The following is a 57,671-nucleotide window of genomic DNA, read 5'->3' on the forward strand; positions in this document are numbered from 1 at the left end:
CCACGATCGTTTCGATATCCTTGTCGGGATCGATGCCGCCGGCGGCGAGCCAGTAACGGATCCACAAATCGTGGGTACCGCCGGGGAAAGTCATCGCGGCCTTGATCGCTTTACCACCGGCCTTCTTCTTTTCGAGTGCGACCTTGAACGGCGCGGTATCGAGGCCGACCTTGATGTCGCTGTATTCCTTGGAAACGGAAATACACTGGCCGTTCAGATTGAGCCGCGCCAGGATGTACATCGGCGTCGGCTGGTTGTTCTGCGTCACCTTGCCGGACGAGATCAGGTACGGCATCGGCGTCAGGATATGCGCGCCGTCGATGCCATTGCCTTCCGAGCCCAGGACCAGGTTGTCGCGCGTGGTGCCCCAGGAGGCCTGCTTCTGCACTTCGACATCGGGCATGCCGTATTTGGCGAAGATGCCCTTCTCCTTGGCGACGAACAGCGGCGAAGCGTCCGTCAGTGCGATGAAGCCGAGTTTGGCGGCCTTCACTTCCGGACCCGCGCCTTGCGCAAAAGCACCGGCGGGGAAATTGAGCTTGGCCGCGGCGAGCAAGGCTGCCGTGCCACCGGTCGCTTTCAGAAGCTGACGGCGGCTGAGGCCGCGTGGGGTCGGAAGGGTGGGCTTCGTCATGGGTATCGCTGTCCTTTGCGTCTGAGCGGGCCGTCCGTTTGGCAAAACCGTGGGGCGCATAGGGGCGCGTTCCGGGGAAGCCCCGGGGTTGCGGCGTTACAATTCGGATGATTGGTCTCAAGGGACGGCATCAATGGCGTCAGCACAAGCTATTCAAGCATCGTGCCAAGCCTACTGCAGCGCAAAAAACTTATATATTTCAGTGAAGTATGAGTTAGGCGACGCGGCGTCGAAACCGGTGCCAGCATTCAAAATTTGCGATTCGCTCAATTCTTGTGCGGCGCACAAGAATTGAGCAGGTGCTTCCAAGGTGGCTTCAGGCGTGTCTCAAGCGTGTTCTCAGGCCTATTCTCAAGCGTGTTCTTGGGCCTTCGCCGCCATCGGCTTCGGTGCGGCTCCCTGCCCGGGCTTCATGTGGAATTCGTAGGTCATCAGGTGCCACGGAACCTCCGCCGGCTTGCCATCCGGCATCAGCGCGTCGGTGCGTTTTTCGATTCTGGCAACGAGCTCGTCCTTGACCCCGAACACCACGTCGGAATCGAGATATTTGTCGCCATCCATGAAGACGTGCGTGATCAAAGGCTCGTAGCCTGGCGCATTGACGAGGAAATGCACATGCGCCGGCCGCATCGCGTGGCGGCGGGTCTGGATGATCATCTCGCCGACCGGGCCGTCGGTCGGAATCGGATAGCTGCACGGCAGGATGGTGCGGAAGAAGAACCGGCCATCGGCGTCGGTGACGAAGCGCGCCCGCGACGAAGGCCCTTCGGTCGCATAGGTCGGCCGCTGTGAATCGTAATAGCCTTCGTCATCGGCGTGCCAGATGTCGACCGGCACATTGGCCAGCGGCTTGCCCTGGAGATCGGTGACGCGGCTCTGCACGAACATCCGCTCGCCGGGCAGATTGGCCGATACGTCGGTGCCGTGCGGCATCACCTTGTGCTCGCCGACATAGAACGGGCCGAGCACGGTGGTCTCGGTGGCGCCTTCGCGCTCGCGGTGGTTGACGGCATCGACCAGCATCGACACCCCGAGCACGTCGGAGAGCAGAATGAACTCCTGCCGGATCGGGGTGCATTTCTGCCCCGTGCGGGTCAGGAAATCGATCGCGTATTCCCATTCCTCGAAGGTGAGGCCGGTCTTGCTGACATAGTCGTGCAGCGATTTCACCAGTTCCTGCAGCAGGAATTTGGCGCGCGGATCGGGGGTATCGTCGAAGCTGCGGATCACGGCGGCGGTGAGTTCGGTCTCGTTGAACTGGGTCATTTTGGCTGTCCTGCGGGCTACGCGAATGGCTCTGCCAGCCTATAGCACCGTTCGGCCCAAGGGTATCCCAAGGGCAGGCTCGGGCCGTTCGAACGGACTACACTTTTCGGCTATCTAGGGGCGGTACCCAGCCTGCCGGAGATCAGCCCCCCGATGTTAGCCCCCACCCCCGCCTCGCCCGAATCCGCCGGAATGTCCAAGCCGGCGCTCGACCGTCTCGAAAATCACCTGAGGCAGCGCTACGTCGATGCCGGCCGCTTTCCCGGAACGCAGTTGCTGGTCTATCGCCGCGGCAAGGTCGTGCACTCGACGGTGCAGGGCTTCGCCGACGTCGAGCGCAAGGTGCCGGTCAAGGACGACACGATCTTCCGGATCTACTCCATGACCAAGCCGATCACGTCGGTGGCCTTCATGATGCTGGTGGAGGAAGGCCGCGTCGCGCTCGATGAGCCCGTCCACAAATACATTCCGGAATGGAAGAACCTCGGCGTGTTCCAGGCCGGCACCTACCCGGCGTTTCTGACCCGGCCGCCGTCGCGGCCGATGCTGATCGTCGACCTGTTGCGCCACACCTCTGGTCTGACATACGGCTTCCAGCAGCGCTCCAATGTCGACGCCGCCTATCGCGAGAACAAGATCGGCGAAGTGATCAAGGCCGGCACGCTGCAATCGATGATCGAGGACCTGGCCAAAATTCCGCTGGAATTTTCGCCGGGCGAGGCCTGGAACTATTCGGTCGCCACCGACGTGATCGGCTATCTCGTCGGCAAGATCAGCGGGATGCCGTTCGAGCAGTTCCTGAAAGAGCGGATCCTCGGCCCGCTCGGCATGAACGACACCGACTTCTTCGTGCCGAAGGAAAAGGCCCATCGCTTCGCGGCCTGCTATTCGGCCGACCCGCAAGGCGGCTTCAATCCGCTCGCCGCCGATCGCAAGGGCACGCTGACGCTGCAGGACGACCCTGCCACGAGTTCGTTCCTGTCACCTCCCTCGCTGGTCTCCGGCGGCGGCGGCCTGTGCTCGACCGCGGCCGACTATCTCACCTTCTGCCGCGCGCTGCTCAATGGCGGCGAGCTCGGCGGCGTCAGGCTGCTGGGCCCGAAGACGCTGAAATTGATGGCGTCGAACCACCTGCCCGGCGGCGTCGACCTGCCGGCGATGTCGCGCTCGATGTTCTCGGAAGCCACCTATAACGGCATCGGCTTTGGTCTCGGCTTTGCCGTCACCATGAACCCGGCGCAGACGCTGATTGCCGGCAGCCCCGGCGAATTCAACTGGGGTGGTGCTGCGACGACGTCGTTCTTTATCGATCCGGCGGAAGAGCTGATCACCATCTTCATGACGCAGGTGCTGCCATCGAGCGCCTATCCGCTGCGGCGCGAACTGCGCACGATGGTTTATGCCGCGATCACCGACAGTAATCTCTGACGGCAAATCCGGGTTCCGCGGCACAAGCCGGCCGTCGTGGAACCCGGCCACTTCGGGCTAATTTCCTTGGCGGTTTCAACCGCTTCTCCTATGCTCCCGGCAATTGGGCGCCGATCCGGAACATGTATTGCCAAAGCTCTCACTGCCAGTGCGTCTCGCCCTTCTGGTCGCGGGAACCACGCTGCCGCTGATCCTTTTCGCGGCCGGCATCGTTTACAATAACTACGAACAGGACCGCAGCGACGCCACCCAGCGCGTCGGGGAAACCGTCCGCAGCATTCGCCTGGTGCTCGATGCCGAAATGCAGCGCATGACCGGTGCGCTGCAGGTCCTTTCGCTGACGAATGCGCTGCGTGACCGTGACTTCGACGGCTTCCGCCGCATCGCGCAAGGCTTTCTCGACCAATATGCCGAAGGTGGCGTCGTGCTGGTCGCGGATCGCGAAGGCCGCCAGGTATTCTCTTCCGCCACATCCGACGCGACCAACCTGCCGCTACGCAACAACCGCGAGATCGTGGACAAGGTCTTTGCGGAAAAGAAGCCAGCCTACTCCAACCTGTTCATCGGCGCGGTCAAGAAGCGCATGATCGTGACGGTCGAAGTGCCGGTCATTCGCGACGACGAGGTCATCTACGACATTTCGTTCAGCCCGCCGATCGAGATTTTCCAGAACATGATCGAGCAGCAGCGTCCCAGCAAGGACTGGACGATCTCGATCTTCGACGGCGAAGGCATCACTTTCGCCCGCGTCCCGAACCCGCTGGATACGATGGGAAAGCGCGCATCGCCCTCGCTTTATGCAGAGCTGTTCCATACCCCCGAAGCGACGTTTTCGTCGGTGTCACTCGAGGGCGTGCCGCTGATCACCAGCGTGGCGCGCTCTTCGCTGACCGGCTGGACGGTTGCCGCCGGCATTGCAGAAAATTCGCTGGTCGCACCGCTATGGCGCAGTCTCGCCATCACCAGCGTGATCGGCGGCGTCCTGCTGATGGTCGGCCTCGCCTTTGCGGTGCGAATGGCCGCCGCGATCGCCCGTGGCGAGATGCTGCACGATCTCCTGATCGAGGAGCTCAACCACCGCGTCAAGAACACGCTCGCGATCCTGCAGTCGATCGCCACGCAAACCTTCCGCAGCGCGAGCCGGGCCGAGCGCGAGAAATTCGAAGGCAGGCTCGGAGCATTGGCGGAAGCGCATAATCTGCTGAGCCAGGAGAAATGGCAGGGCTCCGAGTTGCAGGACGTGGTCGCGCGGGTGCTGCGGCCCCATTTGCTCAACAGCCCGGAACGGATGCGAATGTCCGGCCCGAAGGTGCCGCTGTCGCCGCGGCTCGCCGTGATCCTGTCGATGATTGTGCACGAGATCGCGACCAATGCGGCAAAATACGGCGCGCTGTCGAACGACACCGGCACTGTCGCCCTGGGCTGGGACGTGCTCGAGGAAAGCGACGGGCGCAAGCTGCGGATGGTCTGGACCGAGGCCGGAGGTCCCCACGTGACGGCCCCCGTACAGCGCGGCTTCGGATCGCGGCTGATCGAGCGCAGCGCGCGCGACCAGCTCGGCGGCGAGGCCACCGTCGATTTTTTGCCCCATGGCGTCGTCTACACGATAAGCTGCGCGCTCGAAAACGAGGGTTGACCGGTCCGATTCTACAATCGAGGCAATGCCTTGAGCGGCCGATGGTGCGGGCGGGCCGGCGCTTTCGCGCAGCTTTCCGATGGCGCGAGCCACGCACCTTTTTGGCACATAGTTTGCTCCGCTTAGTCCGAAACCAACCGGAGGAAGCAAGCCATGTCGACGATCGCAGCACCGGCACCAACGGAAGCGCGCAAGCCGCTCTACAGCTCCCTTTTCGTCCAGGTGCTGGTGGCCCTCATGCTCGGGATCGCACTCGGCATGGCCACGCCCGACTTCGCGGTCGGGCTCAAGATCTTCAGCGACGCCTTTCTGAAGCTGATCTCGATGATCGTCGCCCCGATCGTGTTCTGCGTCGTGGTGCATGGCATCGCCGGCGCCGGCGACCTGAAAAAGGTCGGACGGGTCGGCGTCAAGGCGCTGGTCTATTTCGAGGTCATGACCACGATCGCCCTGGTGGTAGGCCTGCTGCTCGCCTATCTGTTCGGGCCCGGCCACGGCATGAACATCGACACCGCGACGCTCGATGCCAAGGCGCTCAGCAACTACGCCGACAATGCGCACAAGCTGCAGGGCGGCGGCATCGGCAGCTTCCTGATGAACGTCATCCCGACGACGTCGTTCGACGCACTGTCGCGCAACGACGTGCTGCAGGTGTTGTTTTTCGCGATCCTGTTCGGCACCAGCCTGGCGCTGGTCGGCGGCGAAAAGGCCGAAAAAATCACCTCCTTCATCGACGCGGTGTCGACCGTGCTGTTCCGCACGATGGGCCTGATCGTGCGCGTCGCACCGCTTGGCGTGCTTGGTGCCGTCGCCTACACCGTCGGAAAGTACGGCGTCGGCTCGCTCAGGCAACTGCTGTCGCTGGTCGCCTTGTTTTACGTCTCGGTGGCAATCTTCGTTTTCGGCGTGCTTGGCGGCGTAATGGCGCTGGCCGGGCTGAACATTCTCAAATTCCTGTCCTACCTGCGTGAGGAGTTGACGATCGTTCTCGCCACCGCCTCCTCCGACGCCGTGCTCCCGCAGATCATGCGCAAGCTGGAACGGATGGGCGTCAAGGATTCGGTCGTCGGCCTGGTGATCCCCACCGGCTACTCATTCAACCTCGACGCGTTCTCGATCTATCTGACGCTGGCGGTCGTGTTCATCGCGCAGGCCACCAACACGCCGCTGTCGTTCGGCGACCTGCTGCTGGTGCTCGGCGTCTCGCTCATCACGTCCAAGGGCGCGCATGGCGTCCCCGGTTCGGCGATCGTCATCCTGGCGGCGACGCTGAATGCGGTGCCGAGCATTCCTGCCATCGGCCTCGTGCTGGTGCTGTCGGTCGACTGGTTCATCGGCATGGCCCGCGCGCTCGGCAACCTGATCGGCAACTGCGTGGCGACCGTCGTCGTCGCGGCATGGGAAAACGATCTTGACCGCGACAAGGCGCGGCGCGTGCTCGACGGCGCTGAAGTGGTCGACGTCACGGCGGGCTAAGGAGCGTCGGGCGAGCACCAGGGAGGCATCAGCGCTGCTGATGACTCCATCAGTCCCGCCGATGTCGGCCTGCCGGCTCCGTAGTAGTACCGATATCGAGGCGCTGGACAGGCCGGTCGGCCTTGTGGATGGATGGGCCGGTGGGCCCGAATAGTAAGCATGCTCTCAGAATCTGTGTCGATCCAACTCGCGGTAGTTGTGGTTTGGTCGATATTTTGGCACATGTAGGGTGCGGGGTTTCGTCAATGCACCCCGGGCGTCGACGGCCGCATCTGGCCAGCAACGCCGGTATCAGGATGCTCCCAACGCAACGTGCGGTTGGCTGCCATCCGGTGGTCTCTCAGGACTCCTGTGGTTCTTACGGCGAATTCACGGGTCGATACGAACTTAACGCGGTAACGGATGAATCCCTGACCCCATTGCGCCAGGGCTTCGCGATCGAAGGGCGGTAAAACCAGAATGACCAGAGCAGCAGCAAAGAAGATGAAGCAGCGCAGTGCCGGCAAACCCGACATTGAATTGGGCAAGCGGATTCGCCTGCGGCGTGTAGAACAAAAGATCTCGCAGGCAGAGCTTGGCGACAAACTCGGCGTCAGCTTCCAGCAGGTCCAGAAGTACGAAAAGGGCGTCAATCGCGTCGGTGCTGCCCGTCTGCAGCAGATCGCCACTGCGCTCGACGTGCCGGTGACGTTCTTCTACGACGGCGACGGCAAGGCGCGGGAAGTCGAAAGCCTGCTGTTCCTCGACAGCTCGTTCAGCCTTCGGCTGTTGCGCGCCTACAGCAAGATCAAGGACCAGACGGTTCAGCGTCAGTTGGTGTCCCTGATGGAATCGATTGCCGCCAACGAAGCCTAGAGCCTTATCGGTTCTGATTGCATCAGAACCGGGCTCTAGTCTTTTGTTTTGACGCGTTTTCTTTACGCGAACCGGCATCCACCCACGGATCAAGTCCGAGGGCATGCTTCGCTCGAAAACGCTATGGCCGCTATCGCGCCTGGATTGCAGCACCGCGGACCCGATCAATCATCGCGAGAGAATCGGCGGGTAGCTTGTTGCTGCGCCAGGCCACATGCTGGTCCGGCCGGGACAAAACCAGTTTGTCGCCATCGTAGATGGCTGAGTCCGGACGTTCGACATCGAGAACTTTCAGCGGCACGCCCCGCAAGCGGGCAGCGACGTCGAGTGCGGCGACGTCGGTCGCGGGATCGAACCGCAACAGCGTGAACTCCGGCCCCATCGCGTCATAGAGCGAGCCGCCGTCCCTGCACCACAGATGCGGCGTGCGACAGCCCGGAACCGTCGATGGCGTGTAGCTGTCCATCGTGTAGGCCGGATGGGCGGCGCCGTCATAGGCGATGATCGGCGAACGATCGTAATAGGTGCCGAAATTGAGTCCGGCGCAGGCATATTGCTGCACATTGATCTCGTAGGTCAGACGGCCGACCTCGCGTCGCGCGCGCTCACCTTCCGGTCCCGCTTGCTCGATTTCGTCGGGCACCGAACCGCGGCGGCGGATCTCAGCTTCCGCATGCGACATCGCAAACCGCGAGACCTGGCTGGTGATCGGCCAGCGCTCCGCCTGATAGGCGTCGAGAATGGCCGATGGTGCCCAGCCATTGAGGTGGGCCGCCAGCAACCATGAAAGGTTCATGGCATCCGCAATGCCGGCATTCATGCCGTAGCCGGCATAAGGCACCCAGATATGGGCGGCATCGCCAACGATGAAGGCGCAGCGGTCGCGAAATCTGTCGGCGATCAGCCGGCGGCCATACCAGTCCTCCTTCGAGATGATCTCGTAGTTGAAACCGTCTTCCACGCCGAGGATGGTTCGCAGGCAGGCATCGCGATCGACCTCGTCGAAATCGCCCTCTCCCGGCCTCAGGTAATTGTGCACCAGCCAGCGCTCGCGGCCGTCGATCGCATAGACCATGCCGGAGCGGCGCGGATTGATCGAACCGGTGCCCCAGGCGGGCGCGGTCTGCTGGCGATCGATCAGCCCGGGCGCGCGGATGTAGGTCGACTGCACGCGCTGGATCACGGCATCGCCGGACAGTTCGGCGCCGATCGCCTTGCGAACGATCGAGCGCGCGCCGTCGCAACCGATCAGATAGCGGCAGTTCACCGGCGTGACCGTGCCGGTGTCGAGGTCGCGCAGGCTGGCGCGCGCGCCGTCGTCGGCGACCACGACGTCTTCGACCGTGGTGCGGTTGATGATGCGGATGCGCGGCTGCCCGGCCGCATGCGCAAACAGGATCGGCTCGAGAAAAATCTGGTTGATGCGGTGCGGAGGTTCCGGCGTCGGCCAGTTGCAGTCGGGACCCTCGGTCGCCGTGAAACGGTCGCGCCGGCAGGGAATATGAATCCGTGTCAGCTCCTGACCGGTGAACGAGGTGCGGTAACTGACGTCGTGCGGATAATCCGCCGGCAATCCGGCATTGCGGACCTTGTCGGCGAGGCCGAGCCGCCGAAAAATCTCCATGGTGCGGGCGGCGACGTGATTGCATTTCGGCTCGGGCGGTGCGGCAGGCGCGCGCGTCTCCACCACGGTAACGGCGATCCCACGCCACGCGAGATCGATCGCAAGCGTGAGCCCGACCGGTCCCGCGCCGACGATCAGAACATCGGGATCATTCATGTCGTGCACGGCGTCGCGCCCGCGGGTCGAGTCATTTCAAGACTTCTTGGTGTGTCTTGTTGTTCTTGTCTCTTGTCGTTATTGGCGTCATTCGAGCTCGGCGCCGGAGTTCTTCACGATCACCGCCCAGCGCTCGATTTCGGTCTTGATGTAAGCGGCAAAACCATCCGGTGTCGAGGGCGGCAGCGGCTCCAGCGACATCGCCGTCAACTTGTCCCGCGTCGCCGGATCGGCCATCAGTTTGGCGATCTGCGCCGCCAGCGCGTCGATGACCGGGCGCGGCGTGCCCGACGGAGCCACCACGCCCTGCCAGGCGACCAATTCAAAGCCGGGAAGTCCGGCTTCGGCAAGCGTCGGAATCTCGGGCGCCGCGGCAACGCGCTTTGGCGTGGTGACGCCGAGCACGCGCACCTTGCCCTCGCGGATCTGCGGCAGCGCCGGCTGCAAATCCACCACCATGAACGGGATGTGTCCCGCGATCACATCGAGCATGGCCGGCACGCTGCCGCGATACGGCACGTGCCTGATATCGATACCCGCCGCCGACTTCAGCATCTCGGCACCAAGATGTTGCGGACTGCCATTGCCGGCCGAGCCGTAGGCCAGCCCCGGTTTCGATTTGGCGTAGGCAATGAATTCGGCCAGCGTCTTCGCCGGGATCGTGGGATTGATGATGAGCGCAAAGGGAACGCCGGCGACCAGACCGATCGGCGCGAAATCCTTCGCGGGGTCATAAGGCAGCTTTTTGTAGAGCGTCTTGTTGATAGCGAGCGTGGTCGAGGTCGCCATCAACAGCGTGTAACCGTCGGGTTCGGACTTGGCGACCTGATCGGCGCCGAGCGTCGTGCCGGCGCCCGGCTTGTTCTCGACGATGACGGTTGCATCAAGACCGGTCTTGAGCTGATCGGCGATCAACCGGCCGAGAAGATCGGTGGTGCCGCCGGCCGGATAAGGCACGATCATCTTGATCGTCCGGTTCGGATAGGCCGATTGCGCCACGGCCGACGAACCCACGAGGCAAGCCAGCGCTCTGCCACAGCCCGCAATGGCCTCCCGGCGCGTTAGTCGCATGCCGCTCTCCCAATCGCGCTTTTCTAGATTCTGTTGCGAACCACCATAGCTGCCGCGGCGACATATCAAAGGAGACAAAAGTCCAATCGCGGCAACGGGAATAGCGTCGCACATGAGCCTTCAGATTCGGGGCCCCTGGTTTTGCGGCAGTGCAACAGCCGCAACCGAAACTTAATCCTAATGCAACTCTCACGGGGTAATCTTGCCGAACGCCGTCGTGGAGCAGCCCGCCCCGGCCAGTTCCGCCCGAGCGGCCGGATATTTCATTTCAACTCCCGCGCATCGCGCGCATCCCAGCAAGCCTGACATCAGGGAAGTCCGACATGCAGAGAATGACAATCGTTGCCATGGCCGCCATGCTCGTGGCCGGGCCGGCGTTTGCCCAAGGCGCCGGATCTGCGGCAGGTTCACCGGCAGCACCGCTTCAGGCCGCACCGGCGGGCACGGCGCCGGCAGCACATGCCGCTCCGCCGAAGCCCGCCATAGCTGCATCGACGCCGGAATCGCGCTCAGCCGCCGCGCTGGCGCTGTCGCATGAACCGACCTTCGACGAAGGCAGCGCGCAGCGCATCCGCGACGCTGCGTTGAGTTACTCGGATCTGGCGGTGCGCGGCGGATGGCCGACCATTCCCGCCGACGCGAAATTCACCTTGGGCGTCCAGGGACCGAATGACGATCTGTTGCGCAAGCGACTGATCGTCAGCGGCGATCTCGCCGCCGACAAGGCGTCCGGCGCGTACGACGACGCGCTCACTGAGGCCGTCAAGCGTTTCCAGGCCCGCCACGGCCTGGCGCTGACCGGGACGGTGACGCCGCGCACGCTGGCCGCGCTCAACGTTCCCGTCCAGAAGCGCATCAAGCAGCTCGAAGCCTCGCTGACGCGTCTCGAAAACATCAGCTTTCCGTTCGGCCAGCGCTATGTGGTCGTGAACATCCCGGCGACCTTTGCCGAGGCCATCGAGGACGACAAGGTGGTGCGGCGCTATCGCGTCATCGTCGGCAAGACCGAAAAGCCGTCACCGACGCTGACCGCCGATATCACCAGCGTCAATCTCAACCCGACCTGGACCGTGCCGTCATCGATCGCCAAGAGCGAGATTTCCGCGCATATGCGCAAGGACCCGACCTATCTGTCCCGCATGCACATGGACGTGCTCGGCGCCAACGACGCGCCGATCGATCCGCACTCGGTCGACTGGTCCGGCGCCCACACGCCGAACTTCACGGTGCGTCAGCAGTCCGGCACCTGGAACGCACTCGGCGCCGTCAAGATCGACATGCCGAATTCCTATTCGGTCTACATGCACGACACCAATCAGCGCAACCTGTTCACCGACGACTACCGTTTCGATTCACACGGCTGCTCGCGCGTCGACAATGTGCGGGATCTGGCAGCATGGCTGCTGAAGGATCAGCCGCAATGGAATCGCACGGCGATCGATGCAGCGATTGCGACCGGCGAGCGCCATGATATCCGCGTCACCAGGAAGGTTCCGGTGGCCTGGATCTATCTGACGGCATGGATGACCAAGGACCAGACCGTGCAGTTCCGCAACGACATCTATGCGCAGGACGAACAGTTGCTGGAAGCGACCGCCGAGGAAGCCGCCTTCTTCAACAAGGCGAGCGCCCATCCGCTGACGGCGCATATGACCCAGTAAATCCCCCTAGGGGATAATGATGGCCGGGCCGACCGTGGCCCGGCTGTGCAGTTCCTCATGGGCGCGCCTGATATCCTGCAGCGCATAGCTGCGGTTGACCTCGGCGCGGACCTTGCCCGAGATCACCGCGTCGAAGAACGCGGTGGCGGCGGCCTCGTAGTCGCTGCGTTTGGCGATCCAGGTCCGCAGCGTCGGCCGCGTCACGATGATGGATTTGCGATGCAAAAGCTGCAGGTCGAAGGCGCCGACATTGCCTGACGCCGTGCCGTAGCTGATCAGCATGCCCATCGGCCTGACGCAATCGAGCGATTTCAGGAACGCCGATTTGCCAACGCCGTCATAGATCACGTCGACTCCGACGCCATCGGTCAATTCCATGGTGCGCGCCGCGAAATCCTCGCGGCTATAGACGATCACGTCGCTGCAGCCATGCGCCTTGGCGATCTCGACCTTGCTGTCGGCGCCCACGGTGCCGATCACCCGCGCGCCGAGCGCTTTCGCCCATTGCCCCAACAACAGTCCCATGCCACCTGCCGCCGCATGAACCAGCGCGGTATCGCCGGGCTTTATCGGATAGAGCCGCCGCACCAGATATTCCGCCGTAAGGCCGCGCAACAACGCCGCCGCCGCCACCTGGTCGGAAATCCCCGGCGGCAAATGCAGCAACTTGTCGGCGGGCACGACGCGCCGCTCGGCATAGGCGCCGGGATGAATATAGGCGACCCTGTCGCCCGTCTTGAAGCCGGAAACGCCGGCGCCTGTGGCCTCGATCACGCCGGCGCCCTGCCCGCCGAGCACGACCGGCAGGTTGCCCGCATCATGTGGCCCGGCCTCGCCTTCACGCTGATAGGTGTCAGCGAAGTTCAGCCCGATCGCGGTTTGCTTCAGCAGCACCTCGCCGGGACCGGGATCGCGCAGGTCGACCTCTTCATATTGCAGCACTTCGGGCCCGCCATGGCGGTGAATGCGAACGACGGCAGTCTTCATGATCTCAGGGCTTCCGGCTGGTGAGATTGGCAATCAGGTCGGCGAACACCCGGCCACCGAACAGGATGTGCTCGCGCATCAAATGCTGCGCCAGCGCGTCGTCGCCGCTCTTGATCGCTTCCATGACGCGCGCGTGTTCCTGGAACGACGCCTTCAGCCGCGCCGGCTGATAGAGGCTGGAGCGATGATAGAAGCGCATCCGCAACCGCGTCGACCGGATCTGCTCGGCCAGGAATTCGTTGCGCGACCCCTGGTAGATCGCCGCATGAAAGGCGGCGTTGTTCTTGATGTAGGCCGGGCTGTCCAGCCGCTTGACCGCCGCCTGCGACGCCAGATGCAACTTGGCGAGCTCCGCCTTCTCGGTCGACGACATCCGCCGGGCCGCGAGCCCGGCCGCTTCCGCTTCCAGCGCGGTCAGCACTTCCACCATGCCGATCGCGAGTTGTGGCGACACGCTGGAGACCACCGCGCCCTGCCGCGGCACCAGCCGCACGATTCCGGCCGCCGCCAGTTGCAACAAGGCTTCGCGCGCCGGCGTGCGCGACACCTCGAAGCGCTCCGCCAAAGTCTGCTCGTCGAGCTTGTCGCCCGGCGACAACCGGCCGTGCTCGATATCGTCCTCGAGCTCCTTACGCAGGGCATCGCTGGTTCTGACGCGCATCGCGGGGGTTCCCTTGTGTATACATAGAAGAGCATTGCGCACACATTAAATCAATGCTGAAATGGCTTCCGAAGACGCCCGAGAGCGTCGCGCGCAGGGAACGCCAATGCCGATCGACCGAAGAAGCTTTTTGACCGGAACAGCCGCTGCGCTGATGGGGTTGCGGCCCGCCTCCGCGCAGGCCGACTACATCGCCGAGCTCTACGCCAAGGCCAAGCAGGAAGGCGAACTGACCTGGTACAGCGTGTACTGGCCGTCGGACCGTTCCGAGAAGCATGGCGCGATCTTCAGCAAGGCTTTCCCCGGCGTGAAGGTGAATGTGGTGCGATCGACGGCGCAGGTCGCCTATCAGCGGCTGAGCCAGGACCTTCAGGCCAACGCCGCCAATTGCGACGTGTTCTCCACGACAGACATGGGGCAGTTCGTGGCCTTGAAGGATCGCGGCGTCCTGATGCCGTACAAGATGCGGTCGATGGACCAGATCGACAGCCGCTTTCACGGCGTCGACCCCGATGACGCCTACCAGATCGTCAACGCGACCACGGTGGGGCTCGCCTACAACACCAACAAGGTGAAGCCGGAACAGGCGCCGAAAAGCTGGAAAGAGTTCATCGATCCCAAATGGAAGGGCCAGTCGGTGGTCGGCCATCCCGGATTTTCCGGCTTCGTCGGCACCTGGGTGGTGCAGATGAACAAACTCTACGGCTGGGATTATTTCGAGCAACTGGCGGCGCTGAAGCCGCATGTCGGCCGCTCCATCATCGACACGGTAACCGTGCAGGTCTCGGGCGAGCGCAGCATCGGCGCCAGCCCGTCCGCGCTGGTGCTGCGCAATGCCGCGCAGGGCAACCCGATCGCGGTATCCTATCCCGAGGAGGGCTCGGTGCTGATGATCTCGGGTTCGGCGATCCTGAAGAACAGCAAGTATTCGAACGCCGCAAAGCTGTTCATGGAATTCCTCTATTCCAGCGACACCGCGGCCGAGGATATCGAGGAGTTCGGCATACCCTTGCGGCGCGACACCGTGCTGCCCGCCGGCTTCAAGAAGCTCGATGAATTGAAGACCATCCGCCCGACGATTGCCGAAATCATCAAGGGCATTCCCGAACTCACCGAAAAGTGGCGCGACACCTTCGGCGTCTGAGTGCCCTCCCAAGATTTCACGGAGTATCCCATGATCGTTCTTCATCACGGCTGGCGTTCGAGCGCGTCGCGCCGCGTCCGGCTGTGCCTCGAGGAAAAGGGCCTCGCCTATGAGGGCCATGTCGTTGATATGGCGAATATGGAGCATCATTCGCCGGAATATCTGAAGATCAATCCGCTCGGCGTGATCCCGACCATGATCCACGACGGCCAGCCGCTGCACGAGAGCGGCACGATCTGCGAGTATCTCGACGAGACATATCCCGATCCGCCGCTGCGGCCGGATACGCCCTACCAGCGCGCCGAGATGCGCAACTGGATCCGGCATATCGACTCCCTGATCGGCAATCTCATCATCTTCAACTGGCGTCACCACCTGCAGAAGACCGCCTCGCAATGGACCGATGCGGAACTGGCCGAGAAGCTGAAGAACATTCCGAGCAAGGAACGCCAGGAAGCCTGGCTGCGGGTGGCGCGAAAGCCCTACACCGAGGAAGAGCGCGACACCGCGCGAGCCAAACTGGTCGCGCAACTGCTGGACAAGATGGAGGAAGCGCTGAAGCCGTCCGGCTGGATGGTCGGCAAGAACTATTCGATCGCCGACATCGCCGCGGTGCCGTTCGTGAAGCGGCTGGATGAGGAGATCGCGCCCGATGAGGTCGAGCCTAAGAAACATCCCCGCGTCAACGAATGGTGGACTAAAATACAGGCCAGGCCGGCCTTCGCACGTGCGAAATTCGATCCCTTCATCACCACCGTTTGAACCGCAGATTACATCCTCAGCACCCGAAAGCAGCACCCATGCTTGACGTTCCCAAGAACAACGAAAAGAACAACGAAAAATCCTATGCCGACGGCAAGATTCTCCAGAGCGTCACTGACGGCGTCGGTGTCATCACCTTCAACAATCCCGCGAAACGCAACGCGATGTCGCTGGATATGTGGGAAGGGCTCGGCAGCGCGCTGATCGAGCTGCGCGACAACGATGATGTCCGTGTCGTGATCATGGTCGGGGCCGGCGACAAGGCCTTCGTCTCGGGCGCCGATATCAGCCAGTTCGAAAAAGTCCGCCACAATGCGGCAGCGTCGGAAGAATACTCAAAAAAGAGCGAAGCCCAGCGCGCATTGCTGGCGAATTACCCGAAGCCGATCATCGCCTGCATCAGAGGTTTCTGCCTCGGCGGCGGCATGCAGGTTGCGATGGCGGCCGATATCCGCATCGCCAGCGACAACAGCCAGTTCGGTATTCCCGCCGCCAAGCTCGGTATCGCCTACGGCTATGACGGACTGCGCCACCTGGTCTCGCTGGTCGGACCGTCATGGGCGCGGCTGATCATGTATACGGGTATGAAGATCGATTCCGCGGAGGCGTTGCGGATCGGTCTCGTCGATCGCGTTTCACCCGATGCCGGACTGTGGGATGCGACCATGGAGATCGCGCGCACGATCTCCGGCAACGCGCCGCTCGCCATCAAGGCCGCCAAGATCACCATCGCGCAGGTGATGAAGGATCCCGACAAGCGCGACATGAACGCAATCAAGCAGGTCGGCACCGACTGCATGGACTCGGCAGACTTCCGCGAAGGCCGCCAGGCTTTCATGGAAAAGCGCAAGCCGAAGTTCACCGGTCGGTAAATGGCTGTACTGGGAATAGAGGGTGATCGCAGCACTGCCGCAACGAAAGTTGCCGCAGCGCTCCGCAACGCCTTCAACCCGACGACGCTGGTAGCGCTGCTGCTGGCGGCCGTTCTGGTGTTCCTGGTCGCCAATCCGCTGTTCCAGCTGGTCAAGGACAGTTTCACCAACGCCCGCGATCACAGTTTTACTTTCGCCAATTACGTCACCGCCTTCGGGCGGCCGCGCTACGTTCAGGCGCTGATCAACTCGATGGAGCTCGGGGCGGTCGCAGCGTTGTTCGCCAGCATCATCGCGGTGCCGCTCGCCTGGGGCGTCTCGCGCACCGACATGCCCGGTCGCGGCTTCGTGCATGTGATGGTGCTGGCCTCGTTCCTGATCCCGCCGTTCGTCGGCGCGATCGGCTGGATATTGCTCGGCGGCCCCAATGCCGGCTGGATCAACAAGGCGTGGATGGCGATAACCGGCGCGCCATCGGGCCCGTTCAATATCTTCACCTTCTGGGGCCTGGCGCTGGTCACCGCGCTCTATTCGTTTCCGCTGATCTACGTCTTCACCAAGTCCGCGCTCGATCTGATCTCGACCGAGATGGAGGAAGCCGCCGCGATCCTCGGCGCCGGTCCGGCGCAGACCACCTTTCGCGTCACCCTGCCGCTGGCGCTGCCGGCGATCCTCGGCTCGGTCTTCCTGGTATTTCTCGAAGTGCTCGGCCTCTACGGCACGCCGGCGCTGATCGCGATCCCCGCCGGCTTCAATGTCGTGACGACGCAGCTCGCGGCGTTTTTCGAAAATCCCGTCCGGGTCGAAGTCGCCGCGGCGTTCTCGATGCCGATGGTTGGCATCACCATTGCGCTGTTGTGGGTGCAGCGCCGCCTCCTGGCGCGCAAGAGCTATGTCACCGTCGGCGGCAAAGGCGGCCACCGCGAGCCGATGGCGCTCGGCGCCTTCCGCTGGGGGTTGTTTGCCTATGCGATGGCGATCGCGGGCCTGTCGGTGTTCATGCCGCTGTTCATCATCCTGCAGACCGCGTTCAGCAAGGCCTGGGCGCTGCCGATGTCGGCCACTAACTTTACCTTCCATAATTTCCGTGAGGTGCTGTTCGACCAGCTGACAGTGCGGCAGGCGCTGTTCAACACCTTTCAATACGCCATCATCACCGCGACCATCTGCACCTTCCTGGGCTTCGCCGTCGCCTACATCTCGCAGCGCAAGCTGCTGCCCTACTCCCACCTGTTGGCCAGCATCACACTGGCGCCGTTTGCGGTACCCGGCATCGTGCTCGCGATCTGCTTCTACGCAGCCTACGCGCCGCCGCCGTTCGCGCTCTACGGCCTCGGCGCGCTGGTGGTGATCGCCTTTGTCACCCGGTTCCTCCCGATCGCCTTTACCAATTCCAATTCCGCCATTCAGGGCCTGCATCCCGAACTGGAAGAGGCCGTGCGAATCGCCGGCGGCAACCAGGCCCGCGCGCTCTGGCTCGTGGTGGTGCCGATCCTGAAGAAATCGCTGTTCGGAAGCTGGCTGCTGATCTTCATCATCGGCACGCGCGAACTATCGACCGCGATGTTCCTGTCCGGGCCGCAAACCCGCGTCGTCTCGGTGCTGACGCTGGAGCTGAGCGAACAGGGGTCATATGAAATGCTTTCCGCGATTTCCGTCCTGCTGCTCGCCGTCACCGGAATCGTGACCTTGATCGGCGCAGCCGTTCTCGGCCGGGACTTCATGCTGAGGCGAAACTGATGGACAAGTTGCAGCTCAAGGGCCTGACCAAGAAGTTTGCTGATCTCGTCGTCGTCGGCGATCTCAATCTGACGCTTCGCGCGGGCGAATTCGTCTCGCTGCTGGGACCGTCCGGCTGCGGCAAGACCACGACGCTGCGGATGATCGCAGGCTTCGTCACGCCCACCGCAGGCACCGTGGAGATGGACGGCCGGCAGATGTCGTCGGCAACCTCTTCGTTGCCGCCGGAGAAGCGGCGGATGTCGATGATTTTTCAGAGCTACGCGCTGTGGCCAAACATGACGGTCGAGCAGAACGTCGCCTTCGGCCTCAAGATGCGCAAGGTAGCCAAGGACGAGGCCAGACGCCGGGTCGGGCAGATCCTCGACGTGGTGCAGCTTGGCCACCTCGCGGCGCGCTATCCCAACGAACTTTCCGGCGGCCAGCAGCAGCGGGTATCGCTGGCGCGAGCGCTGGTGGTGAAGCCGGAAATCCTGCTGCTCGACGAACCCTTGTCGAACCTCGACGCCAACCTGCGCGAGGAGATGCGCAGCGAGATCCGCCGCCTGCACAATGAATTCGGCATCACCTCGATCTATGTCACCCACGACCAGTCGGAGGCGATGACGACGTCGGATCGCATTGCCGTCATGAACAGGGGCCGCATCGAGCAGATCGATGATCCCCTGACGCTTTATACAAGGCCGAAGACGCGCTACGTCGCCGAGTTCATCGGGCGCTCCAACATTCTCGACGGCAAGCCGAACGGCTCCAGCGTCGCCTTCAACGGTTTTGAGGTCGCCTCCTCAAGGCTCGGCACCAGCGGGCCAATCCATACAAGCGAATTCTCGCTGCGCTCGCAGAACCTCGCATTGCATGCCGCCTGCCCTGACGGAGATTGTGTCATCCTGCCCGGCAGCATTATCGAGCGCGCTTTTCTGGGCGAGAGCTGGGACTACGCCTTCCGCACCGAAACCGGCGATCTCAAGCTGCGGGTGATGTCGCCGCCCGTCAGCGTCTTCACTGTCGGCCAGAAAGTCTGGCTGGAGATCAACCCGTCGCACATCATCCCGATCCAGGACGATCAACATGCATAAGCCCGTCGATAAAGCCGAACACGCCGCGCCGCAGGACCAATCCTCCCGGTTGCCGCTGTCGCGGTTCAAGGTACTCGACCTGACGCTGGCGCGCGCCGGCCCGTCCTGCGTCCGTACGCTCGCCGACTGGGGCGCCGACGTGATCCGCGTCGAACCGCCGCCGGAAGCCGGTGAGGCCAGCGAAGTCGTCGGCCGCCGCGACGGCTCGGACTTCCAGAACCTGCACCGCAACAAGCGCGCCATCACGCTGAACCTGAAGACCGACGAAGGCCGCGAGGTCTTCATGCGGCTCGCCGAGCAGGCCGACGTCATCGTCGAGAACATGCGCCCCAGCGTCGCCAAGCGCCTCGGCGTCGACTTCGAATCGGTCAGGAAGCGCAACCCGAGAATCGTCTATGGCAGCATTTCCGGCTTTGGCCAGTACGGCCCCTATACCGAGCGGCCCTCGATCGACCAGATCGCGCAGGGCATGACCGGCATCATGTCGGTGACGGGATTTCCGGGCCATGGCCCGCTGCGCGTCGGCGTCGCCGTCACCGACATCATGGCCGGCGCGTTCCTGGCGCAGGGCGTTCTCATTGCGCTGCTCGACCGCGAGGTTTCGGGCATAGGCCGCTGGGTCCAGACCTCGCTGCTGGAGGCCGGCATCACGCTGATGGATTTTCAGGCGACGCGTTGGACCATGGACAAGAAGGTGCCGCCGCAGGAAGGCAACCACCATCCGACCAACACGCCGATGGGACTGTTCCCGACCGCCGACGGTTTTCTCAACCTCTCCGCCACCGGCAACAAGAACTTTGCAAAATTCTGCAAGCTGATCGGCCGGGAAAAGATGATCGCTGATCCGCGCTTTGCTTCGTCGGGCTTGCGCTCGCGAAACCGGGAAGCGCTGAACGAGTTGATCACCACTGCCTTGCGCACGCGGTCCAGCCGCGAATGGTTCGAGATCATGGTCGCCGAGGGTCTTCCCTGCGGCCCGGTCTATAACGTCAAGGACGTCTTCGCCGACCCGCAGGTCGAGCGGTTGCGGATCAAGCGATCCGTCACCCATCCGCGCCTCGGCGAACTCGACCTGATCGCGCAGCCCTGCGAGATCACCGGCTTCGATCGCAACTTGCGATCCGCCACCCCTGATCTCGGCGAGCACAATGATGAGGTGTTGCGCTCGCTCGGCTATGACGCCGAAGGCATCGAGAGACTGAAGGCGGCGAAGGCGATTTGATTACGGTGCCTATCCCATTACCTCCGGATGAGCGCCTTGCGCTCACCGAGGCAGCGCGAAGCTACTTTGCATGGGGTTGTTTTCGATATTTTGGCTGGACTGGCTTCTATAGCGCCGCCAGCACGGCCTTGGCGATGTCGTTGGTGCCGTTGCTGCCGCCGAATTCCATCGGCTTGATGCCGTCGGCATAGGCCTTGTCGACGGCGCGCTCGATGCGTTCGCCGGCTTCCGCGGCGCTTTCGAGGCCGTGCTTGTCGGCCAGCCAATCCAGCATCATCGCCACCGACAGGATCATGCCGGTCGGATTGGCTTTGCCCTGCCCCATGATATCGGGCGCGGTACCGTGGCACGGCTGGAACACGGCGTGGCGATCGCCGATATCGGCCGACGGCGCCATGCCCATGCCGCCGATCAGACCGGCGGTCATGTCGGAGAGGATGTCGCCGAACATGTTCTCCATCACCATGACGTCGAAATCCCAGGGACGCTTGACCAGCAGCGCCGAGCAGGCGTCGACATAGAGCCGGTCGGCCTTGACGTCGGGATGGCGCCTGGCCGCGTCGTCGAACATCTCGCGGAAGAACGCGAACGCCTTGAACACGTTCGCCTTGTCGACGCAGGTCAGCCCGCCATTGGCTCGCCCGCGCGCCTTGCGGCGTTCGGCCAGCCGAAACGAGAACTCGAACAGCCGTTCCGAGGTTTTTCGCGTGATGACGAGGGTCTCGCGCGCCTCGGTATCGGTGACCACGCCCTTGCCCATCGAGGCGAACAGGCCTTCAGTGGACTCGCGGATCACGACGAGATCGATGCCGCGCTGGTCGGCGCCGACGATCGGGCTCGGCACCCCCGGAATCAGCCGCGCAGGGCGCACGCCGGCATAGAGATCGAAATGAAAGCGCAGCTCGACCTGCGGCATGATCTCGGTGTTGTCGGGGTAGCGCACCGACGGCAGGCCGCAGGCGCCAAGCAGAATAGCATCCGCCTCGTCGCACAGCTTCACCGTGCTGTCCGGCATCGACTTGCCGGTCGCCAGATAATTGTTGGCGCCGGCGGGCGCGTCGGTGAAGCGGAACTTCAGGTCCGTCGTCGCCTCGATCTTGCGCAGGACTTCCAGCGCGGGGGCCATCACTTCCGGGCCGATGCCGTCGCCGCCGAGGACGGCGATGTGAAGTGCGTTGTTTGCGGACATGAACTTACCTCAGGAAAAAGGGAATTAATTTCGTCATTCCGGGGCGATGCGAAGCATCGAACCCGGAATCTCGAGATTCCGGGTCTGGTGCTACGCACCATCCCGGAATGACAGTCTGCTACGGCGTCAGCACCGCGCGTCCTACCAACTTGCCCTTGTGCAGATCGTTCAGCGCTTCATTGGCTTTCGCAAGCGGCATCGTCGTTACCGGTATCGGCGCAATCTTCTTGGTACGCACCAGATCGAGCAATTCCTGGGTCTCGCGCAGATTACCGACATAGCTGCCCTGGATCGTGATCGCCTTGATCGGGATCAGCGGCAACGCCCAGGTCGCGCCGCCGCCGAACAGGCCGACGATCACGAGCTTGCCGCCCTTGGCGAGACAGTCGAAGCCGAGCTGCGTGGTGGCGGCGTTGCCGACCAGATCGATCACCGCGCGGATCGGGCCGCCGGCTTTCTTCATGAGCTGCTCCAGCGCATCAGGCGCCTTGCCGTCGACGGTGGCGAGCGCGCCGGCGGCCTCCGCCGCCTCACGCTTGCGGGCGTCGATATCGACGACGATGGCGCCCTTGCCGCCCATCGCTTTCAACAGCGACAACGCCATCAGGCCGAGCCCGCCGGCGCCGAAAATCACGATCGGCGAGTTCAAGGCAAACTCAACCTTCTTGATCGCGCTAAAAGTGGTGACGCCGGAGCAGGCATAAGGCGCTGCCGTGACCGGATCGAGCCCCTTCAGGTTCAACAGGTATTTCGGATGCGGCACGGTCATGTGATCGGCGTAGCCGCCGTCGCAATAGACGCCGAGCGAATTCGGCTTGACGGCGCACATGTTCTCGTCGCCAGCAAGACAGGTCTCGCACTTGCCACAGCCGAGCCATGGATAGGCCAGCGCGATGTCGCCGGCCTTGAGCCCGCCTTTGTCGGATTCCTTGACATCAGGTCCGAACGCCAGGATCTCGCCGACCGTCTCGTGTCCCATCGTGCGCGGCAGCGACACGCCGCGGTCCTTCAGCGACAGCGGCTTGCGGCCGTGGCCGAGATCGTAGCCGCCTTCCCAGATGTGAAGGTCGCTGTGGCACACGCCGGCGGCCTTGACCTTGATCAGCACCTGCGTGCCGGTGGGCTGCGGCGTCGGCTGGTCCACCTCTTTCAGGGGGGCATTGAACTCGGCGACCTGGAAACTCTTCATCGCTTCTCTCCCGTAAGTCTTGTTCTTGAAGGCATTCTTGTTCTTAAAGGCATTCTTGTTCGTGAAGGCTTGCTTGAGGGCGGACATTGCCACGTCTGCCGATGCGAGACAAACCTGCGGATGATCGTTTTTCGATATTCAGATCAGGGGATGATGGCAAGCCACGAGCTGGCCGGGCGCGACAGTGCGCAGTTCCGGCATCTCGGCGCTGCATCGCGCGTCCGCGCGCGGACAGCGGGTGCGGAAACGGCAGCCGGATGGCGGCGCGATCGGCGATGGCGGTTCGCCCACCGGCACGGTTTCGGTCGGACGGACATCCGGATCGGGCACCGGAATCGCTTCGATCAAAAGCGCGGTATAGGGATGTGCCGGTTTGGCGAACAGCTGCTCGGACGGACCGACTTCGCAGAGACGGCCGAGATACATCACCGCAACACGGTCGCTGACCGCCTTCACGACCGCCAGATCGTGCGCGATGAACAGCAGCGTCAATCCGTAGCGCGCCTTCATCTCCTCCAGAAGATTGAGGATCTGGGCGCGAATCGACACGTCGAGCGCGGAAACCGGTTCGTCGCAGATGATAAATTCGGGGTTGAGCACCAGCGCCCGCGCGATGCAGATACGCTGGCATTGCCCGCCGGAGAATTCGTGCGGCAGCCGTCCGACCACCAGCGCCGGGTCGAGGCCGACGGCGCTGAGAACTTCGTCCACGAGTTGCTTGCGCTTGGCCGGATCCTTGACGCCTGAAATCACCAGCGGCTCGGCGACGATATCGCCGATTCGGCGTCGCGGATTCAACGAGGCGATCGGATCCTGGAAGATCAGTTGCACGCGCCGGCGCATCAGCCGCAAGGTATCGCCCTGCATCGCCGTGAGGTCCTGGCCGTCGAACAACACCTTCCCGGAAGTCGGCCGGCGCAACTGCAGCACCGCACGGCCGAGCGTCGACTTGCCGCAACCGGATTCGCCGACCAGGCCCAGCGTTTCGCCGCGGGCGATCTGCAGGCTGACGCCGGAGACCGCATGCACGGTCCTGGCGCCGACGGGATATTCGACGACGAGATTGTCGACTTCGAGCAGCGAATCCTGCGGAGTGGTTTGTTGCATCATGCGCCTGAAACCGCGTGGTTCTCGATCGGATGGAAGCAGGCGTATTGATGCTCGGGCGTCTCCGCCTCCGCAAGATCGGGTTTTTCGCTGTGACAGCGGGCGACCGCATAGCGGCAGCGCGGCGAGAACGAGCAACCTTTGAGCGGCCGGGTCGGATCGGGCGGCCGCCCCGAGATCGCCGGCAGCGGCGTATGGGGCGCGGCATCGATCCTGGGAAGCGCCGCGAGCAATGCCTCGGTGTAGGGCATCCGCATTTTCTTGAACAATGCGGGCGTAGGCGCACGCTCCACCACCCGCCCCGCATACATCACAGCGACTTCGTCGGTGCGCCCCGCGACGACGCCGAGGTCATGGGTGATCAGGATCATCGCCATGTGGCGCCGGCGCTGCTCCCGCGCCAGCAGGTCGAGAATCTGCGCCTGGATGGTCACGTCGAGCGCGGTGGTCGGCTCGTCGGCGATCAGCAGTTTCGGTTCGCAGGACAGCGCGATCGCGATCGCCACCCGCTGCCGCATGCCGCCGGAGAGCTGATGCGGGTATTGCGTCAGCCGTTGCTCGGGCGCGGGGATACCGACGGCCGCCAGCAATTCGACGCTGCGCTTGGTGGCTGCGGCCTGATCCAGTTCGAGATGCTCCTGCAGCGTTTCGATCAGTTGCGTGCCGATCGTCAGCACCGGATTGAGCGAGGTCATAGGATCCTGGAACACCACCGCCAGCGAGCGGCCGCGCAGTTTGCGCAGCTTCTCGGGCGAGAGCTGCAACAGATCCTGGCCGTCGAACATCACCCGGCCGGTGAGTTTTGCTTTCTTCGGCAGCAATTGCAGGATCGCCCGCGACAGCATGGTCTTGCCGCAACCGGATTCGCCGACGACGCCGAGCGTCCGTCCGGCGCCGACGGTGAGATTGACATGATCCACCGCACGCAGATTGCCGCGCGGCGTCGGCAACTCGACGGCCACATCTTCCACGGAGAGCAGCGGAGCCTCGCTCACAACGCGCCCTGCCTGGGATCGGTGAGCGCCCGCAGCGTGTCGCCGACCAGGTTAAAGGACAGCACGGTCAGGAACATCGCAATGGCCGGCAGGAAAGCCAGCCGTGGCGCCACTTCGAGGCTTTCGCGCCCCTCCCCGATCATGCTGCCCCAGCTCGATATCGGCGGCGGCACGCCCAAGCCGAGGAACGACAAGGCTCCCTCGACCACGATGGTGACGGCGACGCCGAGCAGGAAGAAAGCGAGCAGCGGCAGCAGCACGTTGGGCAGCAATTCGCGCAGCAGGATGCGCGCGTGCGTGGCGCCGAGCGCTTGCGCTGCGATAACGAACTCGCGCCGCGCCAGCGTCAGCGTCGACGCCCGCGCCACCCGCATGAAGGCGGGAACGCCGAGCACGCCGAGGATGCAGGTCAGATTGAAGATCGACTGGCCGAGATAGGCGGTCACCGCGAGCGCCAGGATCAGCGGCGGGAACGCCAGCAACACATCCATGCTGCCGACCACCAGCGACTCGAACCGGCCGCGGAAGTAACCGGCGAGCATGCCGAGCGCACCGCCGATGGTGAGCCCGATGATCGGCGCGCAGAGGCCGACGACCAGCGATATGCGCGCGCCGTAAATCAACCTGGCCAGTTCGTCGCGGCCGAGGCCGTCGGTGCCTAGCCAATGCTCCATCGAAAACGGCGCCCGCCGCTCCAGCATGTCCATGTCGGTCGGGCTCGGCAGCGGCAGCAGATTGGCGAAGATGGCGACCGCAAACATCAGGGTCATCCAGCCGATCGCAAACCAGAACAGCGGCCCCAGCCGGCGCCCGCGCCGGGCCGGCAGTGCCGAGACGTTCTCGTCGAGGCTGAGTTCAAGCGTGGCCATGACGGATCCTGGGATCGAGGACGGCATAGAGCAGGTCGACAATGAAATTCATGACCACGAAACCGGCGGCCACCAGCAGCACCACGCCCTGCAGGATAATGAGGTCGCGGGTGTAGATCGCGCCGACCAGCAGCCGGCCGATCCCCGGCAGCGCGAAGATCGTTTCAACGATCACCGTGCCGCCGATCAACCGGCCGATATTGATCCCGGTAATCGTCACCAGCGTGAGCGAAGACGGTTTGAGTGCATGCACGAACAGGATGCGCGACGCCTTCAGGCCCTTGGCCTTGGCGAGCGCGATATAGTCTTCCTGCAGGGTTGCGATCATGTCCGAGCGCAGCACGCGCATGATGCCCGGCCATTCTGCCAACGCCAATGTCAGCGCCGGCAACACCATGAAGCGCAAATTCGCGGCCGGATCCTCGGCGAAGGGCACGTACCCGGTCGCCGGCAACCAGCGCAGCTCGACCGCGAAGAAATAGATCAGCAGGATCGCCGACAAAAAAGCCGGCAAGGACAGCATCGCGAAGGCACTGCCGGTCATGAAGCGGTCGAACGCGCCGCCGCTGCGGGCCGCGCAGACGATCGCCAGGGGAACGCCGATGGCAAGGCCTATGATCTCGGCCAGGAGCATCAATTCGAACGATACCGGAAACCGTTCGGTCACCGCCTGCAGCACAGTCTGCCCGGTGCGGAACGAGCGTCCGAAATCGCCCTGCAGGATGTTCCCGAGCCAGCCGAAATAGCGGATCCAGATCGGTTGATCGAGCCCCATGTCATGGCGCAGCGCCGCAACCTTCTCCGGCGTCGCCTGATCGCCGAGGATCACGTAAGCGAGATCGCCCGGCAGCAGTGACGCGATGAAGAAGGTCAGCAGCGATACCGCAATCAGGACCGGTATCAGGTACAAAAGCCGGCGCGCGACAAAGAGCAGCATGGAAGGTTATTCCAGCCAGGTTTCGGATACGTCGATCACACCGTGGTAGATCTTCGGCAGGCCCTTCAGCTTCGAATTTGAGATCGCGTAATAGGTGTTCTGGAAGGTCCAGAACCAGATCGCTTCCTTGTTGATGTGGCGGCTGATCGCGCAATAATCCTCGATGCGTTTTGCCTGGTCGGGGCTTGTCCTCGCGTCCTCGAGCAGTTTGTCGAGTTCGGGATTGGAATAATTCGCCAGCGCGACCGGACTGCCGGTGTGGAAGTTGGCGTACATCTGCGGATCGGGATCGGCGAGATCGACAATTCGCCACGGCGTCAGCTGGAACTGACGCATGAAGGCGCGCGGCACGATGGTGGCCTGATCGACCTGCTCGATCTCCATATTGGCGCCGGCCCGCTTCCAGAACTGCTGCAGCACCTGTCCGACATTGCGCCCGCGCGGCGTCGCGGTGACCAGCATCTTGAATTCGACCGGCTTGCCGTAATCCTTGATCAGCGCCTTGGCCTTTTCGAGGTCCTCGGGCAGCGCGCCGTCGTCCTTGCATTTGACCCACGAACCGTCGCCGTAGGGATTGGTGGTCGGCCGCGCCAGACCGTTGGTGATCGCCTGCGACATTTTCTTGCGGTCGATCGCCATCACCAGCGCCTGGCGCACGCGAACATCGTCGAACGGCGGCGTCTTGGTGTTGAAGGCGTAAACCGCCGCACCCGATCCGGCGTAGGTATGCACCTTCATCTTGGGATCTTTTTGCGCGCGCGCGATGTTGTCGGCGTCATATTCATCGTCCCAGACAATGTCGGCCTCGCCGGATTGCAGGCTGGCGAAACGCGATTGTGCGTCCGGCAGCGGCTTCAAGACGATGCGGTCGAGATAGGGATGGCCCTTGTTCCAGTAGTCCGGGTTCTTTTCCAGCACCATGCGGTCGCCGGCCGTCCATGACTTCAGAATGTAGGGACCGGTGCCGACGGGATTGCGGTTGTAGTCGTCGCCTTTGGTTTTCCAGGCTGTCGGCGACTGGACCACGTTGTTGGAGCTTTGAATGGTCAGGATCGCCGGGAAATTCACCGAGGGATCGGTCAGATTGTAGACCACCGTGTATTCGTCGGGTGCCTGCACGTCCTTGATGCCTGCGATGTAGAAGGCGCAGCGGCATTTATTGGCGGGGTCTTTCTGGCGGTCGAAATTGGCTTTGAAGGCTTCGGCATTGAACGGCGTGCCATCGTGGAATTTGACGCCCTGGCGCAGCTTGAAGGTCCAGGTCTTGAAATCATCCGAACTGGTCCAGGACAACGCCAGCTTCGGCACCGGCTTGCCATTGTCGTCGAGCCCGACGAGCGTGTCGAAAATCGCGGCCGCGGCGGTTTCCGCCGAGGTATCGAACACGCCGACTTTCAGGGGATCGAAACCGGGGATATCGAGTTCGAGGCCGACGGTGATGCTGCCGCCGGATTTCTGGGCGCTGGCTGGCGATACGGATATTGCCACACCAAATCCCGCCACAAGAAATATTCGCGCAAGCGCGCTCGAACGGATCGCCGCTTTCATAAAGCTCCCTCCCAAAGTGTCGTTCGTTGTGTCGTCCACCGTGTCGTCCGTCCGGTGTTCCGGATCGTCAATGACATCGGGCGAGATTGTCCGGAAAAGCCGTCGCGAGCAAGGCCGTTCGCAGCCTGCGGATGAAAAGCCGCAGGCTTTAATGTGGTCGCCTTGCGACGCGTGCGGTCAGCCGCGCGCCGCCACCGGTTGCTTGCCGGAAAAAGCCTTGATTTCATCCTCCGACAGTCCGGTCTCCTTGAGCAGGCGAAGCGTGTGTTCGCCGAGCGTCGACATCCGCCGTGCCGCCGACACCTTTGCGCCGGACATCCGGAACGGCAGGTTGAGGACCTTGAAGGTTCCTCCGCCGTCCTCGACTTCGGCCAGCGCGCCGCGATGGGCGATCTGCGGATCGCGCAACGCCTCGGCCACGGTGCGATAGGCCGATGAGGGAACGCCGTCATTATTGAGTGCGACGAGGCATTTTTCCGTCGTCACCGCGCGCGACCACACCTCCACGCCCTCCATCAGGCTTCCCCAATTTTCGCGGCGGTCGGCATATCTGGCAAAGCGCGGATCGTTCACCCATTCCGGATGACCGATCACCTTCATCAGGCTCTGGAAGGTTTTCTCGCTGGCGATCGCGACCATCACATAGCCGTCCGAGGTTTCGATCGGGCCGAACATCGGCCGCTGCGTCGCCTTCACTTCGAATTGCGACCACTGCAATTCGTTCAAGGTCAGGCTCAGCATCGACTCCAGCATCGAGACGTCGATGTGCTGCCCCTTCTGATTGGTCGAGCGCTGGTACAGCGCCGCCGAGATGGCGCCGAATGCATAGACGCCGGTAAGGACGTCGGCATGGTAGATGCCGCAATAGTCCGGCCGGCTCCGTCCGGGCTGATAGGCGAGATGCGCCATCTCGTAGCCCGAGGCGGCGTGAATCACCGGCGCATAGGCCGGCAACTCCGCCGACGGGCCGGTCTGGCCATATCCGGAGATCGAGCAATAGATCAGTTTCGGGTTGAGTTCGTGCAATGAGCCGTAGTCGAGCTTCAACCGCCGCATCACGCCCGGGCGGAAATTCTCGACCAGAACGTCCGCGGTCGCGACCAGCCGGCGAACCGCTTCCAGTCCCTTCGGCGATTTCAGATCCAGCACCAGACTGTTCTTGCCGACATTGAGCTGGCCAAAGGCGGTCGAGCAATTGTTGCGAACCGGCGGCCGGGTCCGCATCGTCTCGCCTTCCTCGGTTTCGATCTTGATGACCTCGGCTCCCATGTCGGCGAGCATCCGGGTACAGTGCGGTCCGGCAATGGTGGTCGAAAAATCGAGGACGCGCAGGCCTGCGAAGCTGCCTGTCAAATTCCTCTCATCAGTACCGGATATGGTCATTCTCTGAAGCTCCCTTGGCCGCACACGGCTCTTGGTTTTCTGGTTCGGCGTGACCCTAATTTGTGCAGCCCCGGCTGGGAAGCGTTTCCCCTGCTCAGGAACGGATGGCCTCTGCAGCGCGTTGTAAGTCCAAATAAAAAATTGGACCCATTCTTGCATCAAGTTGTACAGGGGCGGGCGCGAGGGCGTTACTTGAAGGTATTGTTCGTCACCACTGAGATGGATGATTTCGTCCGGGTCGGCGGCCTGGCTGCAGTGTCCGCAGCCCTGCCCCGGGCACTGCGTCCCTGGAGCGACGTCCGGATCATGCTTCCCGGCTACCGGGACGTCGTCGAACAATTCACCCACATTGAAATCGTTGGGCAATGTGCCCCGCTGGCGGAGATGCCGGCCTGTTCGCTGGGACGGGCGTCAACCCGGGACGGCCTGCCAATCTACGTCCTGCTGTGCCCCCAGCTTTACGACCGGCCGGGCAATCCGTACGGCGACGAACAGGGGCGCGACTGGCCGGATAACGACGTCCGTTTCGCCCGGTTTGCGTCGGCGGCGGCAGAGCTTGCGCTGGGCACGCTGGACAAGAATTGGGCAGCCGACCTGGTCCACGCCAACGACTGGCAGGCCGCGCTGGCGCCGGCCTACCTGGCTTGGAAGAACGCCAGAATTCCCTCGATCCTGACCATCCACAACCTCGCGTATCAGGGCCTGTTCCCGCGGGAGTCGCTGCGCCGGATCGGAGCACCGGAAAGCTCGTTCCACATCGACGGGCTCGAATTCTACGACAAGATGTCCTTTCTCAAGGGCGGCCTCGTCTACGCCTCGCACCTCACCACCGTCAGCGCGACCTATGCCAAGGAGATCACGACGCCGGAACTTGGCTGCGGCCTGGAAGGCCTGCTGCGCCGGCGCTCGGAGGCGTCGGAGCTGACCGGCATCCTGAATGGCATCGACGAAAGCTGGGATCCCCGCGCCTGCGCGCAACTGGCCCAGCAATTTGCCCCCGGCGATTGGGAGGGCAAGCAGGCGAATGCAGACTACGTCCGCAAGCAGTTTGGCCTGGCGCTGTCGCGCGGTCCGATCTTCGGCCTGGTCGCCCGTCTGGTTCACCAAAAGGGCATCGACCTTGTCTTGTCCGCCGCCGACGAGATCATCGAGGCCGGCGGACAGATTGTCGTCACCGGCAGCGGCGAGCCTGCGATCGAACAGGCTTTGGTCGACGCCCATCGGCGCCGGCCGGACGCGATCGGCGTCGTCATCGGCTTCAACGACGGACAGGCGCGGCGAATTTTCGCCGGCAGCGATTTTACGCTGATGCCGTCGCGGTTCGAACCCTGCGGGCTCAGCCAGATGTATGCGCAGCGGTTTGGATCGCTGCCGATCGGTCACCAGACTGGCGGACTGGCCGAAACCATCAAGGACGGCGAAACCGGATTCCTGTTCTCGCAGCCGTCGGCGGAATCCTTTCTCGGCGGCGTCCGCCGCGCCTTCGACGCCTTCAAGGCAAAAGACCGCCTCGACTCGATGCGGCGCAGCGCGATGGCGCGGTCGTTCAGCTGGGATCTTTCGGCGGCCTGCTACAACGCGCTCTATCGGAAGGCGTTGTCGCTGTAACGCCGCAAGCGAAAATCGGTCCGGTCGTTGCCAGCCTACAGTTTCAGGCCGGCGTCCGCCGCGTCTCCGGCATGAACAGCCAGATCATCGCAAGGCCCAGCGCAGCGACGGCCGCCAGCCCGGTGAAGGCCATGGCGCTGCCGAACCTGTCGCTGGCATAGCCGGCCAGTACGGTACTCAGCGATGCGCCGATGCCGGTCGCGGTTCCGACGACGCCCTGCGCCAGATTGAAGTGGCCGCTTCCGAATGCGACATCCGCCACGATCAGCGGCACCATGACGCTGAGCACGGCCGCGGTGATGCCGTCAAACACCTGCACCAGCACCAAGAAATAGGGATCGCTCACGGTCGCAAACAGCAGGCCGCGGATCGCCAGCGCGGCGAAGGCCAGCAGCAGCAGCGGCCGCCTTCCCCAGATCTGCGCCTTGCGTCCGACCGACGGCGAGGTCAGCGCCACGATCGCCTGTGGCACGATGATGCAAGCCGCGATCAGCACCGGCGCCCATTGGCTCGATCGGGTCGTCACCACGCCCGCCATCAGCGGCAGCATCGCGGCGTTCGCCAGTTGAAACAGCAACACGCTTCCGGCGAAAATCAGCAGCGGACGCTGCCGCAGCAACTGGAATACGCTGGTGGCCGCGACATCAGGCGCCTCGCGCGCCAAGGCCCCGTGGCACTGCGCCACGTCGATCTCTTTGCCGCGAATTCGCGCCAGCGACAGCAGCGTCGGAATCGCCAGAACGAAGGTGACGAGAAATACCGATCGGCTCGACAACAGGTAGCCGCACACCCCCATCAGGGCGGCTGCGGAACCGTTGCCCAGCGATGCATAACGGGCGTTTCGCCCGAGCCGCTCCCCGATCGCCAGCGGTCCGACCAGACCGAGGCTGATCGCGGCGATCGCCGGACCGAGCACGCAACTCGCCAGCGCATGGAGCGTAGCCGCGGCCGTCACGACCGGGAAAATCGGCCAAACCGCATAGGCCAGCGCGCTAAACCCGATCGCCGCCACCGCAAGACCGGCCACCAGCCGCTCGGAACGGGCGGCGTCGACGATGGCCCCGCCCGGGATCTGTCCAAGCAAGCCGACGATACCACCGATCGAAAGCACGAAGCCGATCTCGACCTGCGTCCACTTTTGCGTGGTCAGATAGACCGCGACGAAAGGTCCGAAGCCGGTCTGCACGTCGGCCAGAAAAAAGATGAACCAGTCGAGGCCGCGCTGGCTCGCGCGCGACGGCGCGGGGCGCGGGTCGGGCGGCAGGCCGGGGACCAGCGGCACGACTTCGCTGCCGACGACCGATCGTTTGCGTCGATCGTCGTCCATCCGGTCAAGCGAAGAGGAAAGACCCGCCAGATTATTCTCCACTAATGTTCAAAATCCCAGGGGTGCAAGCGACCGGCCGCGCCAAGCACAATGACCGGCGTGTCTTCCTTGTATTCGGGCGCCGCGTTGACCTGCTCCTTGGTCAATTCGAGCGTGATGCTGTCGCTCTTGCTGGCAACACCGCCGAAACGCAGTGCGTTCCAGTCGACGACGATTTTCCGGCTGCCGACGCCGAGGAAGCCGCCGAAATCGATGACCGCGGCGCGCACCGTGCCCTCGCGGTCCACGATCACGTCCACGATACGTCCCATGTTCTCGTTCGCCGCGCTGCGAACCTCGCGGCCGAGGATGCCGTGCGCATCGCGCGCGCCGATCACGGTGACGGAGGGCGGAGGCGCGGGCTGTTTTGCCACATCCTGCGGCTCCTGCTTTGCTTGTGGCGTCGCGGTTTCGTCAGCAGCCTTGGCGGCGACGAACGCCGTCAGCCCGACGGCCAGGGAAATGATAAGAATGCCCGCGCGCATGTGGCCTCCTGAAGTTCCAAGCAAGCGACGGGCGGTGCACCCGTCAGTGGGTCAGTATGATCGACACCTGAATTTCGCCACGCGTTCGCAGCACTTCGAGCGATACTTCCTCGCCGTGACGACGGACCCGCAGGTCGACGCTCGAGCCGCCAAGCTGCAGGTCGCACAATGTCACTTCATTGAGGAACTCAGGCAGGCGCGGGTTGCGGAGCCGGATCTCGCCACGCGCGGCATCGAACTCCAGACCGAGCGCCGCCTCAAGCAGGCTAAAGGGCGTCGCACTCGCCCAGGCCTGCGGAGCACAAGCCACCGGATAGAGCACCGGTCCGCGCCGCCGTTCGCGCTGAAACCCGCAGAACAATTCGGGTAGCCGCCGTAGATCCATATAGCTGGCGGCATCGAACAGGCCCTTGAACAGATGCGCCACCGAATGCGTCAGGCCGTAGCGCGCGAAGCCGAGCGCAATAAGTGCGTTATCGTGCGGCCAGATCGATCCATCGTGATATGACATCGGATTGTACCGGGCTTCGCCGCGCGCCACGGTGCGGATGCCCCATCCCGAAAAGAACTTCTGGCTCATCAGATCGGCCGCGACGCGTCGGGCGCGCTCCGGCTTGACGATGCCGGTGAAGAGGAGTTGTCCGGCATTGGAGGTCCGGACCTTGCACGGCTGCTTGGCGCCATCGAGCGCCAGCGCATAGGTGCCGAGTTCCTCGCACCAGAAGGCGTCTTCGAAACGTTCGGCAAGCGACAATGCTTCGGTTTCGAGCCGGGTTGCGAGATCGATCTTTCCGAGGCGGCGGGCGCAACGTGCCGCCAGCCGCTTCCCGGCGAATACGTATCCCTGGACCTCCGCCAGGGCGATATAGCCTTCGGCGAGCCGTCCATCGGCGTGGAAAATGGCGTCGAAGGAATCCTTCCAGCCCTGATTGGCAAGCCCCTGCTCCGTGGCGCGCCGATATTCGACGAAGCCGTCACGATCGGGGTCGCCGGGGCCGTCGATCCACTGCAGGGCCGCCTCGATCGCGGGCCACAATTCGACGAGCGTTTGTTCATCTGCGGTGCGTTCGACATAGAGACCGGCCAGCAGGACGAACAGCGGCGTCGAATCGACGCTGCCATAATATTGCGCGAACGGCACCTCGCGCAGTGCCGCCATCTCGCCGCCGCGCATCTCGTGCAGGATCTTGCCGGGCTCGGCATCGGCGAGCGGATCGGTCGCCTTTGCCTGGAAGAAAGCAAGCCGCCGCAGCACGCCCTGCGCGATGCGCGGATCGACCCACAGCATCTGCAACGCCGTGATCAGTCCGTCGCGGCCGAACGTGGTCGAATACCAGGGAATGCCGGCATAGGGGTATCTGCCCTGCGGCGTCTCCGTCATCAGCATGTTGAGATCGGCCATCGCCCGGCACAACACCTCGTTGAAGATGCTGTTCGAGGTCTCGATACAGGCCGCCCCTTTCGTCGACTTCCGCATCTCGCGGCGATGCGCCAGCAGGCCACGGAAGAACGGCGCAGGCTTCTGCATGATCGGCTTGTTGCAGGACACTGCGATGAACAGCGACGTCACCTGCCCAGGAGCCAGCTCGAAATGGTAGTTCGCCGAGTTGATCGCAAGCCGCGTCGGCTTCGGATCGAAATGCAGCGCCGTGATGCGCGGTTGATCGTCGAGCCCTTTATACTCAAACACGACATCGGTCGGACCGAGCACCTTGCTCGAACCGACGCCCCTGCGCTCGCGCCGCTCGCCGCGCACCTCGAACAGATCGGCGAAGTCGTTGTCGAACAACAGCGTCAGGTCGAAGCTCGCCGGCAGGTCGCCGTGATTTTGCAGCCCGATCCGCTGATAAAATGAACCGCGCCACAGAAAGATCGAACGCACGATGTGCAGCGTATCCTTCTGCAACGCCAGCCGGCCGTTGCGGTAGACGTCCGAATTGGTGAGATCGACGGTCAGCGCCGAATTGTCGTCCCGCAAGTTGGAGCCCAGCAGCAACGGCTGCATATCGTCCAGCACCATTTCCAGCCGGGCGAGATAGCGCGTGTCGGCGTTGAATAGCCCGTCGGGTCCGCCGGCGGACGCGCCGATGTCGCCATGGCTGTCCAGCACGATGAAGGTGTCGTCATGCTTGAGCGAGCGGCGCGGCCTTGCCGCCGGCCCCGTCATCGGAATGTAGAACGGCGATTCCGATATCTGCTCGATCGTTCGGACTGTCAGTTGCGTAACTTCGGCCATGTGAACCTCAGGCGATTTGGCTGGCGTTGCGATGGACGCACCCGGACGCAAACACTAAGGACACAGATCAGGCCGCATGGGTTGCGAGGCGGCCCATCTCCCGTGCGACCAATTCGCGGTAAGGGCCCTTTCCCTTCACCAGAACATCCGGCGGCCCGTCGTCGATGATCCGGCCGTTCTGCAGCATCACCACACGATCGAAATTGCGCAGCGTGGCCAGACGATGCGCAATGGCGATGACGGTGCGTCCGCGCATCAGCCGGGACAGCGCTTCGCGGATGGCCTCCTCGGATTCGCTGTCGAGCGCCGCGGTGGCTTCGTCCAGCAACAGGATCGGCGCGTCCTTCAGGAAGGCGCGCGCGATCGCAATGCGCTGGCGCTGCCCGCCCGAGACCTTGATACCGCGATCGCCCACCATGGTCGCCATACCCTCAGGCAGGTCCTCGATGAAGTCGCAGCGTGCCGCGATCGCGGCGCGCAGCACCTCGTCATCGGTCGCACTCGGCCGTCCATAGCGAATATTATCGAGGATCGAGCGATGGAACAGCGAGATATCCTGCGGCACGACCGAAATCGCTTCACGCAGGCTTTGCTGCGTCACCCGCGAAATGTCCTGGCCATCGATGGCAATCCTGCCTTGCTGGACGTCGTAGAAACGTTGCAGCAGCGTAAACAGGCTGGATTTTCCGCCGCCGGATTGACCGACCAGCCCGACCCGTTGGCCGGGCTGAATGCGCAGGCTGAACTTGTCGAACACCTGCAGCCCGCCCGGATAACCGAACGAGACGTTGCTGAAGGCGACCGCCGCGCCGCTTTTGACCAGAGGCTCGGCCTCGGGGTGATCCTTCAATTCATGCGGCTGCAGCAAGGTCGCGATCGCCTCGGTGAGACGGGCAACATGCTGGGTAACGTCGACCAGCGCCACCGCGAGGTCGCGCGTTGCGCTCAAAATGGAAATGCCGAGCGTGCAGACCAGCACGACATCGCCGGTGGTAGCAAGACCCTGCTGCCAGAGATTGACCGCCCAGGCCAGCATGCCGATGGTGAGCACCACGGTCACCGCGGCGTGAGCCAGACGCAATTTCTCGAGATAGCGGAGGCTGCGCCCACGCGCGTCGAGTTCCCGATCGACGGTGGCATCGAACCGGTCGTGCTCGTAACGGAGGCCGCAAAACGCGCGCACCAGCGGCATGTTGTTGATGACGTCAACCATCTCGCCATCGACCGCGGCGGCCTTGTTGGCAAAGTCGTCATGTAACGGCTTGCCCGCCGCAGCCAGGTGGAACATGGCCAACACCATCATTGCCGCGATCACAATCATGCCGAGCGACATCGGCACGCTGACGGTTCCAATCAGCGCGATCGCCGCGATAGTCGCGATGCACGGCGGCAACACATTCCAGACAAACATGTTCTCGACCGTAAACACTGCATTCGATGTGGCGGTAATGCGGCTGGTCAGCATGCCCGGCAGCCGGTCCAGGAAATAGCTCGGGGCGTGGCCGGTCAGATGGCGGAATATGTCGCGCCGGAGGTCACCGGTGACGCGGACGAAGGTGAAACTCGCGGTCCAGCTTGCGATCCGCCACAGAAAATTATCGGCAGCGATCAGCGACATGAGGAAAACGAATGCCAGCCATACACTGCCCGCGTGGGAGCGGCCGGCCGACAGGCTGTCGACGAGATTCTTGACGCCATATTGCGTGCCCACCGAGCAGGCAACCGCGGCAGCGACAGCGGACAGGATGACCACATGTGAGGCCAGACGGTTTCGCAGATAGCGCAACACGAAGGCTAAGGGGCGATGTGCATATCCTGAGAGATGATCCATGACGTCTGCGTACCTGTTGACGGTGAACGAGAATTTTTTACGAGATCTCGCGCACGGTTACGTGAAGAGTAACTGCCCCGGATTCGGAACACGCGGCCACGACTGCGCAACAATCATGCAGCACTACGGCAAGTGAAGATCTGTTCGCCTCGCATGGCATCGGCAAGACCAGACTGTGAAAGAAGGAAGGTAGTCACGCTGATTAAGGGGAACTTCGCAGATGCGAGAACGTTCCCGATTAGGCATGCCGGTGCCAGCTATGGGCTGCGGGCTTTTTCATCCATGATCACAGACAGGAGACGGAAAGATGCGCATCGCGCAGGTTGCCCCGTTGACGGAGGCTGTTCCCCCCAAACTGTACGGCGGGACCGAACGGGTCGTGCACTGGTTGACCGAGGAACTGGTAGCGTTGGGACACGACGTCACGCTTTTTGCGAGCGGCGATTCCCAGACCACAGCGAAGCTTGACGCCACCTGGCCGAAGGCGCTGCGCCTCGACGGCGCGGTGCGCGATCCGAATGCGCTGCATATGGTGATGCTCGAGCGTGTCAGGCAGAAATGCGACAATGAAGAGTTCGACTTTCTGCATTTTCACCTCGACTACTATCCATTCTCGCTGTTCTACCGGCAGCCGACGCCGTTCCTGACCACGCTGCACGGCAGGCTCGACCTGCCGGAACATCAGCCGGTGTTCAGCACCTTTTCCAAAGTTCCGGTGATCTCGATTTCCGATGCGCAAAGGCGGCCGGTGCCGCAGGCCAATTGGGTGCGGACCATCCATCATGGGCTGCCCGAAAACCTGCTGACCCCGCAGCCCGTGAAGCCGTCATACCTCGCGGTGCTCGGCCGGATCGCGCCGGAAAAAGGCGTCGATCGCGCCATCAAGATTGCAACCCGCTGCGGGATCCCGCTGAAGATCGCGGCCAAGGTCGATCGCGCCGACCAGGAATATTACGACGAACTGATCTGTCCGCTGATCAAGGCCAATCCGCTGGTCGAATATATCGGCGAGATCAGCGACAAGGAGAAACCGGAGTTCCTCTCTGGGGCCATCGGCCTGTTGCTGCCGATCGACTGGCCGGAACCTTTCGGCCTGGTCATGATCGAGGCCATGGCGTGCGGCACGCCGGTGCTGGCCTTCAACCGCGGCTCGGTGCCTGAGATCATCGAGCCTGGCGTCACCGGCTTCATCGTGGAAGACGAGACCAGCGCCGTCGCCGTGGCAGACCGCCTTGCGGGACTCGACCGGGTAGCAATTCGAAAGCGGTTCGAAACCCGCTTCACCGCCCGTCGCATGGCGCTGGACTACCTCGCCGCCTATCGCAGCCTGACCGAAGCCGCGCAGCCGCGCATCAAACTCGTCAGCAGCGCCGAATAGTTGGAAATCGCCGGTCCGCTTCCGTCGAAGCGGGCTGGCTGCCTGCCAAATTGTCAATAATATCACGCGGATCAACCGTGTATCGATGATGCGGCCGACACAGCCTGCAGCCGCAGATCGCCCCGCCACATGTTGCGGCGCACCCCCGTCGCGAGAGTTGTGTGTCGCGAACCGTACCGATATCCGCTTTGAAATTGCCGGATTACATGCTCTTATAATCCCAAGGCTAACAGCCACAAAAGCGATCGGGCAGAAAATCTGTACCACCGTCGCACGGGGAGAAACAGCATGAGCAGGAATCGCAAGAGTTCTGTCATTAATAATGCTGATCAAGACCAGCCGCGTTCGAAGCGGCAAAGCCGACGTCAGTTCCTGGTCAAGACCGGTGGCATCCTTGCCGCCGGTGCTTTCGGCGCGGTTCCGTTGCGCGGCTGGGCGGCCGACCCCGTCAATATCGGCGCGCTTTACCCGACCACCGGCGGCATGGCGCAGATCGGCGTCGGCTGCGTCGCCGCTGCCAAGCTCGCGGTCGAGATGGTCAACGAGGCCGGCGGCATCAAATCGCTCGGCGGCGCCAAGCTCAATCTGATCGTGTCCGACGTGCAGAGCGACACCACCGTGACGCGCACCGAAACCGACCGGCTGATCACCGGCAACAAGCTGTCGGCGGTCCATGGCTGTTTTGCCAGCGCGCTCACGCTGATCGCCAGCGAAGTCTGCGAGCGCGCCAAGATGCCGATCATCACCGGCTCGAGCTCCGATCAGCTCAACAAGGGACGCACCTACACCTTCACGCCGTTTGCCCGTGCTTCGCAATTTGCGAAAGCGCAGCTACAGATGGCGAGACTCGTCGGCGACAAGCCGAAGGTCGCGGTGATCTTCGAGAATACCGCGTTCGGCACCTCGACCTCGAACGGCCTGAAGGAACTGGCGCCCGCCGAAGGCGTCGAGATCGTGATGTTCGAGCCCTATTCGGCAGGATTCACCGACGCCTCGCCGCTGATCAACAAGGTCAAGTCCTCCGGCGCCAACGCCCTGTTCTCGGTCTCCTACCTGAACGACCTGATCCTGATCGTACGAACGGTCAAACAGGTCGGTCTCAATGTCGCCATCAACGGCGGTTCGGGCGGCTTCGTCATTCCCGACTTCTACAAGAACGTCGGCAAGCTCGCGGAAGGTCTCCAGGGCGTAGCGCACTGGAACCATGACATGAGCGACGAAGCGCAGAAGGTGAATGCCGAATACAAGAAGCGCACCGGCGAATTCCTGTTCGAATATGCCGGCGGCCTGGTGTCGCAGACCTTCATGCTGGCGGATGCACTGGAGCGCGCCGGCTCCGCCGATCCGCAGAAAGTTCGCGACGCTCTCGCAACGCTCGACGTGTCGAAGGGCTACGCTGCGATGGCGCCGGGCGGCAAGGTCAAGTTCGGGCCGGACGGCAAAAACATCTACGGCCATCCGGTCGGGGTGCAGTGGCAAAACGGCGATCTCGCGAGCGTCTTCCCCGATGAAGACAAACGCGCGCCGCTGATGAAAACCTGACGCCGGACCAATTCGATGTGGGAGACACTGGCCCAGGCCGTCATTAACGGCCTGCTCATCGGCGGCATCTATGCGCTCGTCAGCATCGGCGTTACGCTGATCTTCGGCGTGGTCAAGATCGTCAATTTCGCCCAGGGCGAATTCGTGATGCTCGGGATGTATATCTCGTTCTTCCTCTCCAGCCAGTTCGGGATCGACCCCATCGTCTCGCTGCTGGTCTCGATGCCGGTGCTGTTCATATGCGGCGTCCTGATCCAGCACTACCTGATCCGCCGGGTGCTGGGGCCGAACGACATGCCGCAGATCTTCCTGACCTTTGCGCTGTCGCTGTTGCTGCTCAATCTGTCGCTGATGCTGTTCACGGCGAACTACCGCACGGTTCACACCTGGTATTCGGATGAAGCGTTCCACATCGGCGGGCTCTATATTCCCTATGCAAAGCTGATCGCCTTCGTGGTCGCGATGGCACTGAGCGGCGCGCTCTGGCTGTTCCTGCGCGCTACCGACATGGGCAAGGCGATGCGCGCGGCCTCGCAGAATCGCGAGGTCGCGATGCTGATGGGGATCAACCCAAACCGCGTGTTCTGCGTCGCCCTTGGCGTGGCCCTGGCGCTGGCTGGCGCCGCCGGCTCGCTGCTGATGCCGTTCTATTCGGCCTACCCGTTCGTCGGACAGGTGTTCGTGCTGATGGCGTTCGTCGCGGTCGTGCTCGGCACGCTCGGCAATGTCATTGGCGCGCTGGTCGCCAGCCTGATGATGGGGGTGGCGGAATCGCTCGGCATCCAGTTCGTCGGCGCCGATTCCGGATTGATCGTGGTGTTTGCGATGCTGCTGCTGACGCTGGCCTTCAAGCCCAACGGCCTCGGCGGAGGGCGCGCCCGATGATCCGCCCCCTCAACCTGCTCTGGCTGGCACTCGGCCTCGCGATCCTGATCGCCCTGCCCCATCTCGTGACCAGCTCGTTTGCGATCGACATCTTCATTCGCATCCTGCTGTTCTCCTTCATCGGCGTCGCCTGGAACCTGATGGGCGGTTACGCCAAGCAGTTGTCGCTCGGGCACGCCGCCTATTTCGGCCTCGGCGCCTACACCTCGACCATCCTGCAGATCGATTTCGGCATCTCGCCCTGGATCGGGATGGTGGCCGGCGGCGTAGTGGCGATGCTGGCAAGCCTGCCGATCGGCTGGCTGTGCTTCCGTCTGCGTGGCCCCTATTTCACCATCGCGACCATTGCGACGGCGCAAGCGCTGATGCTGATCTTCCTGAAATTCCGCGATTTCGCCTGGGGCGCCGAAGGCACCACGATTCCGAATCTCGGCAGCGCGCCGCTGATGATGCAGTTCGAGGGCAAGGCGGCGTACTATTATGTCGTGCTCGGGCTGCTCGCGCTCGGGCTTGTCATCACCTGGCTGATCGAGCGCTCGTGGATGGGATATTATCTGGTCGCGATCGGCGAGGACGAAGATGCCGCCGAGGCGATCGGCGTCAACGCGCCGAAGATCAAGCGCGACATCTACATGATCAGCTCGTTCCTGACCGCGCTCGCCGGCACCTTCTATACCCAGTACATCTACTTCATCGACCCCGCGACCGCGTTCAGCTTCAGCATCTCGATCGAGGCAGCCCTGGTTTCGATCGTCGGCGGTATCGGCACGCTATGGGGTCCGGTGATCGGGACCGTGCTGCTCGAAACGACGTCTGCGCTGTTGCAGAGCTGGCTCGGCGGCCGGGTCGGCGGCATTCAGCTCACCATCTACAGCCTGATCCTTATGGCGGTGATCCTGTGGCGGCCGACCGGGCTGATCGGCTTTGCGACCGATATGTACCGGCGCTATGTCCGGCGCCAGCCGGCACGCGCGTAAGGATTGGACGATGGCAGAAGCTCTGGTCATCAAGGGTCTCAGCAAGCGGTTCGGCGGCTTGCGCGCGGTACAGGACGTCAGCTTTTCGGTGCAGGAGAACGAGACCGTGGCGCTGATCGGGCCGAACGGCGCCGGCAAGACCACGAGCTTTCATCTCATCACCGGATTTCACCGGCCCGACAGCGGCTCGGTCCTGGCCTTCGGCAAGGAAGTCGTCGGCATGAAGCCGCACGACGTCTGCGCACTCGGCATGGCGCGTACGTTCCAGGTCGCAAAGCCGTTTGGCGCGATGACGGTGCTGGATAACGTCATGACCGGCGCCTTCCTGCGCGACAGGCACGTCGCCGCCGCGCGCGAAAAGGCGCTGGAAGCCATCGAGTTCGTCGGCCTCGCGGCCCGGGAAAAGACCGCGGCCAAGGACCTCACCACCATCGACCAGCGCCGGCTGGAAATGGCGCGCGCGCTGGCGACGCAGCCGCGCATCCTGCTGCTGGACGAAGTGATGGCGGGGTTGAACCCTTCCGAGATTGATCAGGCGGTCGCCCTGGTCAAGAAACTCGCCAGCAGCGGATTGACCATCGTCATCGTCGAGCACGTGATGCGCGCGATCATGGCGGTCGCGCGTCATATCGTGGTGCTCGACCACGGCCAGAAGATCGCCGAGGGCGCGCCCAAGGAAATCGTGGAGAATCCGGAAGTGATCCGCGCTTATCTCGGCTCCTACGTTCATCCGCCGGCGGCGGGAGATACCCATGCTTGAGCTGTCAGCCGTCAGCGCCAGCTACGGATCGGTGCCCGCGATCACCGGCGTCACCATCACGATCGGCGAAGGCGAAGCGGTCGGCCTCCTCGGCGCCAACGGCGCCGGCAAGAGCACGACGCTGCGGGCGATCTCGAGCCTCGTGAAACTCACCGCAGGCAATATCATCTTTGCCGGCACCAACCTCGCCTCGCTGCCGCCGCACCGGATTCCGGAACTCGGCATTGCCCACGTCCCGGAGGGCCGTCAGGTGTTTCCGGAAATGACGGTCCAGGAAAATCTCGAGATCGGCGCCTACGTGCCCAAGGCCAAGGCCGAACGCGCCCGCACGCTCGAGCTGGTCTACGGCATCTTTCCACGGCTCGCCGACCGCAAGAAACAGCTTGCGGGCACCATGAGCGGTGGCGAGCAGCAGATGCTCGCGGTCGGTCGCGGGTTGATGCTGAAGCCGCGCCTGTTGATGCTCGACGAGCCTTCGCTCGGGCTTGCGCCCGTCATGACCGACGTCACCTTCGAGAAGATCGGCGAGATCCACAAGATGGGCACCGCGATCCTGCTGGTCGAGCAGAACGTCAGCCGCGCACTGTCGCTGGTGCAGCGCGCCTATGTGCTGGAAAGCGGCAACGTGATCATGCACGGCACCAGCACGGAGCTTGCCAACAACAAGCAGGTGCAGGCGGCGTATCTGGGGATTTAGTTTCTCGTCATGGCCGGGCTTGACCCGGCCATCCACGTCTTTCTTGCCGCTAGACCCTTTAAGACGTGGATGCCCGGGTCAAGCCCGGGCATGACGACTTAGAGACTGTCAGCTCACCGCGGTCCGCTTCGGCTCGACGATCTCGAACATCCGCGGGAACTCGTCCATCAGCATCATCAGTTCGCCGAGCCGCATCGGATTGCCGCTGACCTTGATCTTGCCGGCGCCGACCGCTTCCGGGAACGTGGTCAACTTGGCGATGACCTCGTCGAGCACGCCGCGCGGCAGCGTGAACGACGCATCGGCATCGGCCGCCTGCATGCCGGCGGCATAAGTCAGCGCGCTGTTCTCCAGGTTGAGAACAAAACTCTCGTTGGTATCGGTGAAATTCCAGTTCAGCACGATCCGCTTGCCTTCGGCCTTGGGGCCGTTGAGGCGAACGCCGAGCACGTCCCAGAGCTGCTCGGTGCGCAAGGCGGCCAGCGTCTCGCGTGGCATCGGCGGGCGCGGCGGAGTCTTGGGCATGCCGTTGCGCAATTCCTGCGCGCCGAACAGATAGGCGTTGCGCCAGGTTGAACTTTCCGCGGCATAGCCGAGCTGTTCGAACGTGTCGGCCAGCATCGCGCGCGCCGCCTGATTGTCGGGATCAGCGAATACGAGGTGGCTGACGGCCTGAGCGACGAAACGGAATTCACCCTGGGCAAAATCCTTAGCCGCCCGCGCCAGGATCGCATCGGCGCCGCCCATATACTCGACATACTTCTTGCCGGATTCGACCGGCGGCAGCGGATCGAGATTGACCGGGTTGGCGTCGTACCAGCCGAGATATTTCTGGTAGATCGCCTTCACATTGTGCCGGATGTGGCCGTAGTAGCCGCGGCCGTGCCAGGCGCCGTCGAGGCTCGCCGGCAGGCGAATGGTTTCTGCGATTTCGGCCGCGGTCAGGCCGTGGTTGATCAACCGCAGGGTCTGGTCATGGGCGAATTTGTAGAGGTCGCGCTGCTGGCGGATCATGGTGTCGATCCGCTCGTGGCCCCACACCGGCCAGTGATGCTGACCGCACATTGCGTCCGCCTTGCCGCCCCACATCTGCAGCGCTTCGCCGAGATATTTCGACCACGCCAGCGCGTCGCGGACGTCGGCGCCGCGGAACGGTAGCAGGTTGTGGAAATTGTGCGTGCAGTTTTCCGCCAGATTCAGCAGCTTGTAGCGCGGAATGAAGAAATGCATTTCCGCCGGCGCTTCCGAGTTCGGCGCCATCTGGAATTCGAATTCGAGCCCGTCGATGGTGCGCTTGTCGCCGGTCGCCAAAATCAGGTCGGTCGGGCGCAGCAGCGCCACGGAGCCCGCCGCCATCGACTTGCCGAGCCCGCAGTCGACCTGCCCGCGCACGCCCTTGGCGAGCAACGGCCCGAACTGATACTGCGCACGACGCAACATCGCCGGTCCCGCGATGATGTTTTCGGAGACCGCGTGCTCCATGAACAAATTGGGCGCAATGATCGGCACCCGGCCCGAGGCCAGCGTCTCGTCGTCGATCACACCGCGCGCACCACCCCAGTGGTCGGTGTGGGTATGGGTAAAGATGACCGCCGCGACCGGCTTCTTGCCGCGATGCTGGAAGTAGAGCTCCATCGCAGCTCGCGCACCCTCGATCGAGGTCAGCGTATCCACCACGATGACGCCGCTATTCCCCTCGATCAGCGTCATGTTGGCGATGTCGAGCCCGCGCACCTGATAGACACCGGGCACCACCTCGAACAGGCCGTGATGCATGTTCAGCCGCGATTGCCGCCACAGGCTGGGATCGACCGTCGGCGGCGCCTGTTCTGTCGACAGGAAGCCATAGGGCTCCAGGCTCCAGACCACCCGGCCCTGCGGCGAGGTGACCTTCGCGTTTTCCAGCGTGCCGAGGAAGCCGCGCGCGGCGTCGTCGAAGTCACGCGTATCAGAGAACGGCAGCGCCTTCAGCGTCGCCGCGTGCTGCGCGATCACCGAAGCGGAGGCGTCCTTCGGCATTTCCTTTGATGTTTCAACGCTGGCTGTCTGGCTCATACTCGTGCGCTCCCTCATGCAACAGAAAACAGAATCCGAAAATCTCGCGTTCAGCGGAACTGCAGCCCCTCGAACTGGCCACTCTGGCGCCATTCGTCGATATACTTGAAATAGGCCATCGCACCCGAGGGATGGCCGACATTGAGCCGCGCCGCCGGACCGGGCTCGCGGCCCTCGTTATTGTAGTAGCCGGGCGTGCAATCGGGGCCGCCGATCATCCGGCCGACGCCGGTCAGCAGCAACTCGATCCAGCGATCCTCGGCCTCTTTGGTCACTTCGATTTCCTTGAAGCCGCCCGCCTGCGCGTGCTGCACCATCATCGCAATGGTGCGCGCCGTCTCGGTCAGGTTATGCGGCACGTTGGAGATCAGATTGGCGCCCTGCGTCGGCTGCACGAAGAAGGCGTTCGGAAAACCGTGCACATGAATGCCGTGCTTGGTGCGCATGCCCTCGGCCCAATAGTCCGACAGCTTGATGCCGCCGCGACCGGTGAGGTCGAAGCCGGACCGCCTTTTATACTCGGTGCCGACTTCAAAGCCCGAAGCATAGATCAGGCAGTCGAGCGGGTACTCTTTCCCGGCAACGACGACACCGTTTTCCGCGATCCGCTCGACGCCCTTGCCGTCGGTATCGATCAGATGTGTGCCTGATGTGTTGAAAGCCTGCAGATAGGCGTCATGAAAGCACGGCCGCTTGCAGAGCTGACCGTACCAGGCCTTGAGCCGGCCGGCGGTTTCGCGGTCCTTCACCAGCGCATCGACCCGGTTGCGAATTTCTTCCATCTTCTCGAAGTCGGAATCCTCAAACGCGGCCCGCATGTTCTGCACGGTGCGCTGCTCGCGCGGCAGCAGCATGATCTTGGCGCGGATCCGCCGCGACAGATCGGTCCAGCCGTCCTGAACCAGGTCTTCCTCGGCGCCGCCTCCCGCCTGGTTGGCGGTAAAGTTCTCGAGCCAGCGTTGCTGCCAGCCGGGCGTCGCAATCTCTGAAAACCATGTCGGATCGATCGGCGCGTTGGCACGCACATCGACCGACGACGGCGTACGCTGGAACACGTACAGCTCCTTGCAGGCGCGCGCGAGATACGGCACGCACTGCACGGAAGTCGCACCGGTGCCGATGATGCCGACGCGCTTGTCGGCAAGCTTCTGCATCAGCGCACCCTGGGGGTCGCCGCCGGTGTAGTCGTAATCCCAGCGGCTGGTATGGAACGAGTGCCCCTTGAAGGATTCGATGCCGGCAATGCCGGGCAGTTTTGGGACATGCAGCGGTCCCGTGCCCATGCCGAGAAACTGCGCCGTGAAGGCGTCACCGCGGTTGGTGCGGATGTTCCAGCGCGATTTCGCTTCGTCCCATTCGAGGCTCTCGACGATTGTGTGGAACAGCGCATGGTCGTAGAGACCGAATTGTTTGCCGATGCGCTGGCAATGCGCCAGGATTTCCGGCGCATGCGCGTATTTCTCCGACGGCATGTGGCCGGTCTCTTCCAGGAGCGGCATGTAGACCAGCGACGCGGTATCGCATTGCGCGCCGGGATAGCGGTTCCAGTACCAGGTGCCGCCGAAATCGCCGCCCTTTTCGATGATGCGGACATCCTTGATGCCGGTCTCTGACAGCCGCGCCGCGGTGGCGAGCCCGGCAAAGCCACCACCGATGAAAGCAAAAGTGACATGGTCAGTCTTCGGTGCGCGTGGGGTCACCGGCGTATAGGGGTCGTCGAGATAATGCGCGAGATGTCCGGCGACTTGCAGATACTGGTCGTTGCCGTCGGCGCGCAGCCGCTTGTTGCGCTCCTCCTGATATTTCTTGCGCAACCGCTCCTTGTCGATCGAAGGAGTTTTCAGGCTCTGAGGCTGGTCCATTATCGTCATCCGAAAGCGTCCTTCGAGAAATTTAGATAGTAGCCGTCATTAGCACCGCTCAGGACGGGTGTGCAGACAGATATGGCGAGTTGGCGATCGACCACGTCGGCATCGGCTCCATCCGGAAGATTTGCCGCAGATGCACTTCATCGGGGCCGTCGGCAATCCGCAGCAGGCGGCCCCAGGCCAAAGCCTGATGGATCGGTGCGTCGTCGGAGCCACCCATCGCGCCGAACACCTGCATGGCACGGTCGGCGATCCGCTGCAGCATCGCCGGCACCGCGACCTTGATCAGCGAGACGTCGCGCCAGGCGCCGTCGTGACCGGCCTGATCGAGCCGCCACGCACAGCGATAGGCCAGCAGGCGTGCCTGCTCCAGTTCGACGCGGGCTTCGGCAATCCAGCGCTGGATGGTGTCGTATTCGATCACGGTGCGGCCGAACGCCGAGCGCTCCGACGCGCGCACCATCATCAGTTCGATCAGCAGTTCGCACAGCCCGATCGAGCGCATGCAGTGATGGATGCGCGCCGGGCCCAGACGAATTTGCGCCACCTTGAAGCCCTCGCCTTCGGCGCCGAGCAGGTTCGCCGCGGGCACACGGACATTGTCGAAGGCGAGTTCGCCGATCGGGGCTACGTGATCCTCGCATCCCATCCAGCGCAGCCGCCGCACCAGACGAACGCCCGGCGTTTGCATCGGCACGATGATGCAGGAATGGCGGCGCGTCCGGTCGGTGTCCGGGTCGGTCACGCCCATCACGATCAGAAAACTGCAGTGCGGATGCGCGGCGCCGGTGATGAACCATTTGCGCCCGTTGATGACGTAGTCGTCGCCGTCGCGAACCATGCGCGTGGCAACGTTGGTCGCGTCCGACGAAGCCACATCGGGTTCGGTCATGCCGAACGCCGAACGGGTTTTGGCTTCCAGCAGTGGCTGCAGCCAACGCGCCTTCTGCTCCGGCGTGGCGCAATTCTGCAGCGCGATCATGTTGGGGACGTCGGGCGCCTGGCAGTTGAAGACTTCCGGCGCCCAGAACAGCCGGCCCATGATTTCGGCCAGCGGTGCGTATTCGAGGTTGGAAAGACGCGTGCCGGGCTCGCTGTCGGCGAGTTCAGGCAGACCGAGATTCCACAAGCCCGCCGCGCGCGCTTTTTGCTGGAGGTCGCCCATGAACGGCGCGGCCTCGCCGTTCCCGGCGACGTGTTCGAGCCAGGCGCGATGGCGCGGCAACACCTCGGCGTCGAAAAATGCCTGCAGCTTCTTTCGCCATGCTTCCGATCGCTCGGAAAGTTCAAAATCCATGTCGCCTCCCGCTTTTTGGGAGCGACCTAAGCGTATAACGACACGAATTGCAAATCCATCTCGATATATTGACAAAATGTCGAATTCTCACCAATATTCGGCCATGGCCGCAATCTCCAGCATCGACCCAGCGTCCCGGGCCAAGGCCCCGGAAGACCATGCCGATCCCGCCTTCGCGACCACGCTGGCGCACGGGCTCGACGTGCTGGCCGCGTTCCGCAACCGCAGCGGCTCGCTGTCGAATGCCGAGTTGGCGCTGCATACCGGCCTGTCGCGGCCGACGGTGTCGCGATTGACCCATACGCTGGAGCAACTCGGCTACCTCAAGCGCGATGCCAAAGGCCGTTTCGAACTCGGGCTTGGCGTGCTGGCCGCCGCCTATCCGGTGCTGTCGGCGCTCAAAGTCCGGCAACTGGCGCGTCCGCTGATCCGCGACTTCGCGGCCTACACCGGCGGCACGGTGTCGATTGCGATGCCGTTCGGTCTCGACTTCATCTATGTCGAGACGGTGCGTACCACCGATGCAGTGGCGCACCTTCCCGATGTCGGCTTTACCGGCACGCTGGCGACCACCGCCGTCGGCCGCGCCTTGCTGTCGCTGTTCACCGCGGATGAACAGGCGGCCTATGTTGCCAACGTCAAGGCCGAGCGTCCGGAAGAAGCGGACTACGTCGAGAAGCGGATGCTGCCGGATATCGAGCTCTGCAAGGAGCGCGGATTTGCGGTTTCGCTCGGCGAGTGGCGGCGCGAGATCTTTGGTGTCGCAGCGCCGCTGTACCGGACCCCGTCGGGCGACTGCCTTTCCGTCAATTGCGGCATTCCCTCGTTTCGTTTCAGCGCCGAGCAGATCGAGCGCGAATGCGGGCCGCGCATCCTCGGCCTTGCGCGCAGCATCCGTTCGCTGGTCGCCAACGGCTGAATAACCGGTTGACCCGGCAAGACGCATCGCGATCGGTGCGAAGGACAGGGGGAGAAACAATGAGCGGATTCAAATCCGCCCTCGGCATTGCCATGGGCCTCACTTTGCTGCTCGGCCAGACAGCGCAGGCCCAGAGCAACTATCCGAACCGGGCGATCCACATCGTGGTGCCCTACCCCGCCGGCGGCATCGTCGACATCATCGCCCGCGCGGTCACCGAACAGGTCGGCCGTGACTGGAAGCAGACCGTCGTGGTCGAAGCCCGCCCCGGCGGCAACAGCAATATCGGCACCGCGGCGGTCGCGCGCAGCGACCCCGATGGCTACATTTGGCTGGTGACGGGACCGGCGGCGCTGGTCAACCCGACCCTGTACAAGGATGCCGGCTGGGACGCGATGAAAGGCCTCAAGTGCGTTGGCCTTGCGATCTGGAATCAGAGCGTCGCCGTCGTCAATCCTTCGCTGCCGGTCAAGACGCTCGGTGAATTCGTTGAGCTGGCGCGGAACAAGCCCGGACAACTCAACTTCGGCAATGCCGGCGTCGGCTCATCGCTCGATCTGACCGCGCAGAAATTGTTTCAAGCCGCCAACATCAAACTGACCAATGTCGGCTACAAGGGCCAACCGCCGGCACTGATCGACCTGATGACCGACCTGATGAATTTTGAGATCGTCTCGCTGGCGCTGGCGCTGCCACACATCAAGGAGGGCAAGATCAGGCCGCTGGCCGTCTTCACCGAAAATCGCATCGCCGATCTTCCTGACGTGCCGACCATCGCCGAGGCCGGATATCCCGGCGCCTCCTATGTCTCCTGGTACGGCATCTATGTGCCGGCGGGAACGCCCGATGCGATCGCCGAAAAGATCAACGACGGCATCAACAAGGCGCTGCTCAATCCCGACGTCCAGCGCCAGCTCTCGATCGCCGACATCCCGGGCAAGCCGATGTCGCTCGGCGAACTGGCCGCGCTGATGAAAATCGACCACGACAGACTGACGGCGGTCGTCAAGGCATCCGGCATGACGCCGCAATAGCCTGTCGATCGGCCTCTATTCGTGCGACACTGGCCCGGTGTCGCGATAGGCCCAGCAGCTTTCGCGCGGCAGCGAAACCTGGGTCTCGATCCCGACCCGATGCCGGGCCGCGGTGCCGAGTTCGACCACTTCCAGCCGCTTGCCGAACAGTTCGATGCCATAGGCGGTCTGCGTGCCCTGGTAACGGCGGTCGAGCACACGGGCTGGGAAACTGTTGGCGCCGCTATGCTCTCCGATCGCAATGTTTTCCGGCCGCAGCGCGATCCGGACCTTGTCATCCGGCCCGCAGGAATGCAGCAGCGCCACCTCGCCCTGCCTTCCTTCGCCGAAATCGACCATGCCGAACTCGCCGCTGCGCGAAACCAGCCTGCCCTCGAGCTCGTTGGTCGCGCCGGTGAAGTTGGCGACGAACAGATCGGCGGGGCGGTTATAGATCTCGTCCGGCGTGTCCATCTGCAGCAGTTTGCCGTTGCGCATCACGCCGATGCGATCGCCGAGCACCACCGCCTCGGCCTGGTCGTGGGTAACGTAGAGCGCGGTCATGCCGGTCTGTTTCAGGATCACGCGCAGGTCGTCGCGCAGCCGCAGCCGCAGCTTGGCATCGAGGTTCGACAAGGGTTCGTCGAGCAGCAGCAGTTGCGGGCGGTAGACGATGCTGCGCGCCAGCGCCACGCGCTGCATCTGTCCGCCCGACAGCGCCACCACCGGCCGGTCGGCATATTCGGACAGGCCGACCAGTGCGAGCGCTTCGTCGACCATGCGGCGGGCTTCCTCGCGGGAAAACTTCCGGTGCTTGAGCGGATAGACCACGTTCTGCCGTACCGTCATATGCGGCCACACCGCATAGGACTGGAACACCATGCCGAGTTCGCGCAAGCGCGGCGGCACCAGAATGCCGCGCTCGGGCGACGACACGATCCTGCCGGCGATGCCGATCTCACCCGACGTCGGATGCTCGAGGCCGGCAACGCAGCGCAAGGTCGTGGTCTTGCCGCAGCCGGACGGGCCCAGCAGGACAACGATTTCACCTGATGGCACCGAGAAGCTGACGCCGTCGATCGCGGGCCGGCCGATCGAAAACTGCTTGCGCAGGTCGGTGACTTCGAGCGTCGCGGTCATGAACCAACCTTCTTGATACGCACTGCGCTCACTGCCGGTAACCGAAGGTCTTGTCCCACTCCGCAACCCAGGCGGCGTGCAGCTTCACGTATTCATCGAACTTGGGATACCAGACCTTGACCACCTTGGGGTCGAAGCCTTCGGGATAGATCGGCGGATCCTTCAGCGAGGTCAGATTGCCGAACTCCTTGATCATGAAGGTCTGCCCCTCCTTCGACAACGACCAGTTCAGGAACAGTCTCGCGGCATTCGGATGCGTGGCGGTCTTCGTAATTCCGGAGGCGTATGGATTGACCGGCGCCCCTTCCGGCGGGAAGAACATCTTGATCGGCGCACCGTCTTTCTGTTTCTGATAGACGATATTGTAAAGCAACGGGCCCATTGCCACCTCGCCGCGCACCAGCGCATCCGCCATCGGCGCGCCCGACGGGTACAGGATCGGATGGGTCGCGGCCTGCTTGGCCCAGTAGTCCTCGCCAAGCACCTGACGCTCGAACATGATCCGGGTCCAGGTGGTACCGCCCGACTGCGCGAACACCTGGCCGGTCATCTTGTCGTATTCGGGCTTGGTGAGATCCCTCCACGTTTTGGGGGGATCCTTCACCAATTCGGTATTGTAGGCGATCGACCAGGCGATGGTGGCACGCGGCCAGAACTTCGGCGAGATCAACGCCTCGGGATTGTAGTCGGCCGCGTTCGGCGGCGCGTAATCCTGGAACAGGTCTTCCAGCGGCTGCATCAAGGCGCGGTCGGAATGATCGATCACGTCGGCAATCAGCTTGCCGGCCGCGGCCTCGGTCTTGACACGGGTGATGAGCTGGCCGCCGGGAGCGCGCACCATCTCGACCTTGATCTCAGGAAAGCGCTTGTTGAACTCCTTGATGGTGACCTGTTCGATTTCAGCGAAATTCGCCGTGTAGAACACCAGTTTGCCTTCTGCCTTTGCAGCAGCAATCAGTTCGGGCGAAGCGAATTCCTGCGCCTGCGCAGAGGCGGCCGATGCCAGCCCGAAGCCGGCAATACCGGCCAGCGCGGCAGCGCCAATAAAGATCCGTCTATCCATCGCCAATCCTCCCTTTATTCTTGTTATCCGGTGCGCGCGACGCTGCCCTGCGCGGCACCGCGCGACAGCCAGTTGGCGCCCCCGATGAGAACGCCGAGCAGAATCGTCTGCACGATGCTGAATGCGGCGGTCTTGCCGATATTGCCGCCTTCGTAATAGTCGAGCAGCAGCACCGACATCACCATGGTGTTGCTGGTGTAGAGAAACAGCGACGAGCCGAGTTCGCGCACTGCCAGCACAAACAATAGCGTCATCGAGGCGATCACGCCGGGCCGCGCCAATGGCAGCACGATGGTCCTGATGGTGCCGAGCATGCCCTTGCCGCAGACCCAGGCGGCTTCCTCGAGTTCGCGATGAATTTGCAGGAACGAGGTCGACAGCGCCTTCACCGTATCCGGCATGAAGCGCGCGATGAACGCCAGCGCCAAAATCCAGATCGTGCCGTAGAGTCCGCCGGGAATACCGATCCAGGCCCAGAGATAGGCAACGCCGACCACGAGGCCGGGGATGGCGACCGGCACGGTCGAGATCAGGTCGATCCAGCGCCGGCCGGTCACCTGGGTGCGATGAATGGTGTAGCCGATCGCAAAGGCGAGCGCACCGCCGACCACCGCCGTGATCACGCCGACCTCGACCGCGTTGTAGATCGACCGCAGCGTCAGTGGATTGTCGAAGATGCTGTTGAAATGCATCATCGAATATTGCCGCATGTCGAACAGGCTGGCGGCGTCGCGGATGAACATGAACTTGCGGAACGCCGCCACGATCAGCGCCAGCGACGGCAGCACCACCACGATCACGAGATAGACGATGCCGAGGCCGAAGGTGAACCAGCGCCAGCGCCCGAGGTCGAGGTTGCGCGGGCGAAATGCCTTGCCGGCCACCGTAGTATAGCTGCGGCCGCTCAAGACCTTCTGCTGCAGGAACACCAGCCCGCCGGTGACCACCATCAGAATGATCGCAACCGCGGCCGCGGTGTTGTACAGCGGCGGCGACCAGTTGGTGAGCTTGAAGATGTAGGTCGTCAGCACCGCCAGGTTGGTCGGCGCGCCCAGCACCGCCGGAATGCCGTAGATGCCGAGCATCACGATGAACGACAGCAGCATGCCCGAGACGATCGCCGGCATGATCAGGGGAAACGTCACCGAGAACAGCGTTGCGAAGGCGCTGGCGCCGGAAATCTCCGCGGCCTCTTCGAGGCTCGGATCCATGTTGCGCAGCGCCGACGAGGTGAACATGTAGACATAGGGCGCATAGTAGATGCCGAACACGAACACCAGCCCCGACAGCGAATAGAGATCGACGCGCCAGTCGAGCCCGATCCATTTGAACATCGTGTTGATCAGGCCGGTCTTGGGCGACCCCAGAATGGCCCATGCGACACCCGCAACCAGCGGCGGCGCGAACAGCGGCAGGATGCTGGCAGCGGCAATGAAACCCTTGAACGGCGTATTGGTGCGAACCACGATCCAGGAAAACAACAGCCCGATCGCCACCGCGATCAGGGTGCCGCCGCCGCAGGCGATCAGCGTGTTCAGCAAGGCCTCGCCGACATTGGGGTTCGCCAGCACGGTGAGGAAATTGGTGATCGAGAGATGGCTGAGCGAAAAGCCGTCGACCACCGGATTGGTGTCGGTGAGCGCGCCCAGCAGCAGCATCAGGACGGGATAGATCACCAGAAAGCCGAGGATCGCCAGCAGCAGCGTGACCCAAAGCACGCTCCACATGCGCCGGCGCATACCCTCGCTGGCGCTCTGTGTAATTTCGGTGCGCCGTCCCGCAGGTCCGTGCAAACGCTTCCCCTCGCCGCGGACCGTCTTTTTGAAGATTGCGGTCGCTATGCGTGCCAAGCCTAGTCGATCATTCGGCCGGCGGGAAGCTATCCGAAAGTCGGCGCGCTGAAATGGCGCGGAAGGCGTGAATTTTGAGCAGATATTTGCACGGCGCGTCGCAAAGGCAGCCGATCCGGCTATGTTCTGAATACAAAGCCATCGCTTCGCATATGCATCATGCAACCGCGCCCCTGTGGTCCGCTCCGCGTCCGTAGTACACGCCGAACGGGGCTGCCGCCCCGGCGCAGAGAACCTTATCGCGATGTCTTCAGACCCAACCGCCGTAAAGCCGTCCGTCCCGCTCATGGACGGTTTGCCCCCGGAACTCCGGCGCTGGGCGGTCGCGGCGATCTTTACCACGCTGGCGCTGGCCTCGCTGGATACGGCAATCGCCAACATCGCCCTCCCCGCCATTGCCGCCGATCTCCATGTCAGCGCGGCCGACGTGGTCTGGGTCGTCAACGTCTATCAAATCGCGCTGGTCGCGACCCTGTTGCCGCTCGGCGCGCTCGGCGAAATCGTCGGCCATGAGCGGATTTATCTTGGTGGCCTGTTGCTGTTCACGCTGGCCTCACTCGGCTGCGCTTTCGCCTGGTCGTTGCCAAGCCTGACCGCAGCGAGAGCGCTGCAAGGGCTCGGCGCCAGCGGCATCATGAGCGTCAACGCGGCGCTGGTCCGCTTCGTCTACCCGACCCGCATGATGGGCCGCGGCTTCGGCCACAACGCACTGGTGGTCGGAACCGCCATGACGCTGGGGCCCACGATCGCATCCGCGGTATTGGCCGTCGGAAACTGGCCCTGGCTGTTCGCGATCAACCTCCCGTTCGGCGTGATTGCCATCGTGATCGGCCTGAAGACGCTGCCGCGAACGCCCCGCGAGGGACACGCGTTCGACTTTCTAAGCGCCGCTTTGACCGCCAGTTGCCTCGGCCTCTTCATCATCGGGATCGGCAGCGCGGCGCACGGGGCACCGCCTGCGCTCGTCGTGGACGAACTGGTCGGCGCGGTGCTGCTCGGCTGGTTCCTGACCCGCCGGAACGCCGGCCATCCGGCGCCGATGCTGCCGATCGACCTGTTCCAGCGGCCGATGTTCGCACTTTCGGCGGCCACCTCGGTCTGCTCCTTCTCGGTACAGGGCCTCGCGATGGTCGCGCTGCCGTTCTACTTCGAGGACGTGCTGATGCGGTCGCAGGTCGAGACCGGTTTTTTCATGACGCCCTGGCCGCTGGTGGTGGCCATGATGGCGCCGATCGGCGGCCGTCTGTCCGACCGCTTTCCGGTCGGCATTCTCGGCGGCCTCGGTCTGGCGCTGCTGGGCGTCGGGATGGCGCTGCTGGCGACGCTTCCCGCCGATCCCGGCACCGCCAACATCGTCTGGCGCACGGTGGTGTGCGGGATCGGATTCGGCTTCTTTCAAACGCCCAATTTGCGGGCCTTGATGTCGAGCGCGCCGCCGCATCGCAGCGGCAGCGCGAGCAGCATTGTCGCGACCGCCCGTCTGACCGGACAAACCCTCGGCGCCGCGCTCGCGGCCCTGTGTTTTGCCCTCGGCGGTCACAACGGCGCGACCGTTGCGCTGGCGCTTGGTGCCGGCTTTGCCGGGCTCGGAAGCCTGATGAGTTTCCTGCGCCTCGCGGTGGCGCCATCGCGAACATGAAGATCATGTAATAAAGCCGCCGCGTAACCCCGGCTCATCAATTTTCTTCCTTTCGCAGACGCGTATTCTTGATTTGAACTGTTCCAGATTGCAGGCCAACATCGCCCCACGGCTCTCTCGATGGATTGAGCTAACAGGGGAAAAGCGATGGCAAACCTCACTATCAACGGCAAATCAATCACCGTGGACGTCGAAGACGACACCCCGCTGCTTTGGGCTATCAGGGAGAATGTCGGACTGACCGGAACCAAATACGGTTGCGGCATTGCACAATGCGGGGCCTGCACGGTCCACATCGACGGCGTCGCGATGCGCTCCTGCGGCATCGCGGTCAGCGAAGCCATCGGCAAACAAATCACCACCATCGAAGGCCTCGCCGGCAATGGCGCGCTGCACAAGGTGCAGCAGGCCTGGGTGGCCAACGACGTTCCGCAATGCGGCTATTGCCAGAGCGGCATGATCATGGCGGTCGCGGCCCTGCTCAAGGAAAAGCCGAAGCCGACCGACCAGGATATCGACGAGGCCATCACCAATATCTGCCGATGCGGAACCTTCCAGCAGGTTCGCGAGGCCATTCACGCCGCTGCGAACGCTTGAGGAGGATGTCATGAACAAGCACGTCTCGCCCAAGCTCAACCGCCGCGCCTTCGTGATCGGTACCGCCGCGGCCGGCGCCGGACTTACGCTCGGCCTCGACATTCCCTTTGGCGGACCGACCGTGGTCCGCGCCGCCGACGGCTCGCCCGAGGTCAACGCCTGGGTGGTGATCCGCCCCGACGACACCGTCGTGATCCGCATCGCCCGTTCGGAGATGGGACAAGGCACGCTCACCGGCCTCGCCCAGCTCGTTGCCGAAGAACTGGAATGCGACTGGTCCAAGGTCACCACCGAATTTCCGACGCCGGGCCAAAGTGTCGCCCGCAAGCGTGCCTGGGGCGATTTCTCGACCGGCGGCAGCCGCGGCATCCGCGCCAGCCATGAATATGTCCGCAAGGGCGGCGCCACCGCGCGTATGATGCTGGTCCAGGCCGCCGCCAACGAGTGGAAAGTGCCGGTCTCGGAATGCACCGCATCCAACAGCGTCATCACCCATGCGGCCTCGGGCAAGACCACGACCTACGGCAAGGTGGTCGAAGCCGCGGCGAAACTGACGCCACCCGCGGATGCCGACGTCAAGCTGAAGGATCCGAAGGACTGGAAGATCGCCGGCAAGGGATTGAAGCGGCTCGATACCGTCGACAAGACCACCGGCAAGATGACCTACGGCATCGATATCAAGCTGCCGGGCATGCTCAACGCCGCGGTCAAGGCCTGTCCTGTGTTCGGCGGCAAGCTGAAAAGCTACGACGAAGCCAAGGTTATGGGCATGAAGGGCGTCAAGAAGGTGGTGAAGGTCGACGACACCGCGGTCGCCGTCGTCGCCGATACCTGGTGGCACGCCAAGACCGCGCTTGAGGCGCTGCCTGTTGTCTGGGACGAAGGTGACAACGCCAAGGTCTCCAGCGAGTCGATCGCCAAATGGCTCGCCGAAGGCCTCGACAACGCGCAGCCGGCCTATGTCGGCAACCAGAACG

At 63.2% G+C, this 57,671-nt stretch carries 47 protein-coding genes (2 of these 47 cut by a window edge); 23 read left to right on the forward strand and 24 right to left on the reverse strand.

The window, feature by feature from the left end:
• Together BLR13_RS06710 and BLR13_RS06715 are read right to left on the reverse strand one after the other, a co-directional pair.
• Positions 1 to 634: the start of a CmpA/NrtA family ABC transporter substrate-binding protein gene (locus BLR13_RS06710; protein WP_074826176.1), read on the reverse strand. The gene continues 680 nt to the left of window position 1, outside the view; only the first 634 of its 1,314 coding nucleotides appear in the window; its start codon is at positions 632 to 634; the stop codon falls past the left edge of the window.
• Positions 635 to 985: 351 nt separating this feature from the next.
• The gene (locus tag BLR13_RS06715) at positions 986 to 1,900 is read right to left on the reverse strand and encodes a dioxygenase (protein WP_074826172.1); all 915 of its coding nucleotides are present in this window, start codon (positions 1,898 to 1,900) and stop codon (positions 986 to 988) included.
• Between the two features lie 153 nt (positions 1,901 to 2,053).
• Between BLR13_RS06715 and BLR13_RS06720 the strand changes: the two genes are divergently transcribed.
• From BLR13_RS06720 to BLR13_RS06735, 4 genes are all read left to right on the forward strand, one after another.
• A complete protein-coding gene (locus BLR13_RS06720) occupies positions 2,054 to 3,328 on the forward strand; it encodes a serine hydrolase domain-containing protein (protein WP_074826169.1) in 1,275 nt (424 codons plus the stop codon).
• Between the two features lie 127 nt (positions 3,329 to 3,455).
• On the forward strand, positions 3,456 to 4,964 hold the full coding sequence (locus tag BLR13_RS06725; protein WP_074826165.1) for a sensor histidine kinase: 1,509 nt from the start codon (positions 3,456 to 3,458) through the stop codon (positions 4,962 to 4,964).
• 153 nt (positions 4,965 to 5,117) lie between these two features.
• Complete coding sequence (locus BLR13_RS06730) at positions 5,118 to 6,440, forward strand: dicarboxylate/amino acid:cation symporter (RefSeq protein WP_074826161.1); 1,323 nt, start codon at positions 5,118 to 5,120, stop codon at positions 6,438 to 6,440.
• Positions 6,441 to 6,899: 459 nt separating this feature from the next.
• Positions 6,900 to 7,295 (forward strand): helix-turn-helix domain-containing protein, encoded by a 396-nt coding sequence (locus BLR13_RS06735; RefSeq protein ID WP_027536503.1) that lies wholly within the window; start codon positions 6,900 to 6,902, stop codon positions 7,293 to 7,295.
• Between the two features lie 130 nt (positions 7,296 to 7,425).
• Here BLR13_RS06735 and BLR13_RS06740 read toward each other — a convergent pair whose 3' ends face one another.
• Positions 7,426 to 9,075, reverse strand: a complete 1,650-nt coding sequence (locus BLR13_RS06740) for an FAD-dependent oxidoreductase (protein WP_074826158.1) — start codon at positions 9,073 to 9,075, stop codon at positions 7,426 to 7,428.
• A gap of 87 nt (positions 9,076 to 9,162) precedes the next feature.
• A complete protein-coding gene (locus BLR13_RS06745) occupies positions 9,163 to 10,146 on the reverse strand; it encodes a Bug family tripartite tricarboxylate transporter substrate binding protein (RefSeq protein WP_074826155.1) in 984 nt (327 codons plus the stop codon).
• A gap of 323 nt (positions 10,147 to 10,469) precedes the next feature.
• On the opposite strand from BLR13_RS06745, the gene BLR13_RS06750 reads away from it, so the two are divergent.
• Positions 10,470 to 11,807, forward strand: a complete 1,338-nt coding sequence (locus BLR13_RS06750; RefSeq protein ID WP_074826153.1) for a L,D-transpeptidase family protein — start codon at positions 10,470 to 10,472, stop codon at positions 11,805 to 11,807.
• A gap of 6 nt (positions 11,808 to 11,813) precedes the next feature.
• Here BLR13_RS06750 and BLR13_RS06755 read toward each other — a convergent pair whose 3' ends face one another.
• Entirely contained in the window at positions 11,814 to 12,794 is a 981-nt protein-coding gene (locus BLR13_RS06755; RefSeq protein WP_074826150.1) for a quinone oxidoreductase family protein, read from the reverse strand.
• A gap of 4 nt (positions 12,795 to 12,798) precedes the next feature.
• On the reverse strand, positions 12,799 to 13,455 hold the full coding sequence (locus tag BLR13_RS06760) for a GntR family transcriptional regulator (protein ID WP_074826147.1): 657 nt from the start codon (positions 13,453 to 13,455) through the stop codon (positions 12,799 to 12,801).
• 130 nt (positions 13,456 to 13,585) lie between these two features.
• On the opposite strand from BLR13_RS06760, the gene BLR13_RS06765 reads away from it, so the two are divergent.
• From BLR13_RS06765 to BLR13_RS06790, 6 genes are read left to right on the forward strand one after another with little or no spacing between them, the layout of a single operon-like run.
• On the forward strand, positions 13,586 to 14,599 hold the full coding sequence (locus BLR13_RS06765; RefSeq protein ID WP_197679524.1) for an ABC transporter substrate-binding protein: 1,014 nt from the start codon (positions 13,586 to 13,588) through the stop codon (positions 14,597 to 14,599).
• A gap of 30 nt (positions 14,600 to 14,629) precedes the next feature.
• The gene (locus BLR13_RS06770) at positions 14,630 to 15,361 is read left to right on the forward strand and encodes a glutathione S-transferase family protein (RefSeq protein WP_197679525.1); all 732 of its coding nucleotides are present in this window, start codon (positions 14,630 to 14,632) and stop codon (positions 15,359 to 15,361) included.
• Positions 15,362 to 15,399: 38 nt separating this feature from the next.
• Entirely contained in the window at positions 15,400 to 16,233 is an 834-nt protein-coding gene (locus BLR13_RS06775) for an enoyl-CoA hydratase (RefSeq protein ID WP_074826141.1), read from the forward strand.
• Entirely contained in the window at positions 16,234 to 17,973 is a 1,740-nt protein-coding gene (locus BLR13_RS06780) for an ABC transporter permease (RefSeq protein ID WP_074826139.1), read from the forward strand.
• Entirely contained in the window at positions 17,973 to 19,049 is a 1,077-nt protein-coding gene (locus BLR13_RS06785) for an ABC transporter ATP-binding protein (RefSeq protein ID WP_074826136.1), read from the forward strand. The genes BLR13_RS06780 and BLR13_RS06785 overlap by 1 nt, the downstream gene beginning before the upstream one ends.
• On the forward strand, positions 19,042 to 20,271 hold the full coding sequence (locus BLR13_RS06790; RefSeq protein ID WP_074826133.1) for a CaiB/BaiF CoA transferase family protein: 1,230 nt from the start codon (positions 19,042 to 19,044) through the stop codon (positions 20,269 to 20,271). The genes BLR13_RS06785 and BLR13_RS06790 overlap by 8 nt, the downstream gene beginning before the upstream one ends.
• Positions 20,272 to 20,377: 106 nt before the next feature.
• Here the strand turns inward: BLR13_RS06790 and BLR13_RS06795 are convergent, their stop codons facing one another.
• The 8 genes from BLR13_RS06795 to BLR13_RS06830 form a co-directional block, all read right to left on the reverse strand.
• Positions 20,378 to 21,460 carry an isocitrate/isopropylmalate dehydrogenase family protein gene (locus BLR13_RS06795; RefSeq protein ID WP_074826132.1) on the reverse strand — a complete coding sequence of 361 codons (1,083 nt, stop codon included), beginning with the start codon at positions 21,458 to 21,460 and terminating at the stop codon, positions 20,378 to 20,380.
• A gap of 118 nt (positions 21,461 to 21,578) precedes the next feature.
• On the reverse strand, positions 21,579 to 22,649 hold the full coding sequence (locus BLR13_RS06800) for an alcohol dehydrogenase (protein ID WP_074831832.1): 1,071 nt from the start codon (positions 22,647 to 22,649) through the stop codon (positions 21,579 to 21,581).
• Positions 22,650 to 22,787: 138 nt separating this feature from the next.
• The gene (locus BLR13_RS06805) at positions 22,788 to 23,759 is read right to left on the reverse strand and encodes an ABC transporter ATP-binding protein (RefSeq protein ID WP_074826128.1); all 972 of its coding nucleotides are present in this window, start codon (positions 23,757 to 23,759) and stop codon (positions 22,788 to 22,790) included.
• Positions 23,756 to 24,751, reverse strand: coding sequence for an ABC transporter ATP-binding protein (locus BLR13_RS06810; RefSeq protein WP_074826125.1), 996 nt, complete (start codon positions 24,749 to 24,751; stop codon positions 23,756 to 23,758). The genes BLR13_RS06805 and BLR13_RS06810 overlap by 4 nt, the downstream gene beginning before the upstream one ends.
• Entirely contained in the window at positions 24,748 to 25,620 is an 873-nt protein-coding gene (locus BLR13_RS06815; RefSeq protein WP_074826121.1) for an ABC transporter permease, read from the reverse strand. Before BLR13_RS06815 ends, BLR13_RS06810 begins: the two co-directional genes overlap by 4 nt.
• Positions 25,607 to 26,557 carry an ABC transporter permease gene (locus BLR13_RS06820; protein ID WP_074826118.1) on the reverse strand — a complete coding sequence of 317 codons (951 nt, stop codon included), beginning with the start codon at positions 26,555 to 26,557 and terminating at the stop codon, positions 25,607 to 25,609. Before BLR13_RS06820 ends, BLR13_RS06815 begins: the two co-directional genes overlap by 14 nt.
• A 6-nt stretch (positions 26,558 to 26,563) precedes the next feature.
• Positions 26,564 to 28,105, reverse strand: a complete 1,542-nt coding sequence (locus BLR13_RS06825) for an ABC transporter substrate-binding protein (RefSeq protein WP_074826115.1) — start codon at positions 28,103 to 28,105, stop codon at positions 26,564 to 26,566.
• Positions 28,106 to 28,282: 177 nt separating this feature from the next.
• Positions 28,283 to 29,488 (reverse strand): CaiB/BaiF CoA transferase family protein, encoded by a 1,206-nt coding sequence (locus BLR13_RS06830; RefSeq protein WP_074826112.1) that lies wholly within the window; start codon positions 29,486 to 29,488, stop codon positions 28,283 to 28,285.
• Between the two features lie 192 nt (positions 29,489 to 29,680).
• On the opposite strand from BLR13_RS06830, the gene glgA reads away from it, so the two are divergent.
• Complete coding sequence (gene glgA / locus BLR13_RS06835) at positions 29,681 to 31,096, forward strand: glycogen synthase GlgA (RefSeq protein WP_074826109.1); 1,416 nt, start codon at positions 29,681 to 29,683, stop codon at positions 31,094 to 31,096.
• A 43-nt stretch (positions 31,097 to 31,139) separates the two neighbouring features.
• On the opposite strand, the gene BLR13_RS06840 is transcribed toward glgA, so the two are convergent.
• The 4 genes from BLR13_RS06840 to BLR13_RS06855 all read right to left on the reverse strand — a co-directional run bounded on the left by BLR13_RS06840 (position 31,140) and on the right by BLR13_RS06855 (position 37,014).
• Positions 31,140 to 32,423 (reverse strand): MFS transporter, encoded by a 1,284-nt coding sequence (locus BLR13_RS06840; protein ID WP_083387635.1) that lies wholly within the window; start codon positions 32,421 to 32,423, stop codon positions 31,140 to 31,142.
• Between the two features lie 41 nt (positions 32,424 to 32,464).
• Positions 32,465 to 32,947, reverse strand: coding sequence for a PRC-barrel domain-containing protein (locus tag BLR13_RS06845; protein WP_074826104.1), 483 nt, complete (start codon positions 32,945 to 32,947; stop codon positions 32,465 to 32,467).
• 43 nt (positions 32,948 to 32,990) lie between these two features.
• Positions 32,991 to 35,183: an amylo-alpha-1,6-glucosidase gene (locus tag BLR13_RS06850; RefSeq protein WP_074826101.1), complete on the reverse strand. Its 2,193-nt coding sequence runs from the start codon at positions 35,181 to 35,183 to the stop codon at positions 32,991 to 32,993.
• 67 nt (positions 35,184 to 35,250) lie between these two features.
• Complete coding sequence (locus tag BLR13_RS06855) at positions 35,251 to 37,014, reverse strand: ABC transporter ATP-binding protein (RefSeq protein ID WP_074826098.1); 1,764 nt, start codon at positions 37,012 to 37,014, stop codon at positions 35,251 to 35,253.
• Between the two features lie 307 nt (positions 37,015 to 37,321).
• Between BLR13_RS06855 and BLR13_RS06860 the strand changes: the two genes are divergently transcribed.
• From BLR13_RS06860 to BLR13_RS06885, 6 genes are all read left to right on the forward strand, one after another.
• Positions 37,322 to 38,392: a glycosyltransferase family 4 protein gene (locus BLR13_RS06860; RefSeq protein WP_074826094.1), complete on the forward strand. Its 1,071-nt coding sequence runs from the start codon at positions 37,322 to 37,324 to the stop codon at positions 38,390 to 38,392.
• A 288-nt stretch (positions 38,393 to 38,680) separates the two neighbouring features.
• Complete coding sequence (locus BLR13_RS06865) at positions 38,681 to 39,934, forward strand: ABC transporter substrate-binding protein (protein ID WP_074826092.1); 1,254 nt, start codon at positions 38,681 to 38,683, stop codon at positions 39,932 to 39,934.
• Between the two features lie 15 nt (positions 39,935 to 39,949).
• Positions 39,950 to 40,819 (forward strand): branched-chain amino acid ABC transporter permease, encoded by an 870-nt coding sequence (locus BLR13_RS06870; protein WP_074826089.1) that lies wholly within the window; start codon positions 39,950 to 39,952, stop codon positions 40,817 to 40,819.
• Complete coding sequence (locus BLR13_RS06875; protein WP_074826087.1) at positions 40,816 to 41,796, forward strand: branched-chain amino acid ABC transporter permease; 981 nt, start codon at positions 40,816 to 40,818, stop codon at positions 41,794 to 41,796. The genes BLR13_RS06870 and BLR13_RS06875 overlap by 4 nt, the downstream gene beginning before the upstream one ends.
• A gap of 10 nt (positions 41,797 to 41,806) precedes the next feature.
• On the forward strand, positions 41,807 to 42,556 hold the full coding sequence (locus BLR13_RS06880; RefSeq protein ID WP_074831829.1) for an ABC transporter ATP-binding protein: 750 nt from the start codon (positions 41,807 to 41,809) through the stop codon (positions 42,554 to 42,556).
• Positions 42,549 to 43,253 (forward strand): ABC transporter ATP-binding protein, encoded by a 705-nt coding sequence (locus BLR13_RS06885; RefSeq protein WP_083387634.1) that lies wholly within the window; start codon positions 42,549 to 42,551, stop codon positions 43,251 to 43,253. Before BLR13_RS06880 ends, BLR13_RS06885 begins: the two co-directional genes overlap by 8 nt.
• Before the next feature lie 108 nt (positions 43,254 to 43,361).
• Here the strand turns inward: BLR13_RS06885 and BLR13_RS06890 are convergent, their stop codons facing one another.
• The 3 genes from BLR13_RS06890 to BLR13_RS06900 are packed head-to-tail and all read right to left on the reverse strand — an operon-like array spanning position 43,362 to position 48,473.
• On the reverse strand, positions 43,362 to 45,308 hold the full coding sequence (locus tag BLR13_RS06890; RefSeq protein WP_074826082.1) for an alkyl/aryl-sulfatase: 1,947 nt from the start codon (positions 45,306 to 45,308) through the stop codon (positions 43,362 to 43,364).
• 50 nt (positions 45,309 to 45,358) lie between these two features.
• Entirely contained in the window at positions 45,359 to 47,170 is a 1,812-nt protein-coding gene (locus BLR13_RS06895) for a flavin-containing monooxygenase (RefSeq protein WP_433994258.1), read from the reverse strand.
• A gap of 58 nt (positions 47,171 to 47,228) precedes the next feature.
• Positions 47,229 to 48,473, reverse strand: a complete 1,245-nt coding sequence (locus BLR13_RS06900) for an acyl-CoA dehydrogenase family protein (protein WP_074826079.1) — start codon at positions 48,471 to 48,473, stop codon at positions 47,229 to 47,231.
• A 76-nt stretch (positions 48,474 to 48,549) separates the two neighbouring features.
• Here BLR13_RS06900 and BLR13_RS06905 point away from each other — a divergent pair, with 76 nt between their 5' ends.
• Together BLR13_RS06905 and BLR13_RS06910 are read left to right on the forward strand one after the other, a co-directional pair.
• Complete coding sequence (locus BLR13_RS06905) at positions 48,550 to 49,392, forward strand: IclR family transcriptional regulator (protein WP_171944988.1); 843 nt, start codon at positions 48,550 to 48,552, stop codon at positions 49,390 to 49,392.
• 59 nt (positions 49,393 to 49,451) lie between these two features.
• Entirely contained in the window at positions 49,452 to 50,426 is a 975-nt protein-coding gene (locus tag BLR13_RS06910; protein ID WP_074826076.1) for a Bug family tripartite tricarboxylate transporter substrate binding protein, read from the forward strand.
• A 15-nt stretch (positions 50,427 to 50,441) separates the two neighbouring features.
• On the opposite strand, the gene BLR13_RS06915 is transcribed toward BLR13_RS06910, so the two are convergent.
• Genes BLR13_RS06915 through BLR13_RS06925 form a run of 3 tightly spaced genes read right to left on the reverse strand, consistent with a single transcriptional unit; the run spans position 50,442 to position 54,335 of the window.
• Positions 50,442 to 51,545: an ABC transporter ATP-binding protein gene (locus BLR13_RS06915; RefSeq protein ID WP_074826073.1), complete on the reverse strand. Its 1,104-nt coding sequence runs from the start codon at positions 51,543 to 51,545 to the stop codon at positions 50,442 to 50,444.
• Between the two features lie 28 nt (positions 51,546 to 51,573).
• On the reverse strand, positions 51,574 to 52,608 hold the full coding sequence (locus BLR13_RS06920) for an ABC transporter substrate-binding protein (RefSeq protein WP_091976365.1): 1,035 nt from the start codon (positions 52,606 to 52,608) through the stop codon (positions 51,574 to 51,576).
• 23 nt (positions 52,609 to 52,631) lie between these two features.
• Positions 52,632 to 54,335 (reverse strand): ABC transporter permease, encoded by a 1,704-nt coding sequence (locus tag BLR13_RS06925; protein WP_244525111.1) that lies wholly within the window; start codon positions 54,333 to 54,335, stop codon positions 52,632 to 52,634.
• Between the two features lie 409 nt (positions 54,336 to 54,744).
• Between BLR13_RS06925 and BLR13_RS06930 the strand changes: the two genes are divergently transcribed.
• The 3 genes from BLR13_RS06930 to BLR13_RS06940 form a co-directional block, all read left to right on the forward strand.
• Positions 54,745 to 56,097, forward strand: coding sequence for an MFS transporter (locus BLR13_RS06930; protein ID WP_244525112.1), 1,353 nt, complete (start codon positions 54,745 to 54,747; stop codon positions 56,095 to 56,097).
• Between the two features lie 147 nt (positions 56,098 to 56,244).
• Complete coding sequence (locus BLR13_RS06935) at positions 56,245 to 56,694, forward strand: (2Fe-2S)-binding protein (RefSeq protein WP_074826064.1); 450 nt, start codon at positions 56,245 to 56,247, stop codon at positions 56,692 to 56,694.
• Between the two features lie 10 nt (positions 56,695 to 56,704).
• Positions 56,705 to 57,671, forward strand: the 5' portion of a protein-coding gene (locus BLR13_RS06940) for a xanthine dehydrogenase family protein molybdopterin-binding subunit (RefSeq protein ID WP_074826061.1). Its footprint extends 1,226 nt past the window's final position; only the first 967 of its 2,193 coding nucleotides appear in the window; its start codon is at positions 56,705 to 56,707; its stop codon lies off the right edge, out of view.

Source organism: Bradyrhizobium ottawaense, from assembly GCF_900099825.1.
GTDB classification, from domain to species: Bacteria; Pseudomonadota; Alphaproteobacteria; order Rhizobiales; family Xanthobacteraceae; genus Bradyrhizobium; species Bradyrhizobium ottawaense_A.

Coding starts and splice junctions, on each gene's coding strand:
- BLR13_RS06715 (WP_074826172.1), bottom strand. CDS start 1,900: ATGACCCAGTTCAACGAGACCGAACTCACCGCCGCCGTGATCCGCAGC.
- BLR13_RS06720 (WP_074826169.1), top strand. CDS start 2,054: ATGTTAGCCCCCACCCCCGCCTCGCCCGAATCCGCCGGAATGTCCAAG.
- BLR13_RS06730 (WP_074826161.1), top strand. CDS start 5,118: ATGTCGACGATCGCAGCACCGGCACCAACGGAAGCGCGCAAGCCGCTC.
- BLR13_RS06735 (WP_027536503.1), top strand. CDS start 6,900: ATGACCAGAGCAGCAGCAAAGAAGATGAAGCAGCGCAGTGCCGGCAAA.
- BLR13_RS06740 (WP_074826158.1), bottom strand. CDS start 9,075: ATGAATGATCCCGATGTTCTGATCGTCGGCGCGGGACCGGTCGGGCTC.
- BLR13_RS06745 (WP_074826155.1), bottom strand. CDS start 10,146: ATGCGACTAACGCGCCGGGAGGCCATTGCGGGCTGTGGCAGAGCGCTG.
- BLR13_RS06750 (WP_074826153.1), top strand. CDS start 10,470: ATGCAGAGAATGACAATCGTTGCCATGGCCGCCATGCTCGTGGCCGGG.
- BLR13_RS06755 (WP_074826150.1), bottom strand. CDS start 12,794: ATGAAGACTGCCGTCGTTCGCATTCACCGCCATGGCGGGCCCGAAGTG.
- BLR13_RS06760 (WP_074826147.1), bottom strand. CDS start 13,455: ATGCGCGTCAGAACCAGCGATGCCCTGCGTAAGGAGCTCGAGGACGAT.
- BLR13_RS06770 (WP_197679525.1), top strand. CDS start 14,630: ATGATCGTTCTTCATCACGGCTGGCGTTCGAGCGCGTCGCGCCGCGTC.
- BLR13_RS06775 (WP_074826141.1), top strand. CDS start 15,400: ATGCTTGACGTTCCCAAGAACAACGAAAAGAACAACGAAAAATCCTAT.
- BLR13_RS06780 (WP_074826139.1), top strand. CDS start 16,234: ATGGCTGTACTGGGAATAGAGGGTGATCGCAGCACTGCCGCAACGAAA.
- BLR13_RS06785 (WP_074826136.1), top strand. CDS start 17,973: ATGGACAAGTTGCAGCTCAAGGGCCTGACCAAGAAGTTTGCTGATCTC.
- BLR13_RS06790 (WP_074826133.1), top strand. CDS start 19,042: ATGCATAAGCCCGTCGATAAAGCCGAACACGCCGCGCCGCAGGACCAA.
- BLR13_RS06795 (WP_074826132.1), bottom strand. CDS start 21,460: ATGTCCGCAAACAACGCACTTCACATCGCCGTCCTCGGCGGCGACGGC.
- BLR13_RS06800 (WP_074831832.1), bottom strand. CDS start 22,649: ATGAAGAGTTTCCAGGTCGCCGAGTTCAATGCCCCCCTGAAAGAGGTG.
- BLR13_RS06805 (WP_074826128.1), bottom strand. CDS start 23,759: ATGATGCAACAAACCACTCCGCAGGATTCGCTGCTCGAAGTCGACAAT.
- BLR13_RS06815 (WP_074826121.1), bottom strand. CDS start 25,620: ATGGCCACGCTTGAACTCAGCCTCGACGAGAACGTCTCGGCACTGCCG.
- BLR13_RS06820 (WP_074826118.1), bottom strand. CDS start 26,557: ATGCTGCTCTTTGTCGCGCGCCGGCTTTTGTACCTGATACCGGTCCTG.
- BLR13_RS06825 (WP_074826115.1), bottom strand. CDS start 28,105: ATGAAAGCGGCGATCCGTTCGAGCGCGCTTGCGCGAATATTTCTTGTG.
- BLR13_RS06830 (WP_074826112.1), bottom strand. CDS start 29,488: ATGACCATATCCGGTACTGATGAGAGGAATTTGACAGGCAGCTTCGCA.
- BLR13_RS06840 (WP_083387635.1), bottom strand. CDS start 32,423: ATGGACGACGATCGACGCAAACGATCGGTCGTCGGCAGCGAAGTCGTG.
- BLR13_RS06845 (WP_074826104.1), bottom strand. CDS start 32,947: ATGCGCGCGGGCATTCTTATCATTTCCCTGGCCGTCGGGCTGACGGCG.
- BLR13_RS06850 (WP_074826101.1), bottom strand. CDS start 35,183: ATGGCCGAAGTTACGCAACTGACAGTCCGAACGATCGAGCAGATATCG.
- BLR13_RS06855 (WP_074826098.1), bottom strand. CDS start 37,014: ATGGATCATCTCTCAGGATATGCACATCGCCCCTTAGCCTTCGTGTTG.
- BLR13_RS06860 (WP_074826094.1), top strand. CDS start 37,322: ATGCGCATCGCGCAGGTTGCCCCGTTGACGGAGGCTGTTCCCCCCAAA.
- BLR13_RS06865 (WP_074826092.1), top strand. CDS start 38,681: ATGAGCAGGAATCGCAAGAGTTCTGTCATTAATAATGCTGATCAAGAC.
- BLR13_RS06870 (WP_074826089.1), top strand. CDS start 39,950: ATGTGGGAGACACTGGCCCAGGCCGTCATTAACGGCCTGCTCATCGGC.
- BLR13_RS06875 (WP_074826087.1), top strand. CDS start 40,816: ATGATCCGCCCCCTCAACCTGCTCTGGCTGGCACTCGGCCTCGCGATC.
- BLR13_RS06880 (WP_074831829.1), top strand. CDS start 41,807: ATGGCAGAAGCTCTGGTCATCAAGGGTCTCAGCAAGCGGTTCGGCGGC.
- BLR13_RS06885 (WP_083387634.1), top strand. CDS start 42,549: ATGCTTGAGCTGTCAGCCGTCAGCGCCAGCTACGGATCGGTGCCCGCG.
- BLR13_RS06890 (WP_074826082.1), bottom strand. CDS start 45,308: ATGAGCCAGACAGCCAGCGTTGAAACATCAAAGGAAATGCCGAAGGAC.
- BLR13_RS06895 (WP_433994258.1), bottom strand. CDS start 47,170: ATGGACCAGCCTCAGAGCCTGAAAACTCCTTCGATCGACAAGGAGCGG.
- BLR13_RS06900 (WP_074826079.1), bottom strand. CDS start 48,473: ATGGATTTTGAACTTTCCGAGCGATCGGAAGCATGGCGAAAGAAGCTG.
- BLR13_RS06905 (WP_171944988.1), top strand. CDS start 48,550: ATGTCGAATTCTCACCAATATTCGGCCATGGCCGCAATCTCCAGCATC.
- BLR13_RS06910 (WP_074826076.1), top strand. CDS start 49,452: ATGAGCGGATTCAAATCCGCCCTCGGCATTGCCATGGGCCTCACTTTG.
- BLR13_RS06915 (WP_074826073.1), bottom strand. CDS start 51,545: ATGACCGCGACGCTCGAAGTCACCGACCTGCGCAAGCAGTTTTCGATC.
- BLR13_RS06920 (WP_091976365.1), bottom strand. CDS start 52,608: ATGGATAGACGGATCTTTATTGGCGCTGCCGCGCTGGCCGGTATTGCC.
- BLR13_RS06925 (WP_244525111.1), bottom strand. CDS start 54,335: ATGTGGAGCGTGCTTTGGGTCACGCTGCTGCTGGCGATCCTCGGCTTT.
- BLR13_RS06930 (WP_244525112.1), top strand. CDS start 54,745: ATGGACGGTTTGCCCCCGGAACTCCGGCGCTGGGCGGTCGCGGCGATC.
- BLR13_RS06935 (WP_074826064.1), top strand. CDS start 56,245: ATGGCAAACCTCACTATCAACGGCAAATCAATCACCGTGGACGTCGAA.